We start from the raw sequence: 56100 nt of genomic DNA, 5'->3' as shown, positions 1-56100 counted from the left end.
CACCGCCACCCTGGTCGGCACCACCGGCTGCTTCAAGCGCGGTGCCAAGGGCGACTACGCACTGGCGCCGGAAGTGCGTCCGCTGGAAATCCCGCCGGATCTGAACGCCCCGGGCAACCCGGCCGCCCAGGTCCCGGTGCTGGCCTCGCAGGCCGCCACGTCGGCCCCGGCCCAGGCGCCGGCGGCCAACAATGCCGGTTTCACGGTCCCGGGCAGCAAGGAAGAGGTGTTCGCCAAGGTGGGTACCGCGCTGGAGTCGGTTGAAGGCGTGAAGATCGCCAGCAAGGCGCAGCTGCTGGGCTCGTTCGACGTCAACTATGAAGGCAGCGATTTCCTGGTCCGCGTGGTCGCCGTCGAAGCCGGCGCCTACATCTCGGCGGTCGACCCGCGCGGCCTCCCGGCCACCGGCCCGGCCCCGACCAAGCTGCTGGGCGAGCTGAAGGGCAAGCTGGCGCAATGATGCTGACGTGGGTCCGGCCGCCGGCCGGGCCTGTGGGCCCGGGTGGGCCGGTAAACGTTCGGGGCAATCCGTAACGGTTCCCGACCCATGGTTGATTGATCCGGATTTGCGGGCGTTACGTAACGGTTCGTAGCCCCGGCCGTTGGCCGGACACCGCGCGCAGCGCGGCCCAAGGGTCCGGAGCCTGACATGCTGTCGGTCGCGACTGTACGTCCGGGTGTGCAACCAAAACGAAACCGTGCATCAGGCGTCATGAACGCCTGACGGGCGGTTTCGGAACCTTTAAACGCCGGGATGTTGGCCGCAAGCGATAACCCATCGGCTCCGGACGCTTGGGCCGCGCTGCGCGCGGTGTCCGGCCAACGGCCGGGGCTACGAATTGTTATGGGCCCATTGGGATCCGGATCAATCAACCATGGGCCCCGAGCCGTTACAGGCCCGGTGGGTTCCAGATCAATCAACCATGGGCCCCGAGCCGTTACAGGCCCGGTGGGTTCCAGATGGCCACTGATCCAAACAAAAAAGGCGCCAAGGGCGCCTTTTTTCGTTTCACCGCTCCAGATACTGGAGCTTGTCCGGCTTGCCGTCCCACTCCCCGGCATCAGCGGGCGGGTCCTTGCGCACGGTCAGCACCGGCCAGGCCTTGGCCAGCTCGGCGTTGAGTGCCACGAACGTTTCCTGCCCGGCGGGCACGTCGTCTTCGGGGAAGATCGCGTTGACCGGGCATTCGGGCTCGCACAGGGTGCAGTCGATGCACTCATCCGGGTCGATCACCAGGAAGTTGGGGCCTTCGTGGAAGCAGTCCACGGGGCACACTTCCACGCAATCGGTGTGTTTGCACTTGATGCAGTTTTCGGTGACGACAAAGGGCATGGCTGGATCTGGATCCGACAGTAAGCCTGACAATTCTAGAACAGTTGGGCCTTTGTCGCAGTGCACGATGCGCCGGAGCCGGTCGGTGGGGTTAGATGCTGCTGCCCACCGGTGGACAGCCAGGGGCTCCAGGACGCAGGCAGACCCACCCCGGCAGCCCTTTGTACGCGGGCGTGGACGTGTGAGAACCTGCTGAACGAGTACCCGCTGCGCTGATCCATCGCCGTCCCACTCCTGCCAGGACCCTTCATGTCCACCACATTTGCAGCCAATGCCGCACGCGGCGAGAACACTTCCTTCATCGTGCTGATCAGCTGTGTCGCCACCATTGGCGGCTTCCTGTTCGGGTTTGACAGTGGCGTCATCAACGGCACCGTCGACGGCCTCAAGCAGACCTTCCAGTCCAGCGAGGCCGGGATCGGCTTCGAGGTAGCCTCGATGCTGCTGGGCTGCGCGATCGGTGCGTTCTTTGCCGGCCGGCTCGGCGACCGCCTGGGCCGGCGCGGGGTGCTGATCATCGCCGCGGTGATGTTCCTGCTCTCGGCATTGGGCGCCGGGTCGGCGCACAGCTCGCTGGCGTTCGTGATCGCGCGGGTGGTCGGCGGCTTCGCGGTCGGCGCGGCCAGCGTGATGTCGCCGGCCTACATCGCCGAAGTGGCCTCGGCCCGCTATCGCGGGCGCTTGGCGACCGTGCAGCAGATCGCCATCATCGGCGGGCTGTTCTGCGCGTTCCTCAGCAATTTCCTGCTGGCCCGCGCCGCCGGCGCCTCCACCGAGGTGCTGTGGCTGGGCCAGGTCGCCTGGCGCTGGATGTTCTGGATGCAGGCCATTCCCTCGGCCGTGTTCCTGGTGCTGTTGCTGGTGATCCCGGAAAGCCCGCGCTACCTGGTGGTGAAGGGCCGCCGCGCTGACGCGCTGGCGGTGATGACCCGGTTGTACGGCGCAGCCGAGGCCCAGGCCAAGATCGCCGAGATCGAGGGCTCGCTGGCCCAGGATCAGCACCGCCCGCGGCTGTCGGACCTGGTCGACAAGGGCACCGGCAAGCTGCGCACCATCGTCTGGGTCGGCATCGGCCTGGCGGTGTTCCAGCAGCTGGTCGGCATCAATGTGGTGTTCTATTACGGCGCGGTGCTGTGGCAGGCAGTCGGTTTCTCCGAAAACGACGCGCTGCTGATCAACGTGCTGTCCGGCGCGCTCAGCATCGGCGCCTGCCTGCTGACCGTGGTGCTGATCGACCGGATCGGGCGCAAGCCGCTGCTGTGGGTCGGCTCGGTGGGCATGTCGGTGGCGCTGGCGCTGATGGTGGTGGCTTTCGCCAGCGGCACCCTGGCCGATGGCCGGCTGCAGCTGTCCGACGGCATGGGCCGGCTGGCGCTGGTGGCGGCCAACGTCTATGTGGTGTTCTTCAACATGTCCTGGGGCCCGGTCATGTGGGTGATGCTGGGCGAGATGTTCCCCAACCAGATCCGCGGTTCGGGCCTGGCAGTGGCCGGCGCGGCCCAGTGGACCTCGAACTTCGCCATCACCGTGACCTTCCCGATCCTGCTGGCTGGCATCGGCCTGGCGGGCGCCTACGGCATCTACACCGTGGCGGCGGTGGCCTCGATCTTCTTCGTACTGCGTTATGTGCGCGAGACCAAGGGCAAGGAGCTGGAACAGATGGAGGGGTAGTTCCCGCCGGCGCTACCGCCCAACAAAAAACCCCGCGGAGGCGGGGTTTTTGATGGTTCCGCACCGCGACTGGTGCTCCCTAGGGGACTCGAACCCCTGTTTTAGCCTTGAGAGGGCCACGTCCTAACCTCTAGACGAAGGGAGCATGCTTTGTCGCGAACTGCGCAGCGCGCTAGTATATGGACCTCGATGCCATTGGGCAATCCCGAAACTTCAACCGGAAGCGCCAACATCAATTCCTCCGCTACATCACCGTTCAGTCTGCGCGTGATCCCCCGCGACCAGCACAACATCTCCCGCAAGGACATCAGCCCCAACGCCCTGCGCGTCCTGTACCGGCTGCGCGACTCGGGCTTTGGCGCCTACCTGGTGGGTGGCGCCGTGCGCGACCTGCTGGTCGGCGGCAACCCCAAGGATTTCGACGTGGCCACCGATGCCACGCCGGAGCAGGTCAAGTCGCTGTTCCGCAACTGCCGCCTGATCGGGCGCCGGTTCCGGCTGGCGCACGTGGTGTTTGGCCGCGAAATCATCGAAGTGGCCACTTTCCGCGCCAACATCGACGATGGCAGCGGCGACCGCGAGATGGAAAACGGCATGCTGGTGCGCGACAACGTGTACGGCAGCATCGAAGACGATGCCGTGCGCCGCGACTTCACCTGCAACGCGCTGTATTACGCCATCGAGGATTTCTCGGTGCGCGATTACACCGGCGGTTTCGAAGACGTGCAGGCGCGCCTGATGAAACTCATCGGCGATCCTGAAAAGCGCTACCAGGAAGACCCGGTGCGCATGCTGCGTGCGGTGCGCCTGGCGGCCAAGCTCGGCTTCCAGATCGATGATGCCAGCGCCGAACCGCTGCCGCGCCTGGCCGGCCTGCTTGGCGAAGCTGCACCGGCCCGGCTGTTCGAGGAAGTGCTCAAGCTGTTCCTGTCCGGACACGGCGTGGCCAGCTTCGAAGGGCTGGAGCGTTACGGCCTGCTCGACGTGCTGTTCCCCGAAAGTGCCGCCGCGCTGCGCAGCAACCGCAGTGGCGCGCTGCGCCGCATGGTCATCGAAGGACTGCACAACACCGACCAGCGCGTGGCCAACGACGAGCCGGTGTCGCCATCGTTCCTGTTCGCGCTGCTGCTGTGGCCGGCCTTCTGCCGCGCGTTGGCGACCCTGCAGAAGCAGGGCGTGCAGCTGGAAGAAGCCCAGCGCCGTGCCGCCGACCGGGTGACCCTGCACCAGCTGACCACCATCGCGCTGCCGCGCCGGTTCTCGCTGCCGATGCAGGAAATCTGGCTGTTGCAGGGGCGTTTCAGCTCGCGCCAGCGCAAGCGCGTGATCCGCACGTTGACCCACCCGCGCTTCCGCGCGGCGTTCGATTTCCTGGCCCTGCGCCAGGTCGCCTCCAGCGAGCACCAGGCCGACGTCGAGTTCTGGCGCGAAGCCCAGCTGCAGTCCGGCCCCGAGCTGGATTCCACGCTGGACGCTGCCCAGGCCGAAGGCGAGCTGGATGAGAACGGGGCACCGCGCAAGCGCCGCCGCCGTCGTCGTCGTCCCGGTGGCGCCGCAGGCGAGTAAGCCGTGACCCTGGCCTGTATTGGACTGGGTGCCAACCTCGGCGACGCCGCGCAGACCCTGCGCGCGGCGTTCGAGGCGATGGCGGCGCTGCCGCTGACCACGCTGCGGGCGCGCTCGCAGCTGTACAGCACGCCGGCCTGGGGTAATGAAGACCAGCCGGCGTTCGTCAATGCCGCCGCGTTGCTGGAGACCGGACTGGAACCGAGCGCGTTGCTGGAGGCGCTGCTGGGCATCGAGCGCCACTTCGGCCGGGTCCGCGATGCCGCCGTGCACTGGGGCCCGCGCACGCTCGATCTGGACCTGCTGCTGTATGGCGATGCGGTGATCGACCTGCCGCAGTTGAAGGTTCCGCACCCCTACCTGCACGAGCGCGCGTTCGCGTTGCTGCCGCTGGCGGAGATTGCCCCGGAGGCGATGATTCCGGGGCGGGGCCGCGTGCGGGATGCTGCGATGCGTATCGAGGCCTGCGGGATCGCGCCAATAGGAGGATAATGCGGGGCTTATCGCCACCGGTTATCAGCTCATGAGTACCCACGCAGACAGCAAGCCCTGGACCGTCCCCGCACTGGCCGAGGCCAAGCGCAACGGCCAGAAGCTGGTCATGCTGACCGCCTACGACGCCGGCTTCGCGCGTGCGTTCGATGCCAATGGCGTCGACCTGATCCTGATTGGCGATTCGCTGGGCATGGTGGTGCAGGGGCACGATTCGACCCTGCCGGTGACCACCGACGACATGGTGTACCACACCGCCTGCGTGGCCCGGGTGCTGACCCGCGCGCTGTTGATCGCCGACCTGCCGTTCGGCGCGGACGCCACGCCCGAACGTGCCTTCGAGGCCTCGCTGCGCCTGCTCCAGGCCGGTGCGGAGATGGTCAAGATCGAAGGCGCCGGCTTCAAGCTGGACATCATCCGTTACCTGGTGGAGCGCGAAATACCGGTCTGCTCGCACCTGGGCCTGACCCCGCAGTCGGTACTCCGCCTGGGCGGTTACCGCGTGCAGGGCAGGGGCGATGCTGCCCGCCAACTGGTCGAGGACGCCAAGGCCGTGGTCGAGGCCGGTGCCAGCATGATGGTGCTGGAATGCCTGCCGTCGCCGGTGGCCGCAGAGGTCACCGCCGCCGTGTCGGTGCCCACCATCGGCATCGGCGCCGGTCCGCAGTGCGATGGCCAGGTATTGGTGCTGCACGATTTCCTCGGCCTGGACAGTGGCCACCGCCGTCCCAAGTTCGTCAAGGATTTCCTTGCCGAAGGCGGGTCGGTTGCCGGCGCCGTCCGTGCCTATGCCGACGCCGTGCGCGACGGCTCCTTCCCCGACGCAGAACACGCCTACGCCTCATGATCGACACCGTCACCGAACTGTCCCGCCTGCGCGCCGTCGTCAACGGCTGGAAGCGCGAGGGCCTGCGCGTCGCGCTGGTCCCCACCATGGGCAACCTGCACGCGGGCCACTACTCACTGGTCACCCTGGCCCGGCAGTACGCCGACCGCGTGGTCTCCAGCGTATTCGTCAATCCGACCCAGTTCGGCCCGAACGAAGACTTCACCCGTTACCCGCGCACGCCGGAGGCCGACACCACGGGGCTGGAGCAGGCCGGCTGCGACGTGCTGTGGCTGCCCACGGTCGAGTCGATGTACCCGTTCGGGGTGGAACTGGCGGCCAGCGTGAACGTGCCGGGCATTTCCAGCCTGCTTGAGGGCGCCCACCGCCCGGGCCATTTCGATGGGGTCTGCACGGTGGTGTCGCGGCTGTTCAACCAGGTCCAGCCGGACGTGGCTGCATTCGGCAAGAAGGATTACCAGCAGCTGGCGGTGATCCGCCAGATGGTGGAAGACCTGGCCTTCCCGATCCAGATCGTGGGCGGCGACATCGTCCGTGAAACCGACGGCCTGGCGATGAGCTCGCGCAACCAGTACCTCAACGCCGAACAGCGTCCGGTCTCGACCACCATCCACCAGGTGTTGCTGGGCATGCGCGAAGGCTTCATCGCCGGCAAAGCGCGCAGCCTGATCGAAGCTGAAGCCGCCGCCGCCCTGCAGGCTGCCGGCTTCCAGGTCGACTACGCCGTGGTGCGCAAGCCGGATCTATCCGAGCCGGCCGACAGCGAAGACAGCAACCGCGTCGCCCTGATCGCCGCCCGCATCGGCACCACCCGCCTGATCGACAACCTCGAGTTCTGACCCGCCTGCATGGGGTAGAGCCGGGCTCTGCCCGGCTGCGCTTGATTGCACGCGTCCGCTTTGCGCCGGGCTCTGCCCGGCTTCATGCATCTTGGCGAACAGCGCTTCGGCTGCGCGTGTCACTGGTTTGGGCCGGCGGGTGTGGGTTCACGGCGTCCCCCACGTACCCACCCCGACCCGCCTGAGCCAGGAATCGCATCAACCACAGGCTGTTCGCCCAGATGCATGAAGCAGCCGGGCAGAGCCCGGCTCTACGGGGTGTGTGCAATCAGACGAGCCCGGTCGTAGGCAATCGCAGACGGGTGAAGCCCGGCGACCCCCGTCACCTGCCTGAACCGCCGGCAGCGGGCCACGCCCAGCCCCTGCCGTGGGAGCGGCGGGTGCTAGAATTTCGGTTTCCTTTACGTTGTCCCGTGCCATGCACCTCACCCTGCTCAAGACCAAGATCCACCGCGCCACCGTGACCCATTCGGAGCTGAACTACGAAGGGTCCATCGCCATCGATGACAACCTGCTGCTGGCCACTGGCATCCGCGAGTTCGAACAGGTGCACATCTGGGACGTCACCAACGGTGCGCGCTTCTCGACCTATGCCATCCGCGCCGAAGCGGGCAGTGGCGTGGTCTCGCTCAACGGCGGCGCGGCGCGCCACGTGCAGGTCGGCGACATCATCATCATTGCCGCCTTCGCCAGCATGAGCGAAGAAGAAGCTGACAGCTTCCGGCCGAAGTTGGTATATGTGGACGGCAACAACCAGATCTCCCACACCAACGACAGCATCCCGACCCAGGCCGCATGACACAGACCACCGGATTCGACCCGCTTCACTCCCATGCCCAGCGCCTGCGTGGCGCGAGCATCCCCGCACTGATCGCCGCCGAACCCGGTCGCGCACAATCGCTGGGGCTGCGGGTCGGTCCGTTGTATGCCAACTTCGCGCGGCAGAAGTACGACCGCGCGGCGCTGGATGCGCTGCTGCAGCTGGCCGCCGGGCGCGATGTCGCCGGCGGCTTCCAGCGCCTGTTCCGCGGCGAAACGGTCAACGTCACCGAAGGCCGCGCTGCCCTGCACACCGCCCTGCGTGGCGATGTCAGTGGCGCGCCGGTGGCGGGTGAGGCCTACGCCACCGCCGCGCAGGTACGCGCGCAGATGGGCGAATTGATCGCCGCGCTGGAAAAGACCAACGTCACCGACATCGTCAGCGTCGGCATCGGCGGTTCGGACCTCGGTCCGCGCCTGGTCGCCGATGCGCTGCGCCCGGTCACCGGCGCGCGCTTCCGCGTGCATTTCGTCTCCAACGTGGACGGCGCGGCCATGCAGCGCACGCTGGCCACGCTGGATCCGGCCACCACCGCCGGCATCCTGATTTCCAAGACCTTCGGCACCCAGGAAACCCTGCTCAACGGGCAGATCCTGCATGACTGGCTGGGCGGCAGCGAGCGCCTGTATGCGGTCAGCGCCAACCCCGAGCGCGCCGCCAAGGCCTTCTCGATCGCCGCCGGCCGCGTGCTGCCGATGTGGGACTGGGTGGGTGGGCGCTATTCGCTGTGGTCGGCGGTCGGTTTCCCGATCGCGCTGGCGATCGGTTTCGAACGTTTCGAACAATTGCTGGCCGGTGCGGCCGAGATGGACGCACACGCGCTCAACGCACCGCTGGCGCAGAACCTGCCGGTGCTGCACGCGCTGACCGACATCTGGAACCGCAACCTGCTCGGCCATGCCACGCATGCGGTGATGACCTACGACCAGCGCCTGGCGCTGCTGCCGGCCTACCTGCAGCAGCTGGTGATGGAAAGCCTGGGCAAGCGCGTGCAGCTCGACGGCAGCCCGGTTGGCAGCGACACCGTATCGGTGTGGTGGGGCGGGGCGGGCACCGACGTGCAGCACAGCTTCTTCCAGGCGCTGCACCAGGGCACCAGCGTGATTCCGGCCGATTTCATCGGCTGCGTGCACAACGATGACCCGTATGAGATCAACCACCAGGCGCTGATGGCCAACCTGCTGGCGCAGACCGAAGCGCTGGCCAACGGCCAGGGCAGCGACGATCCGCACCGTGAGTATCCGGGCGGCCGCCCGAGCACGCTGATCCTGCTGGATGCGCTGACCCCGCAGTCGCTGGGTGCGCTGATCGCGATGTACGAACACGCGGTGTACGTACAGTCGCTGATCTGGAACATCAACGCCTTCGACCAGTTCGGCGTGGAGCTGGGCAAGCAGCTGGCAAGCCAGCTGTTGCCGGCGCTGCAGGGTGAAGCACATGGCATCACCGATCCGGTGACGTTGGAGCTGCTGGAAAAACTGCGCGGTTGATCACCCTGGTAGCGCCGGCCGTTGGCCGGCCCTGGTAATCCGTGGTCCGGCCAACGGCCGGGGCTACCGCCCGTCGCGCGAGGGATCACGCTCCGGGCTGGGCCGTTTCGCCAATTTTCTTTGCAACGAACGCCGGTGCATGCCGAGCAACCGTGCCGCCGCCGACACGTTGCCGCCGGTCTCGTGCATGGCCTGCTGGATGTGTTCCCACTGCAGCCGGCTGATCGGGGTCATCGCATCCGGTGGCTCCATCTCGCCATCGTCGGCCGGGCCGTCGTCTTCCTCGCCCAGCGCGCGCAGGATCATCGGCACGGTGGCCGGCTTGGGCAGGTAATCATCGGCGCCCAGCTTGATCGCCTCCACGGCGGTGGCAATGCTGGCGTAACCGGTCACCAGCAGGATGCGCATGTCCTCGCGCAGCGCCCGCAATGGCTGGATCAGTGCCAGCCCCGATTCCGTACCCAGTTTCAGGTCGATCAGCGCGTAGGCCGGCGGCTGCTGCCGGGCCAGCACCAGCGCCGAGGCGATGTCACTGGCGGTCACCGTTTCCAGGCCCTTGCGGGCCAGGCTGCGCTGCAGCGTGCGCAGGTACAGTTCGTCGTCGTCGACCAGCAGGCCGTGGCTGGATGCGGGGAGGGTGGGGGTGTTCATGGCGAAATCTCCGGTGCAGCCAGGGGCAGGCGGAAGCCGACGCGGGTGCCGGCGCCCTGGGCCGGGCGCATCCACAACTCGCCGTCCAGGCGCTCGATGGTGGCATGGGACAGGGCCAGGCCCACGCCCATGCCCTGGGTCTTGCCGCTGTTGAACAGGGTGCCGGGCAGCACGGCGTCGCGCGCATCGAACCCGCGCCCGTAATCGCGCACTTCGCCGATCAGATCATGGCCTTCGATGCGCAGGGTCAGGTCCACCTGCGGCCGCTCGGCCTGTTCGCCGGCGTCGGCGGCATTGTTGAGCAGCACCATCAGCAGGTGGCCGATGCCCGGATCCAGCGGCAATTGCAGTGGGGCATCGTCGTTGCGCTTGAGGGTGATTGTGGGACGCACCAGCTGCCACTGCTCCAGCACCTGCGGCAGCGTCACCGGTTCGTTGCCTCGCGCCTGGCCGGCAGCCGGGCGGGCCAGCGCCAGCACCCGTTCACGGCACTGCACGAGCAGCTCGCGCAGCGTGTCGACGTCGTCGCGTACTTCGGGGGTGTCGATCTGGTCGGCGATGTCGTCGGCCAGCAGGGTCATGGTCGCCAGCGGGGTGTTGAGTTCATGCGCCACCGAGGCAGCATGGGTAGCCAGTGCCACGATGCCCTCGTTGCGCGCGAAGCGCTCGCGCAGCAGCGCCAGTTCGTGTTCGCGCCGGCGCAGTGCCATCGCCAACCGCGTGGCGAAGGCCAGCACCACCGCCGCCGACAGCAGGAAGTTGGCCACCACGCCCCACTGGTGCAGGTCCATGGCGGTGAAGTAACCGTGCGGCAGCGGCTTGCCGAAGATGCCGCTGACCGCATAACCGATCAGGCAGGCCGCGGCCACCGCCAGCGTCCAGCGCACCGGCAGCGCCAGTGCGGCCAGTGCGATCAGGATCAGGAACAGCGAGCCGAACGGGTTGCCGACCCCGCCGCTCCAGCCGACCATCCAGGTCAGCACCGCTACGTCCACCAGGATGTGGCAGAACGCGGTCAGCGGCGCGGTATCGGCATCCAGCACCCGCAACTGCGCGTACAGGTTGAACAGGATCAACACCAGCACCCCGGACCACAGCGGCAGCTGCGGCAGTTCCAGGCCCAGCACCCAGCTGGCCACCAGGATGGTCGCGGCCTGGCCGGCCACGGCCAGCCAGCGCAGGCTGCACAGGGTGCGGAGGAAGGGGGCGTCGGTACCGGTCATCGGCTGCCATCGTATGCGCTTGTGCGGCGGGTTGCCTGCGACAATCGGCCGCATCGGGCATCCCGGCGCGCGCTTGGCGCGCTAAAATGAGCAGATGCACGACGCCGTCAGCCAACCGACCCAACCGTCCGACACCACCGTGTGGGCCCGCCGCCAGACCCAGGCCGTCCGCATCGGCGGCGTGGTTGTGGGTGGGGGCCAGCCCGTGGTGGTCCAGTCGATGACCAACACCGACACCGCCGACGTGGCCTCCAGCGTCAAGCAGGTGGCCGAGCTGTGGCGGGCCGGGTCGGAAATGGTGCGCCTGACCGTGAACAATCCCGAGTCGGCCGCCGCCATTCCGCGCATCGTGGAGAAGCTGCAGATGATGGGGATCGACGTCCCCCTGATCGGCGACTTCCACTACAACGGCCACCAGCTGCTGACCCAGGAACCGGCCTGCGCCGAAGCGCTGGCCAAGTACCGGATCAACCCGGGCAACGTCGGCTTCGGCAAGAAGAAGGACACCCAGTTCGCGCAGCTGATCGAGTTCGCGATCCGCTACGGCAAGCCGGTGCGCATCGGCGCCAACTGGGGCTCGCTGGACCAGTCGTTGGCCGCGCGCCTGATGGACGAGAACAGCCAGCGCGCCCAACCCTGGGATGCCGGCCGGGTGCTGCGCGAAGCGCTGATCCGCTCCGCGTTGGATTCGGCGCACACCGCCGTGGAACTGGGCCTGCCGCGCGACCGCATCGTGCTGTCGGCCAAGGTCAGTGGCGTGCAGGAACTGATCGCGGTGTACCGCGACCTGGCCCAGCGCTCGGACTTCGCCCTGCACCTGGGCCTGACCGAGGCCGGCATCGGCAGCAAGGGCATCGTCGCCTCCTCGGCGGCGCTGGCCGTGCTGCTGCAGGAAGGCATCGGCGACACCATCCGCATTTCGTTGACGCCCGAACCGGGCCAGTCGCGCACGCAGGAAGTGATCGTCGCCCAGGAACTGCTGCAGACCACCGGCCAGCGCGCCTTCACCCCGCTGGTCACCGCCTGCCCGGGCTGTGGCCGCACCACCTCCGAGTTCTTCCAGGAACTGGCCAAGGTCGTGCAGAACCACGTGCGCGGCAAAATGCCCGAATGGAAGGTGAGCCATCCCGGCGCGGAGAACATGACCCTGGCCGTGATGGGCTGCATCGTCAACGGGCCGGGCGAATCGCGCCACGCCAACATCGGCATCTCGCTGCCCGGCACCGGTGAAACCCCGGCCGCGCCGGTGTTTGTCGATGGCGAAAAGACGGTGACGCTGCGCGGCGACAACATCGCCCAGGAATTCGTGGCGCTGATCGACGAGTACGTCGAACGCAACTATGTCCGAAGCGTCGGATAAGCCCACGGTGCTGGCCGCACCCGAACCGGCCGCCGGCTTCCGCCACTGGATGGCCGTCAACGCCTGGCGTTTCGTGCTGCTGTTTGCCGGCGTGCTGTTGCCGCTGGCCGGCTTCGTCGCCCTGGCCGACGAAGTGCACGAACTGGAGGCGTTCTACTTCGACGCCCCGCTGTTGTGGAAAATGCATGACGTGGCCCGGCCCAGCCTGGACGCCGCGTTCGTGCTGATTTCCCGGATCGGCTACCAATGGGGCGTGATCCCGGTCGACATCCTGATCGTGGCCGTGCTGCTATTGCGCCGGCGCTGGCGCGAAGCCAGCTTCGCCGCCCTCAGCTTCGCCGGCGCGGCCCTGCTCAACATCGGCAGCAAGCAGTTCTTCCAGCGCGACCGGCCGACCCTGTGGGAATCCATTGCCCCGGAAAGCACCTACAGCTTCCCCAGCGGCCACGCCATGGGCTCGATGACCCTCGCCGCCGTACTGGTGCTGCTGGCCTGGAATACACGCTGGCGTTGGCCGGCCGTCGTGTTCGGCGTACTGTTCGCCGGGTCGGTCAGCCTCTCGCGGGTTTACCTGGGCGTGCATTACCCCTCCGACATCCTGGCCGGATGGTGTGCCGCACTGGTTTGGGTGGTAGGGTGCTTCCTGGTGATGTTCCGCCGCCGCCGCCCGTGGCGACGTACCGACCAACGGTCGGTACCTGCCGGTCGCGGGGAGCGGGCCGAATGCGGCAGGGGTTTCCGCGGACCGTGACAGGTCCAATAAACCGATATGGCCTGGGGTGAAAGGCATAGGGCAGGGGTCGCCCGGCACGGATGTGACGCGGGCATCAGAACGCGCTGATGGGGAACAGACTTCCTTGTTATCGCCGCACCCCGTCGCTAGGCTGGCCCCGGTTTGCAGCGTTTGGACGAAGGTGGGTGGGATGACGATTCGAGTGTATCTGGTGGACGACCACGCGCTGGTGCGAACCGGCATGAAGATGATCCTGTCCAATGAGACGGACATCGAGGTGGTGGGTGAAGCCGAATCCGGGGAAGACGCGCTGCCTGCGATTCGCCAGCTGCGCCCGGATGTGGTGCTGTGCGACCTGCACCTGCCCGGTGTGAGTGGAATGGAAGTCACCGAACGCGTCGTCCGCGGCGACCACGGCACCCGCGTGGTGATCGTCTCCGTGCTCGAAGACGGCCCGATGCCCAAGCGCCTACTCGAAGCCGGCGCCTCCGGCTACATCGGCAAGGCCTGCGACGCCCAGGAACTGCTGCGCGCCGTGCGCGATGCCGCGCTCGGCCGGCGTTACCTGGGCAGCAGCATCGCCCAGAACCTGGCCCTGTCCAACGTTGAGGGCAGCCAGTCGCCGTTCGACAGCCTGTCCCCGCGCGAACTGGAAGTGGCGTTGTTGTTGACCCAGGGCCTGCGCCAGGAAGACATCGCCAAGCGGTTGAGCCTGAGCGCCAAGACCGTCAATACCCACAAGGCGCGGTTGTTCGAGAAGATGGGTATCCATGACAACATCGCGCTGGCGCGCATGGCCAGCCAATACGGATTGGTGGATCCGGCAAGGCCGATGTAACCCAGGTCGCAATCATAGAAAAATGCCCGGAAACCCGGGCATTTTTTTCGACACCGCATCCGTAGAGCCACGCCCTTGAACTGACCCCCAGATGCTGGACAGGTGGGGCTAGGGCACGGAAGCTTGGGTCCGGTACTGAACCGGACTCATGCCATTCAGGCCCAGCTTGATGCGTGTGTGATTGTAGTACCGGATATAGCCATCTAGTCCGCGCTTCAGCTCGTCCACGCTGGCGAAGCTTTTGAGGCGAAAGCATTCCTCCTTCAGCGTGCCGAAAAAGCTCTCCATCGCAGCGTTATCGAAGCAGTTGCCCTTGCGGGACATGCTTTGCGAGATGTTCCGGTCTGCCAGCAGACGCTGATAGGTAGGGTGTTGGTATTGCCAGCCCTGATCGGAGTGCAGCAGGGGTGCTTCCCCAGGTTCCAGCTTTCGGAAGGCTTTTCCCAGCATGTTCTTGATCATTTCCAGCTTGGGACTTGTGCTGATCTGATAGGCCACAATTTCCGCATTGAATAGATCCATGATCGGCGATAGATAGAGCCTTTTGCCGCCTACGTTGAATTCAGTGACGTCAGTGACCCATTTCTGGTTGGGCTGCGATGCTTGGAAGTTGCGATCCAGATGGTTAGGCGCGACCGTGCCCACCGATCCGCGATAGGACCGATATTTCTTTACGCGCACGATGGATTTCAGGCCCATCAGCCTCATCAAGCGCTGCACTACCTTGCGGTTTATCTGTTTGCCTGTTGTCCGGAGCGCCTCAGCAATACGCCGATATCCATACCGACCTTCATGGCGGTGATAGATGGTTTTTATCTCGCGCTTGAGCTTCGCATTCCCATCAGGGCGCTCGGCGACTTGCACCTGGTAGTAGAACGTACTGCGCGAAAGAGTTGCCGCCTTGAGCAGAAGCGACAGCTGATGCTCATGCCTCAATCCTTGGACGGCTTGCGCTGTTGTGCGCGCTCGGTCGCCTGCTCTTCCCGGATCAAGGCATCGTATTTTTTTAGGAACGCGTTCTCCGCGCGCAGGTACTCCAGCTCCTTGAGCAATTCCTTTGGGGTCATGTCTTCAGGTCGCTTGGGAACGGCAGGCTTCTTTTTCATTCGGGGTTGATCTCGAACAGGGGCCAAGGCGCTCATACCCCCCAAATCATACTGAGCTCGCCACCTCTTGATCGCAGTTGCACTGCCTATCCCGAACTTGACCATCGCCTGCCTGACCGACAGGCCATCCCGTTCCATCCGCTTGAGAACAGAAACCTTGAATTTGGGGGAGTAGCGTCGTCCTCGAAGCCCCACGAAGCTTTCTTGGCCGTGCTGGCGATAGGTCTCAATCCAGCGATGGACCATGGTTCGGTCCAGGCCATATCGGCCAGCAAGTGCACTTGCCGGGAGGGTGCTTGCGGCGCCCTCCCGGGCGACCTTGAGCTTGAAACGTCTGTCGTATCGGATCATGAACAAATCCCAGAGGCTGGATGGGTGTCCAACTTCTGGGGGTCAGTTCACCTGCGTGGCTGCGCAATCCCTGCAACCTCAGCGCGACCGAACCCGCGCGACAATCTTCGCCGCCTGCGCCGCGCTCTCGCGCACCTTGTCCCATTCGCCGTTTTCGATCCAGTTGCCCGGCACCATCCACGAACCGCCGATGCAGACCACGTTCTTCTGCTCCAGGTACTCGGCCGCCGTCGTTTCCGTGATGCCGCCGGTCGGGCACAGCTTCAGGTCCGGAATCGGACCGGCCAGGCCCTTGATCATCGCCAGCCCACCGACCGCCGAGGCCGGGAACAGCTTGCACACCCGGAACCCCCGCGCATACAGCGCCAGCAGTTCCGTCGGCGACGCCGCACCCGGCACCACCGGCAACGGCGCCGCTGCCAGCGCATCGGCCATGAACACCGGCGTACCCGGCGTCACCAGGAAATCCGCGCCTGCATCGATGGCCTGCTGCATCTGCTCAACCGTCAGCACCGTGCCCGCACCCACCACCACATCGGGCAGCTCGCGCTTCAGCATCGCCAACGCCTCCATCGCCACCGGCGTGCGCAGGGTCAGCTCGATGGCCGGAAGCCCGCCTTCCAGCAGGGCGGCGCTGACTGCGCGTGCCTGGTCAAGCGTGTGCACGGTAACCACCGGCAGGATGCCCGCCGCAAGCAGCAGGGTTTCAGCGCGTTTCTGGTGTTCGGCAATGCTCATGAAGATTTCTTCCTGTTGATCGGGTCGATCAGATGTTGGTCAAAGACTCCAAGGGCCGGCCAACGGCCGGCGCTACCAAGTTCGCCGACGCCACAGAGGCGCCGCAACGTGTCTTCAGGCGGTTGGCGGATCGCGTAATGAGCGTGAATCCGCCAAGGAGGCGCCGCAATGTGTCGTGAGGCAGCGGCGGGGGTCCCCGTAGGGACTGTCGAAAACATGGATGTTTTCGACAAGCCTCCATGGACGGATTCACGGCGTGTCCCGGAGGGGACCCCCGCCGTTGCCTCACCCAAGTGAAGTCCACCGCTGCTTTTCGCAGTAATCCGTCAGGCGTCCTTTGACTCATGCGGCGCAAGCGCAGCGGCAGCATCGTGCCCCAACTCATACTCCGCGTCGTAATTCCAGGTATCGCCATCCGCCGCCGCCGGACCGCACGAGATCGAGATCGCGCCCTGGTCGGCCGGACCGACCAGGCGGCGGTTCATCGCGAACAGGTTGCGGCCCAGATCGTGCGCTGCCGGTGCCGTGTTCGGCGCCTGTTCGCGCGCTGCCCATTCGGCTGCGTCCACCAGCACTTCCAGCGTGCCTGCCTCACCGTCCAGGCGGATGATGTCGCCCTCGCGCACCCGCCCCAGCGGACCGCCGCGCGATGCTTCCGGCGTCATGTGGATCGCCGCCGGGAACTTGCCCGACGCGCCCGACAGACGCCCGTCCGTCACCAGCGCCACCCGCCGGCCCTGGTTCTGCAGCAGCCCCAGCAACGGCGCCAGCGAATGCAGTTCCGGCATCCCGTTCGCCCGCGGCCCCTGGTAACGCACCACCGCCACGAAATCCTGCGGCAGCAGGCCCGCCGCGTGCAGCTTGTTCAGCACCTGCGGCGCATCCACCACCACCGCCGGCGCCTCGATCGTCCGGTACTGCGGCTTCACCGCCGACAGCTTGATCAGCGAACGGCCCAGGTTGCCGCGCAGCAGCCGCAGCCCACCCTGTGCCTCGAACGGCTCGGCCACCCCGCGCACCACCTCGCGGTCCGCGCTCTCGGCAATGCCCTCGATCCAGGTCAGTGCACCCTCGCGCAGTGCCGGGTCCTGCGTGTACTGGCGCATGCCGCCCTCGGCCACCGTCACCAGGTCCGCGTGCATCAGCCCCGCGTCCATCAGCTCGCGGAACACGAACGCCGTACCGCCGGCCGCCGCGAAACGGTTCACGTCCGCCTCGCCGTTCGGGTACACCCGCGCCAGCAGCGGCACCAGCTGCGACAGCTGGTCCATGTCGTCCCAGGTCAGCACGATACCCGCCGCCCGCGCCACCGCGATCCAGTGGATCGTATGGTTGGTCGAACCGCCCGTTGCCATCAGCGTGACCACCGCATTGACGATCGCGCGCTCATCGATCAACCGGCCCAGTGGCCGGAAATCATCGCCCAACGCGCTGATCTCCAGCGCACGCACCGCCGCATGGCGGGTCAGCGCATCGCGCAGCGGCGTATCCGGGTTGACGAACGACGCGCCCGGCAGCTGCACGCCCATCGCCTCCAGCAGCGTCTGGTTGGAGTTGGCCGTGCCGTAGAACGTGCACGTGCCCACCCCGTGGTACGACGCCGCTTCGGCTTCCAGCAGCTCCTCGCGCGTCGCCTGGCCGGCCGCATAACGCTCGCGCACCTCGGCCTTCTGCTTGTTCGGAATGCCCGGCGTCATCGGCCCGGCCGGCAGGAAGATCGCCGGCAGGTGGCCGAACGCCAGCGCACCGATCAGCAGGCCCGGCACGATCTTGTCGCACACGCCCAGGTAGACCGTGCTGTCGAACATGTCATGGCTCAGCCCGATCGCCGTGGACTGCGCGATCACATCGCGCGAGAACAGCGACAGCTCCATGCCGCCACGGCCCTGCGTGACCCCGTCGCACATCGCCGGCACACCGCCGGCGACCTGCGCCGTCGCGCCAAGCGCACGCGCCGTCTCGCGCAGGATCGCCGGGTAGTGCTCGAACGGCTGGTGTGCCGACAGCATGTCGTTGTAGGCGGTGATGATGCCCAGGTTCGGCGTGACCCCGCCGCGCAGGCGGCTCTTGTCGGTCGGGCCACAGGCCGCGAAACCGTGGGCCAGGTTGCCGCAGCTCAGGCGCGAACGGAACGGACCGTCGCGCAGCGCGGCGTCGATGCCGGCCAGGTACGCCGCGCGCGAGGCGACGCTGCGCTGGACGATGCGCTCGGTGATGGCATGAAGTTTGGGATGCAGGCTCATTGGCTACCGGCTATGAGAAGGCGAACGGAACGACAGGCACAGGCAATCAGTCGCACCAGTGGATGCGCAGCTTGGGGCCATCGATATCGATCGCGTTGAGGATGGGGTACAGCTGCGCGTTGTTGCTTTCCAGTGCCTGCTTGAGCACTTCCAGCTTCTGCTTTCCACGCAGCAGCAGCAACCGCTGGCGACAGCGGCGCAGACCATGCGGTGTCAGCGTGATGCGCAGCGGCCACTGGTTCGAGCCCGGGCAGCCGGTGGCATCCAGCGCCGCATAGGGCAGGGTGCTCTCCAGCGCACGCGCCAGATCGCGCGAACCCGGGAACAGCGAGGCCGTGTGGCCATCGTTGCCCATGCCCAGTACCGCCACGCTCGGCGCCTGGCTGTACTGGGCCTGCAGGTTGGCGTCATGCACGCATTCGGGCAGCGGCTTGCCGACCCGCACCAGCGGATCGAAATGCGCGCCCTCGGCGCGGTTGAGCAGGCTCTGGCGAACCAGCCAGGCATTGCTGTCCCGGTCCTGTGGCGACAGCCAGCGTTCGTCGACCAGGCTTACTTCGACCCGGTCCCACTGCACGTCCAGTTCGGCCAACGCCTGATACACCGGTGCCGGCGTGGTGCCGCCGGACAGCAGCATGCGTGCGCGGCCTTCGCTGGCGATGTCGTGGTTGAGGATCTGCGCCATTTCGTCGGCGATCGTTTCGATCCACGCATCGGCATCGGTGTGCCGGATCAGGATGAAGCGGTTGGAGTCGTCCAGCGCATTCATGCGTTGCCTCCTGGCAGGTCGCGTTCGAGGTCGGCAGCGTAGGCGGCCGCGCCCAGCAGGCCGGCGTGCGGGTGCATCACCGCCAGCGACGGGACCCGCGCCATGATCGAGGAGAACCGGCCCTTGTGCTCGAAGCGCTGCCGGAACCCGGAATGCTGCAGCGAATCGAGCATCTTCGGCACCAGCCCACCGGTCAGGAACACGCCATCCCACGCGCCCTGGATCAGCACCAGGTCGCCGGCAATGGCGCCGAACACCGCACAGAACAGGTCCACGGTGCGCATTGCCTGCGGATCGCCGTGCAGGGCGCGTGCGGTGATGTCGACCGGCTGCAGCTGGCCCGGATCGACATCGGCCATCTCGCACACCGCGCGATGGATGTTGACCAGTCCCGGACCGCAGATCAGGCGCTCATTGGAAACCCGGCCGAACTGCTCGGACAGAATCTCCAGGATGCGGATTTCTTCCGGCGTACCGGGTGGGAAGCTGACGTGGCCGCCCTCGGTTTCCAGCGGATAACAACGGCCATGGCGCAGGATCAGCCCGCCCACGCCCAGCCCGGTGCCCGGGCCGATCACCGCGTAGTTGCGCGGCTGGCCGGGTTGGCCAGGAACCCACGCCGCGCCGCCGACCTGGACGACGTCCTGCGGTTGCAGCAGCGAGATCGCCATCGCCTGTGCGGCGAAGTCGTTGATCAGGTGCAGATCGTCGAAACCGAGCATGTGCGCGGTGCGCGTGCGCGAGATCACCCACGGGTGATTGGTGATGCGCGCCTCGTCACCATCGACGCGGCCGGCCACGGCGAACACGCCGCGGCGCGCTTCGGCACCAATCTGCTCCAGGTAATGCCGTGCGGCATCGCCCAGCGAGGGGAAATCGGCCACCACGAACTCGCGGATGCTGTCCTTGAGCAGCGGCGCGGCCAGGCAGGTGTCGGCCAGCGCGAAGCGGGCATTGGTGCCCCCGATGTCGGCTACCAGCGCCGGTTGGGTCGACACCGTCATGCGCGATCCTTGCGGTTGGCCTCGGCATCGACGTCTGCGGGCAGGAAGGCGAACGCCTGTTCCGGGCCCCATTCGCCAGCCGGGTAGGGCTGCAGCGGCAACTGCGCTTCCTTCCAGGCATCACTGACGCTGTCGATCCAGGCCCAGGCGGCGCGCACTTCATCGTCGCGCACGAACAGGGCGTGGTTGCCGTTGAACGCGTCCAGGAACAGGCGTTCGTAGGCAATGCGACGGTGCAGGCCGGTCGGCACGGAAAGTTCCAGTTCCAGCGGGTGCAGTTCCAGCGCGCCCCATTCGGGGCCGGCCAGGCTGCTCATCAGGCCCAGCTCGATGTTTTCCTGCGGCTGCAGCTGGAAGGTAATGCGGTTGGGCGTGGCATTGCCGCGGTCGGGGCGCTCGAACAGCCAGTGCGTGACCGGCTTGAGCGTGACCACCACGCGGGAGGTGCGCTCGGCCAGGCGCTTGCCGGTGACCAGGTGGAACGGCACGCCGGACCAGCGCCAGTTGTCGATATGCGCGGTGACACCGGCGAAGGTTTCCACTTCGCTGCCTTCCGGCGGCTGGTAGGCCTGGGCCGGCTGGCCGTTGATGGTGCCGGCGGTGTAGCGGCCGCGCACGCTGTCGCGCCCGGCGTGCCTGGCATCGAGCGGACGCAGCGCACGCAGCACCTTGACCTTCTCGTCGCGGATGCGGTCGGCTTCCAGCGACGCCGGCGGTTCCATCGCCACCAGGCACAGCAGCTGCAGGATGTGGCTCTGGACCATGTCGCGCAGCGCGCCCGAACGCGCGTAGTACGCATCGCGGCCATCCACGCCTTCGCTCTCGGCGACCAGGATGTGCACCGATTCGATGTAGTTGCGGTTCCACACCGCTTCCAGCAGCGTGTTGCCGAAGCGCAGCGCGATCAGGTTCTGCACCGCCGCCTTGCCCAGGTAGTGGTCCAGGCGGAACACGCGGTCTTCGTCGATCCACTGGCCGATGGTGGTCAGGATCTGTTCGGCGCTGGCGCTGTCGCTGCCGATCGGTTTTTCCAGCATCAGGCGCGCCGGTGCGGCCAGCGCACCCCCCAGGGCCAGGCCCTCGCAGGTGGAGATGTACAGGCCCGGCGGAATGGCCAGGTAGCTCACGCACCTGCGGTGGACCAGGTCGCTGACCGAGTCGGCCACCGACTGCGGATCGCGCAGGTCCACCGAGCGGTAATCGATGCGATCCAGCAGCGACTGGATGTCGTCCAGGCTGGCTGCCGGCATCGCCTGCTGCAGCCGCGGGCGCAGGATCTGGCGGAACGCGTCGGTGTCATGCGGAGACAACGCCAGTGCGCGGACCTTGAAGTCTTCCGGCAGCAGGCCGTCGCCCAGCAGGCGCAGCAACGAAGGGAACAGATAGCGCTGGGCGAGGTCGCCGGTGGCGCCAAACAGGAAGAGGGTATCGTGCATCGCTCGAGTTTCAGATCCGGGTGACATCGTTGTCAATCGCTTCTCGTCTATGTTCTCGGGGGTCCAGCTGGCCGCGGTGTCCGGTTGCTGCAGTCGCAACATGAACAGGCGCGGGCCCGCCCATCATGGGGCATGTCACGGGCTTATCGGGAGAATGTGCTTCCCTGACAGCGACGCGGTCATGACCGACCATTTGGATACTGCCATGTGAAAACGTTTACATGGCAGAATGCGCAGACTGTATTCGATTGCAGTGGTCGCCGTCATGCGGCACCACGCCATCGACCTGCCATCGGGAGGGCCGAAGGCAGTTCCGCATCAACAGCCCGGCAGCGGGCGGACTGGAATGGGTGATATGGCAAAAGTGCAGTTGCAGGGCGTGCGCAAGGTCTACGACAACGGCCAGGTGGCCGTCCAGGGGGCGACCTTCGAAGTGGCCGATGGGGAATTGATGGTCCTGGTAGGGCCGTCGGGGTGCGGCAAGTCGACCCTGCTGCGCATGGTGGCCGGCCTTGAGGAAATCAGTGATGGCACGCTGAGCATCGGCGACCGGATGGTCAACGATGTGGCGCCCAAGGACCGCGACATCGCCATGGTGTTCCAGAGCTATGCGCTGTACCCGCACATGACCGTGGCCGAGAACCTGGCGTTCGGCCTGAAGCTGCGAGGCCACGACAAGGCAACCATTGCCAAGCGGGTCAACGAGGCGGCGCAGACGCTGGGCCTGACTGAAATGCTCGACAAGCTGCCCAAGGCGATGTCCGGCGGCCAGCGCCAGCGCGTGGCGCTGGGCCGTGCGCTGGTGCGCGAACCTGCGGTGTTCCTGCTCGATGAGCCGTTGTCCAACCTCGATGCCAAGCTGCGCCACAGCGTGCGCACCGAAATCGCCCAGCTGCACCGCAAGCTGGGCACGACGATGATCTACGTGACCCATGACCAGGTCGAAGCGATGACCCTGGGCCAGCGCATCGTGGTGCTCAAGGACGGGGTGATCCAGCAGATCGACACGCCGATGGCGCTGTACGACCGCCCGGCCAACCTGTTCGTGGCAGGCTTCCTCGGCAGCCCGGCGATGAACGTGCTGCGCGGTACGCTGCAGCGCGGCGATGGCGGGGTGGTGGTGCAGGAAGCGGCGCTGCGCGCGCCGCTGGGCGAGGCGACGATCGATCCGGCCTGGATCGGGCGGACGCTGGCGGTCGGGGTTCGGCCGGAGCATCTGCAGCCGGCGGCGCCGGGCGATGCGACCGCGTTCGAGGCCACCGTCGAGGGCATCGAACCGGTCGGCAACGAGATCTTCGTCAACATGACCCATGGCGACCAGGCGCTGGTGATGCGCGTGGCGCCGCAGGCATTGCCGGCGGTGGGTGGCACGATCCGCGTGGCGATCCAGCCGCAGGGGCTGCATTTCTTTGATGCCGAATCCGGTGAGCGGTTGAACCACGACGTTTGATGCATCGTGGTGGCCGGCATCGCGCAGCCACGCAGGGCGGTTCGCGGGCTTCGTTCGGCATGGCGTTGACACGCATGGCGTGTCACTACGACCCTGGGTCGGGCGGTTTGGGGGCGAACGAACAATTTTGGTTGGGGCGTAGAGCCACGCCCTGCGTGGCTGCGCAAGGCATCAGCGGGCGAGGTCGTCCAGCAACGGTACGGCATGCGCCGGGGCGCCGTTGACGCTCAACGGGTCGGCCGCCATCTCCAGCGGCAACACCGCCAAGGCCAGGTCGCCGGCGACGCTGGCGACGGTACCGATATCGGCGCCGTTCTGCTGCACCTTGGCGCCGCTCTCGACGCCGTCGGCCACGCGCAGCAGTTGCAGCACGCGCTTGGCCTTGCCCAGGAAATGGGTGCGCGCCACGATTTCCTGGCCGGGATAACAGCCCTTCTTCACGCTGTAACCGTTCAACCGGTCCAGCCCGAGCTGCTGCGGGGTCCACTGTTCGCGCTGGTCGGCCGCCAGGCGCGGCACGCCATAGCGCAGGTCCGACTGGCGCCAGGCCAGTTCAAACGCGGAATCCGTCGCGGCCATGTCCGCAGGCACGGGTGCGATCTTCAGAGTGCGCGGCAACGCATCGCTGCCCACGTCCAGCTCCAATGCATCGCCTTCCTGCGCAATGGCAGCCCCGGAAGCCGCTTCCGGCGCGGTGAAGCTGCCGGCCACGGCCAGGTCGGTGCGCACCTCAAGCGTGACCTTGCGGCGGAACACGAACCGCTGTAACTGCGACGCAATCGCATCGGCGTCGCCGTCGGCCAGCACCAGCAGTACGTGCTCCTGATCCAGCCGCAACAGCTGAAACACAGCAAGGGTGCGGCCCTTGGCGCTCAGCCAGGTACTCCACTGCCAGTGCCGCAGGGGCAGGGCAGTGACATCGCTGGCGAACTGGGCATGCGCGAACGCCGCCGCTTCCACGCCACGCAGACTGAGCAGCGCGTGACCGGAAAGGCGCGGAAAACCACTGAAATCGAGGGGCAGGTTGTCAGGCACGTGAACGGGGTCTAAAATTTGTGCGTTGCGAGACCACCCATGATAGGCCAAACAACCCCCACTCCAGATTCCGAACCTGAAGCCCCGCTGGTACCGGAGGAGCAGCCGCTCGCCGATACGCCGGTGGTGCCTGTGGAAATCGGTGGCCGCGGCGGACTAGATCCGGTGCGGTATGGAGATTGGGAGAAAAACGGACGCTGCATCGATTTCTGATCAGCATTGAGCCAACGCGGCATTGTGCCGCCCAGCCGAGACAACGAGCCCAGCGAATGGCCGCCAGAGAACGTCCCCTTTCCCCGCACCTTCAGGTGTATCGCTGGCAGATTCAGATGGCCACCTCGATCCTGCATCGAGCGACCGGCATCTTTCTGTCTGTTGGAGCCCTGATCATCGCCGGCGGCCTGCTGGCCCTGATGATGGGTCCTGAATCCTGGAATTGCTTCACCGGCCACGCCGGCAGCTGGTATGGAAAGCTCTTCCTGTTCGCATGGACCTGGTCGTTTGCCTACCACTTCTGCAACGGCATCCGCCACATCGTGCAGGACTTCGCCATCGGCTTCAGCATTCCCGCCTTCGTGCGCAGCAGCTGGCTGTCGGTCATCGCCAGCCTGGTGATCACCGCGCTGGTCTGGGCCTATGTGTTCCTGGGAGCCGCCGCATGAACAAGTTCCGTACCCCGTTGAAGAACGTGCGTGGCCTCGGCGCGGCCAAGACCGGCACCGAGCACTTCGTGCTGCAGCGCCTGACCGCCACCGCCCTGATCCCGCTGACGCTCTGGTTCCTGGTGTTCGTGCTGAGCCTGATCAACGCCGATTACGTGACCGCCGCCGACGCGGTGTCCAAGCCGTGGAACGCGGTGCTGCTGGTCGGCTTCCTGGTCGCCATGTTCTGGCACGCCCAGATCGGTCTGCAGGTCGTGCTGGAAGACTACATCCATAATTCGTTGCTGGCCCTGGCGCTGCAGACCACGGTGAAGTTCATTGCCGTGCTGGGCGCGATCGTCAGTGTTTTTGCGGTCGCCCGCATTGCGCTCGGCGTTGCCTGAGTCCAGGCACCAAAACAGGAATCCAGAGTAGATGTCCGCTTACAAGATTACGGAACACAAGTACGACATGGTCGTGGTGGGCGCCGGCGGTGCCGGCCTGCGTGCCACGTTCGGTCTTGCCGCCAAGGGCTTGCAGACCGTCTGCCTGACCAAGGTTTTCCCGACCCGTTCGCACACCGTGGCCGCGCAGGGCGGTATTTCCGCCGCGCTGGGCAACATGGGCGAGGACGACTGGCGTTACCACTTCTACGACACCATCAAGGGCTCGGACTGGCTGGGCGACCAGGACGCCATCGAGTACATGTGCCGTGAGGCCATTCCGGCCATCATCGAGCTGGAGCACTACGGCGTGCCGTTCAGCCGTACCGAAGAGGGCAAGATCTACCAGCGCCCGTTCGGTGGCATGACCACCAAGTACGGCGAAGGCCCGGCGGCGCAGCGCACCTGTGCGGCGGCCGACCGTACCGGCCACGCCATGCTGCACACGCTGTACCAGCAGTCGCTGGCCCATAACGCGCGCTTCATGATCGAGTACTTCGCGCTCGACCTGATCTTCGACGAGGAAGGCGTCTGCCGCGGCGTGCTCGCGTTGGACATGGCCGATGGCTCGCTGCACCTGTTCCGCGCCCAGGGCGTGGTGCTGGCCACCGGCGGCTATGGTCGCGCCTACTTCAGCGCCACCTCGGCGCACACCTGCACCGGCGACGGTGGCGGCCTGGCCATGCGTGCCGGCATCGCCATGCAGGACATGGAGTTCGTGCAGTTCCACCCGACCGGCATCTACGGTGCGGGCTGCCTGATCACCGAGGGTGTCCGCGGTGAAGGCGGGATCCTGCGCAACAGCAATGGCGAGCGCTTCATGGAGCGCTATGCACCGCATTACAAGGACCTGGCCTCGCGCGACGTGGTGGCCCGTTCGATGACCATCGAGATCCGCGAAGGCCGCGGCGTCGGCGAGCACAAGGACCACATCCTGCTCGACCTGACCCACCTTGGCCCGGGCGTGATCGACGAGAAGCTGCCGGGCATCGCCGAAAGCGCCCGCATCTTCGCCGGCGTCGACGTGCATACCCAGCCGATTCCGGTCATCCCGACCGTGCACTACAACATGGGCGGCATCCCGACCAACTTCCACGGTGAAGTGGTGCGCAAGGATGGCGACAACCCCGACGCCGTGGTGCCGGGCCTGTACGCCATCGGTGAAGCGGCCTGTGTGTCGGTGCACGGCGCCAACCGCCTGGGCTCCAACTCGCTGCTGGACCTGGTGGTGTTCGGCCGTGCGGTGGCCAACCGCTGCGCCGAGACCATCAAGCCGGGCGCCGCGCACAAGCCGCTGGCCGCCGACGCCTGCGACAAGGCGCTGGGCCTGCTGGACAAGCTGCGTTACGCCAACGGCGACACCCCGACCTCGGTCATCCGCGATCGCATGCAGCGCACCATGCAGGCCGACGCGGCAGTGTTCCGTACCAGCGAAACGCTGAAGGACGGCTGCGCGAAGATGGCGCAGGTGTTCGATTCGTTCCAGGACGTGAAGGTCACCGACCGTTCGCTGGTCTGGAACTCGGACCTGATCGAAACCTACGAGCTGAACAACCTGCTGCTCAACGCGGTGGCGACGATCAACTCGGCCGAACAGCGCAAGGAAAGCCGCGGTGCGCACGCACACGAGGACTTCCCGGATCGCGACGACGTCAACTGGCACAAGCACACGCTGGTCAATGTCGATGACAACGGCAAGTGCAGCTTCGACTACCGCCCGGTGCACATGTACACGTTGACCGACGAGGTTGCCGTGGTGCCGCCGAAGCCGCGCGTGTACTGATCGCGACCCCCACCATGCAATCCGCGCCCTGAGGGCGCGGGCCGCCTGAGCCAACGAGAGCAGCCATGGCCGAGTTTTCCCTGCCAAAGAATTCCAAGATCACCAAGGGCAAGCACTTCCCCGCCGCCGCCGGCGCGAAGAACCTGCGAACCTTCAAGGTCTACCGCTGGAGTCCCGACGACGACAGCAACCCGCGTACCGATACCTATGAGATCGATCTGGACGCCTGCGGCCCGATGGTCCTGGACGCGCTGATCAAGATCAAGAACGAGATCGACCCGTCGCTGACCTTCCGTCGTTCGTGCCGCGAGGGTATCTGCGGTTCGTGCGCGATGAACATCGACGGCACCAACACGCTGGCCTGCACCCGCGCCATTGCCGACTGCGGCAAGGCCGAAGTGCCGATCTACCCGCTGCCGCACATGAGCGTGATCAAGGACCTGGTACCGGACCTGACCCACTTCTATGCACAGTACGCCTCGATCAAGCCGTGGATCCGCACCCAGACCCCGCCGCCGCCGGACCGTGAGCGCCTGCAGTCGCCGGAAGACCGCAAGAAGCTCGATGGTCTGTACGAGTGCATCCTGTGCGCGTGCTGCTCGACCAGCTGCCCGAGCTACTGGTGGAATGGCGAGCGTTACCTGGGCCCGGCGATCCTGCTGCAGGCCTACCGCTGGATCGTCGACTCGCGTGACGAAGACACCGGTGCGCGCCTGGACGACCTGGAAGACCCGTTCAAGCTGTACCGTTGCCACACCATCATGAACTGCGCCCGCACCTGCCCGAAGGGCCTGAACCCGGCATTGGCGATCGCCGAGATCAAGAAGCTGATGATGGCGCGCCGCGCCTGATCGTAGAGCCACGCCCTGCGTGGCTGCCAAGGCATGACGGCGAAGCCGCGCCCCCTTGACATAGGGGGCGCCTTTGTTTTCAGCGCGTCGCCACGCGCCCGTGTACTGCCGCGCACTCGGATGACGTGCTCTAGTCTGGAATCACCGAAATGGACGAAGCAACCCTCCTCAAGAAACTCCGCTGGCGCTGCCGCCGCGGCATGCGCGAACTGGACCAGCTGTTCGAGCGTTACCTCGACCGCCAATGGGCCACTGCACCCACCCACGAACGCGACGTTTTCCTGCGCCTGCTCGACTGCGAAGACGATAAATTGTGGCGCTGGTTCATGGGTTACGAGGTATGCCCGGATGCCGAGCTCACCGTCCTCATCGCCCGGATCCGCGCCCTGCCGGCTTGAGTGGCGCCCCTCGCGCTGGCAGGCCGCCGCGCACCTGCTGTTCGCCCTGCTGATGCCGTGGGCAGCCATCGCCAGCGCACTGCCCGCCGCCGCGCAGTGGCCGCTGGGTCTGCTGACCGGGGCAGGGGTCGCGTGGCAGGGCTGGCGTTATGTCCGCCGCGCACCGCAGGCGGTCCTGATCCCCCACGGTGACGCGCCCGCCCAGGTCGATGGCCAGCCCGTGGACGCCCTCGCACTGCATGACCGCGGCCCGCTCCTGCAGCTGAGCTGGCGCCAGCGCGGCCGCCGCCAGGCCTGCCTGTTCTGGCCCGACACCCTGCCGCCGCAACGCCGACGTGAACTGCGACTGGCGATCCGGGCCCGTCCCATTCCGCGTTCACCTCCGTGATGGCACCATAGGGTGAATTGTCCGGCGTACCTGCATGTTCAAACCCATACCAGTAGCCATCGGCCTGCGTTACCTGCGGGCCAAACGCCGCAACGGCTTCATCTCCTTCATCTCCATGGCCTCGATCCTGGGCATTGCGCTGGGCGTGACCGTACTGATCACGACACTGGCCGTGATGAGCGGTTTCCAGAAGGAGATCCGCGACCGCCTGCTGCAGATGACCGCCCATACCACCATCACCGCCGACGGCGCGCCGATGTCGGATTGGCAGCATGCGGTGGACGTGGCCCGCAAGGATCCGCGCGTGGCCGGCGCCGCCCCCTACATCGAGATCCAGGCCATGCTCAGTGGCCCGCGCGTGCAGGGTGCGATCGTGCAGGGCATCGACCCCGCGCTGGAGCCGGCGGTGTCGGTGATCAACACCAAGCTCAAGAAGGGCAGCTTCGACAGCCTCACCGAAGGCAGCTACAACCTGCTGGTCGGCCAGGAACTGGCGATCTGGCTGGGCGTGGACGTCGGCGACACCGTGCTGGTGACGCTTGCCGAAGTGCAGGGCACCCCGGTCGGCGCCATGCCACGGCTGAAGCGCTTCACCGTGAGCGGCATCTTCGAGGCCGGCTACAACGAAATCGACCGCGGCGTGGCCTACGCCAACATGGCCGACCTGGAGCGCGTGCTGCGCATGGACGGGGTCACCGGCGTGCGCCTGAAGCTGCATGACATGGACAAGGCGCTGGAGGTGGGCATCGACCTTGCCCGCGGCCTCAGCGGCGGCTACCGGGTCAGCGACTGGACCCAGCAGAACGCCAACCTGTACCACTCGCTGCGCATGGAAAAAGTGGTGATGGGCATCCTGCTCTCGCTGATCATCGCCATGGGCGCGTTCAACCTGGTGTCTTCGCAGGTGATGCTGGTCACCGACAAGCAGGCCGACATCGCCATCCTGCGCACCCTGGGCCTGACCCCGGGCGGAGTGATGCAGGTGTTCATGGTGCAGGGCTCGCTGATCGGCATTTTCGGCACCGTGCTCGGCGTGGTTGGCGGCATCACCCTGACCTTGAACCTGGAGCGCATCCTTGGCGCGATCGAGACGCTGTTCAACGTCAAGCTGATGCCCGAAGACGTGTACTACATCACCGGCCTGCCGACCGACATGCAGACCCCGGACATCGTCATCATCACCGTCATCGCGCTGGTCATGAGTTTCCTGGCCACCCTGTACCCCGCGTGGCGCGCTGCCCGCACCCAGCCGGCGGAGGCCCTGCGCTATGAATGAGCCGATCAACCGCGGCGACGAAGTGATCCGCGCGCAGGGACTGGCCAAGACCTACGCCGAAGGCCGCATGCAGACCCCGGTGTTCAACGGCCTGGACCTGAGCGTGACCGCTGGCGAGACGGTGGCCATCATCGGTGCTTCCGGCGCCGGCAAAAGCACCTTGCTGCACCTGCTGGGCGGGCTGGATACGCCGACCGCCGGCGAGGTGTTCGTGGCCGGCAACCAGATGTCCTCCCTGTCCGATGGCCAGCGCGGCCGACTGCGCAACCGTGCGCTGGGCTTCGTGTACCAGTTCCACCACCTGTTGCCCGAATTCACCGCGCTGGAAAACGTGATGATGCCGGTGCTGCTCGGCGGTGAGGAGGTCGTCGACGCCAGGGCCCGCGCACAGGCGCTGCTGGAATCGGTTGGCCTGGGCCACCGCCTGGAGCACAAGCCGGGCGAGCTGTCCGGTGGCGAGCGCCAGCGTGCCGCCGTGGCCCGCGCGCTGGTCAACCGCCCGGCCTGCGTGCTGGGTGACGAACCGACCGGCAACCTGGACGACAAGACCGCCGCGACCGTGTTCGAGCTGATGCTGGAGCTCAACCGCGCCCACCACACCAGCCTGGTGCTGGTGACCCACGACCGCAGCCTGGCGCGCAAGCTGGACCGCGTACTGGAACTGCGCGAAGGCCGGCTGCACGCTCTGGCGCACGCCGAGGTCTGAGCTGGCAGCTGAACAGCCGCCAGCCCGTCCCTGCGGGCCGGCGACAGCGGGTGCATGATCGCCTTGTCCATCACCGCGGAGGTGCCATGAAGACGCTTATCGCCATCGTTGCAATGGGCTTGATGTTGGCCGGCTGCGCCACCGGCCGCCTGACCAGCGCCGAACGCCTGGAGCTGTACCGCGCTCATGCGGGCCCGCCGCAGCCCTCGATGAGGTACTTCGGCTCGCTCAATGGTTGGACCGAACTGGGCGACAGCGCGCTGGCGGTGTGGACCCGCCCCAGCGAGGCCTACCTGATCGAACTTCGCGGCCCGTGCTACGGGCTCAGCTATGCCACCGCGATCGGGCTGACCAGCCAGACGGGCCAGGTGTCATCGCGCTTCGATCGGGTGCTGGTGCGTGACCCTAACAGCGGCCCGACCGTACCGTGTTTCATCGGCACGATCCGCAAGCTCGACGTCAAGGCGCTGCGCGCCTCGGAGCAGGAAATGCGCCAGGCGCAGGTGCAGGAGCGCGAAGCGGACCAGGCCCCGCCCCCGCCCGAAAACTAGGGGCGGCGGGCACGATGTTGTGCCGGACACCGCCATGCATCCGCGGGCCATCCGGCCTACGCCTCCGGCACGAACCCGGCCGGCTTCTCCGCCCCACCGCTGAACAGGTACTTGACCAGCTCTTCCTCCAGGAACGCACGATGCTTCGGGTCGCGCGGCGACAGCCGGTTCTCGTTGATCAGCATCGTCTGGTGGGCCAGCCACGCGGCCCAGGCGGTTTTGCCGATGCCGTTGAAAATGCGCTGACCGAGCTCGCCGGGATAGGGCACGAAATCCAGCCCTTCGGTGTCGCGTTGTTCGTACTGGCAGAAAACGGTGCGGGGCATGGGCTACTCGATGTTCTTCAAAGTCGTTGCAGCGCGTAGTTTACGGCGTGCGGCGGGGGCGGGCGGGACACCGCCATTTTCCAGCAGTTTGCGGATCGGCGCGGGCAGGCCCAATGTTGGCAGCTCCTGCATCGCGACCCAGCGCAGGCCACGCTCCTCGCCGCGCAGGCCATCGACCCGCCGCGACAGGACCTGCAGATGCAGCCGGTAATGGCTGAAGGTGTGCTGCAGCACCGGCAGCTCCTCGGCATCCTCCAGCGAGCCGAGCACATGCGCGTCGAACCAGTCCTGCAGCGCGGTGCCGCTGTCGGCCTGCGGCAGCGTCCACAGTTGCGCCCAGATGCCGGTGTCCGGCCGCTTCTGCAGCAGCACCCGGCCCTGGCCATCGCGCAGCAGCAGGGCCACCGCCTCGCGCTCGGGCAGGACCTTGCCTGGTTTCGGGGTAGGCAGCTGATCGCTGCGGCCTTCGCGGCGCGCCACGCAATCGCCCTGCAGCGGGCAGATCACGCAGGCCGGCCGGCTGCGGGTGCAGACCGTGGCGCCCAGGTCCATCTGTGCCTGCGTGTAATCGGCCAGGCGGCCGGCAGGGACATGCTCTACGTGCAGCTGCGCCAGCGCCCACAGCACTTTCTCCACCGCCGGCAGACCGGGGAATCCATCGATGCCGTGATAGCGGGTGAGCACGCGCTTGACGTTGCCATCGAGGATCGCAAAGCGGTCGTTCCAGGCCTGGCTGAGGATCGCGCCGGCGGTGCTGCGGCCGATCCCCGGCAGTGCATGCAGTGCATCGACATCGCGCGGCAGGTCGCCACCATGCTGTTCCACGCAGCGCTGTGCGGCGGCATGCAGGTTGCGTGCACGGGCGTAGTAGCCCAGGCCCGCCCATTGCGCCATCACCGCGTCGTTGCTGGCGGCAGCGAGGTCGGGCAGGGTGGGGAACACGGTCAGGAACTTCAGGAAGTACGGAATGACCGTGGCGACCTGGGTCTGCTGCAGCATGATCTCCGACAGCCACACCCGGTACGGCGTGCGCGGATGCTGCCAGGGCAGGTCATGCCGGCCATGGCCGTCGAACCATGGCAACAGCCGACCGACGAAGGCATCGTCGTTGGCGGGCGACATCAGCCGCCCAGCGCTTCCGGCAGCAGCGCATCCACAAACGCCTCCGGGTCGAATACGCGCAGGTCTTCCGGGCGCTCGCCGATGCCGGCGAAACGGATCGGAATGCCGAATTCGCGCGCCAGCGCGAACACCACGCCGCCCTTGGCGGTGCCATCCAGCTTGGTCACCACCAGGCCGGTCACGTTGACCGCGGCATGGAACTGGCGAAGCTGCGAGAGCGCGTTCTGGCCGGTGGTGCCATCGATGACCATCAGCACCTCATGCGGCGCGCTTTCATCGATCTTGCCCAGCACGCGGCGGATCTTGCCCAGCTCGTTCATCAGCCCGCCCTGGGTATGCAGGCGGCCGGCGGTATCGGCGATCAGCACCTCGGTGCCGCGTGCCTTGCCGGCCTGCAGCGCATCGAAGGCCACCGACGCGGCATCGGCGTTCTGGCCCTGCGCGACCACGGCTACGCCATTGCGCTCGCCCCAGGCCTGCAGCTGCGCCACGGCAGCGGCGCGGAAGGTATCGCCGGCGGCCAGCATCAGGCTGTGGCCGTCATCCTTGAAACGCTTGGCCAGTTTGCCGATGGTGGTGGTCTTGCCGACGCCGTTGACGCCGACGGTGAGGATCACGAAAGGTTTGGCGCTGCGGTCGATCACCAGCGGCCGGGAGACCGGCTGCAGGATGGCGATCAGGTCGGCGCGAAGGGCCTTGAGCAGCGCATTGGCATCGACGAATTCGCGCGCCTTCATGCGCTTGCGCAGGCCTTCCACCAGCGCGGTGGTGGCGCCCACGCCGACGTCGGCGGTGATCAGCGCGGTTTCCAGCTCATCCAGCAGGTCGTCGTCGAGCTTGGGGTTGCGCGAGAACAGACCGCCGAAACTGCGCGCGATGACGCTGTTGCGCAGACGGTCACGCCAGCCGGTCTTGCCGGGCGCGGCGGGGGCCGCTTCATCGAAGGCGGTCGGGGCGGCCAGCGGCTGCACCGCTTCCTGCACGATATCGGTGGCGACCACGACCGGGGCGGGCGGATAGAGCGGGGTGGGTGCCGCCTGCACGGCTTCGATGCGGGGTGCATCGACCTGGGCCGCTGGCGTGCTCACGGGAGCGGCCGCGTCGACGCCGGGCGTCGTCACCGGTGCTGCCATGGGGGTGGGCTCGGCGGCGGGCGCGGCGGGCGCTGCAGCCGGTACGACCGGCTCGGCCTCAGTGGCGGCGGACGGGAACGCGGCGGCCAGCTCTTCAGCCGAGTAGTGCTGGGTCTTGGGCGCGTCCTGCGGAGCGTCCTGGGGCTTTTTGCGACGGAAGAAGCTGAGCATTGGATTCGGCGCTGAAATCAGGGGGCTATGTTATCACCCGGGCCTGTGCGGCCCGCGTGCATTGGCGGGTCGGGTCGCGCGATCCAACACCGCCTGGGCCGGCCAACGGCCGGCGCTACCGGAGCCGTGGTCGGTTGATCCCGATCCCAATGGGCCCGTAACGGTTCGTAGCGCCGGCCGTTGGCCGGCCCAAGCGGTGCTGAAGACCAGGCTGCGTTTACGCCGACAACTCCAGCAACAGCTTGTTGAGCCGGCGCACGTATGCGGCCGGGTCCTTCAGCGTGTCGCCAGCCGCCAGTGCCGCCTGGTCGAACAGCACGCGGCTGAGATCGCCGAAACGGCTGGCATCGGCTTCCTGGTCCAGCTTGCCGATCAGCGGGTGGGCCGGGTTGAACTCGAACACCGGCTTGCTGTCGGGCACCTTCTGCCCGCTCGCTTCCAGGATCTGGCGCATCTGCAGGCCCAGGTCCTGTTCGCCGATGGCCAGGATGGCCGGCGAATCGGTCAGGCGGTGCGACACGCGCACATCGGCCACGTCCTCGCCCAGCGCGCCCTTGATCCGCTCGACCAGGCCCTGCTTGTCCTTGGCGGCCGCTTCCTGCGCCTGCTTGTCTTCGGCCGTTTCCAGCGCGCCCAGGTCGAGGTCGCCACGCGCCACATCCACGAACGACTTGCCGTCGAACCCGGTCAGGTAGCCCATCAGCCACTCGTCGATGCGGTCGGTGAGCAGCAGCACTTCGATGCCCTTCTTGCGGAACACTTCCAGGTGCGGGCTGTCCTTGACCTGGGTGTGGCTGTCGCCGGTCAGGAAGTAGATCTTGTCCTGGCCTTCGATCATGCGGCCGATGTAATCGGCCAGCGAAACGCTCTGCTCGCCGCTGGCGTCATGGGTGGAGGCGAAGCGCAGCAGGCCGGCGATCTTCTCGCGGTTGTTGAAGTCTTCGGCGGGACCTTCCTTCAGCACCTGGCCGAACTGCTTCCAGAACCCGGCGTACACCTCCGGTTTGTCGGCAGCCAGCTTCTCCAGCATGTCAAGCGAGCGCTTGGTCAGCGCCGACTTCATCGAATCGATGACCGGGCCGGACTGCAGGATTTCGCGCGAGACATTCAGCGACAGGTCGTTGGAATCGATCACGCCCTTGATGAAGCGCAGGTACAGCGGCAGGAACTGCTCGGCCTGGTCCATCACGAACACGCGCTGCACGTACAGCTTCAGGCCCTTGGGCGCGTCGCGGTGGTACAGATCGAACGGCGCGTGGCCGGGCACATACAGCAGCGAGGTGTACTCGAGCTTGCCTTCGACCTTGTTGTGGCTCCACGCCAGCGGGTCCTGGTGGTCGTGCGCGGTGTGCTTGTAGAACTCCTGGTACTCGGCGTCGCTGATCTCGGTGCGCGGGCGGGTCCACAGCGCGCTGGCGCGGTTGACGGTTTCCCACTCGACCTCGGCCGGCGCGTCTTCGCCGTGGTGTTCCTTGACCATCTGGATCGGCAGGCCGATGTGGTCCGAATACTTCTTGATGATGCCGCGCAGGCGCCAGGCATCGGCGAAGTCCTGCTGGTCGTCCTTGAGGTGCAGCACGATGCGGGTGCCGCGCTCGGGCTTGTCGATGGTCTCCACGTCGAACTCGCCTTCGCCACGCGAGGACCAGTGCACGCCTTCGCTGGCCGGCAGGCCGGCGCGGCGCGAGTACACGTCGACCTGGTCAGCCACGATGAACGCGCTGTAGAAGCCGACGCCGAACTGGCCGATCAGCTGCGAGTCCTTCTTCTGGTCGCCGGACAGCTGGCGCAGGAAGTCGCCGGTGCCGGACTTGGCGATGGTGCCCAGGTGGGCGATGGCCTCGTCGCGGCTCATGCCGATGCCGTTGTCGTCGATGGTCAGGGTGTGCGCCTGCGGGTCGACGCTGACCTGGATGCGCAGTTCACCGCTGCCCGGTAGAGCCGGGCTCTGCCCGGCTGCCTCCAGCAGGCCCGGCTGGGTCAGCGCCTCAAAGCGCAGCTTGTCCGAAGCATCGGCGGCGTTGGAGATGAGCTCGCGAAGGAAGATTTCCTTGTTGGAATACAGCGAGTGGATCATCAGCTGCAGCAGTTGCTTGACTTCGGTCTGGAAGCCCAGGGTTTCTTTGTGGGTCTGCTCGGTCATGGGGCGATGCTCCTTGAGGTCGATGGCGCGCGGTGCGCGGCGGCTGGCTCAAGGGGTAGGGGCGGAGGAGGGCCAAATCAAGGGGCAAATACCCAATCTTCAGTAACATTGCGGTTCGGTGCTATGGGGCCCTGTAACTGCCAAGCGATGTCCGCCGTTCTTAGGAGCGTCTGCTCCCGCGGTTCTGTTGCCCTCTTTTCTCAGAACGGAGGGGTCGCCCCAGCTGTTTTAAGTGGTAGATTGCAGGCTGGCCGAACTGCGACATCGCGTGCTGGACGGGGGTCTTGTTTTCATAGCGTCGGCTCAGCGTCAGCGTTCTTAATTTTGGTCGCTCTACATAAAGAGGAATGGCAATGCATCTCGGTCGGTTTCATGCGGTCGTCTATGATCTTAAGAATCATTTTGAAGATGCTGATCTGACTGGTGCGTTGGATGAGGCGGTCTCTAGTATGACCAGCTATGCCAGCTCTCGTGATGAGTCCGATCTTCAGCGATTTAAGGTGGCTATCCAGCGTGCGGAAAAGAGCTCTTCGATTATCGATAAAGATCTTTTGCAGCCATTCTCACAGCAGGTTATTCGAGAGCTTAATCTAGAGCACCTTGTCAATCCTGCCTTTTCTGCAGCTCTTTCGGAGGTGGTCAGGTCGGCAAACTTTGACCCGCATGGGCTGGCGTCTGATTTAAAGAAATTTTCAGAAGTGCTGGTACGTAAGCTGGAGTTGATCGAGCAGTTGGAGCGATCAATGGACAAGCTTGGGGTGGAGTTTGAGCGCGTGTCCGAAGGCGAGTCCGAGCTTGGATTCTTGATTCCTAGGTTGGTCGTAGGAACGAAGCTCGGCGAGCTTAGTAAGGAGTTCGATAGCATCAATAAGCTCGCCAAGGCAATCGCCGAGCTGAGTGGAGATTCGGATGAATACGAGCCCGATGTAAGGACAATTGCTTCATCTTGGTGGCAAGTATTTCTCAACTTGACGCCTGAGCAGATTGGGATCTGGGTGCTTGCTATTGAGCGGATAATTAACCTATTCAAGACAAATCTCGAAATCAAGAATCTCTCGAATCAACTTCAAGAGAAGAAGCTTCCGGACAAGATTACAAAGCTCATAGAAGATGAGGTTGAGAAAAGGGTAAAGACTGAAATTGGAAAGATCGCTTCGGACGTAAGAAAGAAGCATGGGAAGAATATTGATGCTGCGCGCGGCAACGAACTGGAGACTCAGCTGAGGCAGGGTTTGTCGCATTTGGCTAAGCGCCTAAATCAGGGTATGCAGGTTGAAATCAATATTTCTGTCCCAAAGGAGCCTGACGCTCCAGCTCAGAAGGCTGATGGAGAAATAGATCAGGCAATTGTTAAGGAAATCGAGGCGAAGAAGGCGGAAATTGCTAAGCTTACGGAGCTCCGTGATCGTGCTCGCGCTATTTCTGTCGAGACCGAGCACGTGGGCGAGGACGCCCCGCTTCTGATCGAATCAGAAGATGCTCCGCCAGACACCTGACGGCGCGGCTGGGCTTGTTTGGGAGCTTGATTAGATGAATGTTGGAGAGGCTCTACATGAGACCTAGCGAAACTCATACGGGCTCGGTAGGCCAGGTCCGAATCATTGGCGGAAAATGGCGCAATACCAGGCTGCCGGTGCCGCTGGCGCCCGGCCTGCGGCCCAGCAGCGACCGGGTCCGGGAGACGCTGTTCAACTGGCTGATGCCGCGCCTGGGCGGGGCCCGGGTGCTGGACCTGTTCGCCGGCAGCGGCGCGCTTGGCTTTGAGGCGGTGTCGCGCGGCGCGGCGCAGGCCACGCTGGTCGAGCGCGATGCCGCGCTGGCCTGCCAACTGCGCGAATCGGTGGCCAAGCTGGGCGCCCAGGACCAGATCGAGGTGGTCCAGGCCGATGCGCTGCACTGGCTGGCCCAGCGCCCGGCGGGGCTGGCCGACATCGCCTTCATCGACCCGCCGTTCGCCGATGGCCTGTGGGAGGCGGTGCTGGCCGGGCTGAACCCGCACCTGGCGGCCAATGCCTGGCTGTACCTGGAGTCGCCGGCCGGACAGGCCCTGCGCCTGCCGCCGGGCTGGCTGCTGCACCGGGAGGGCGGCACCCGCGAGGTCCGCTTTGCCCTGTACAGGCGCGCCGCTGCTACACTTTCACCAGATCAGCACGCGTAGCTCCCGCATGACCGTAGCCAACCGCCGCATTGCCGTATACCCGGGCACCTTCGATCCGATCACCAACGGTCACATCGACCTGGTGAACCGGGCCGCGCCGTTGTTCGAGAAACTGGTGGTCGGCGTGGCGCAGAGCCCGTCCAAGGGGCCTTCGCTGCCATTGGAACTGCGGGTGTCGCTGGCGCGCGATGCGCTGGCCCACCACCGCAACGTGGAAGTGCGTGGTTTCGACACCCTGCTGGCGCATTTCGTGCGTTCGGAGCAGGGCGGGGTGCTGCTGCGCGGGCTGCGCGCGGTCTCCGATTTTGAATACGAATTCCAGATGGCGAGCATGAACCGCCACCTGATTCCGGAGGTCGAGACGCTGTTCCTGACCCCGGCCGAGCAGCACAGCTTCATTTCGTCCTCGCTGGTCCGCGAAATCGCCCGCCTTGGTGGTGACGTGTCCGGCTTCGTGCCGGCCTCGGTACTCGAGGCGCTGCGCAAGGTCCGCGAAGCGAAGCCGGGCCCGACGTAAAACCCCAAGACCCACACATACCAAGCATCACCAAGAGGGAGACTCCATGAACAACACCATGCGTGCCATGTTGATCGCGTCGTTCGCGCTGGCCTTCACTGCCTGCAAGAAGGAAGAAGCGGCACCGGTCGCCGATGCCCAGCAGGCGCTCGTCGCCCCGGCCAAGGACGACGATGCGGGCTGGAAGAAGTACCTGCAGGCCGTGGCCGTGCAGAACATGGGCAACATCACCAACAGCCCGTTCCTGTACTACCTCTCGCCGGAATCGGATCCGGAGTTCCAGGCCAAGTACGAGCGCCAGGTTGAAAGCGCCACCGCCGCCGTCGCCCGTGGCGTGCAGCCGGGCAACATGCTGGCCTTCGGCTCGTCCGCCTCGGGCAAGATGGCCGACATGATCCAGGCCGTGTTCAAGGACGTGTCCGCCGACTCGATGAAGGGTGTGCGCGTGGTGTTCATCGGCCAGGCGGCCGACAACGCCCGTGTCCAGTCGATCGTCCAGCCGACCGGCGCCGAGTACATCTTCGTCGAAGCCAAGTAAGCCGTGCCATGGCGGCCGCGCCTTTGCGCGCGGCCCGGGCGGCGTCCGCTGCGGACGCTGCCGTTGACCGGCCCGCGCAGTTGCGCAGGCCGGTTTTCCTCTGCCGGCACTGGCGTGGAGTAACGCCATGTCGCTGAAAATCAATGAGCTCTGCGTCAACTGTGACGTCTGCGAGCCCGCCTGTCCCAACCAGGCCATCTCGATGGGTGAAACCATCTACGTGATCGACCCTGCACGCTGCACCGAATGCGTGGGGCATTTCGACGAACCGCAGTGCGTGGTCGTCTGCCCGGTGGAATGCATCGATCCCGATCCGGACATCCCCGAAACCCAGGAAGCGCTGCTGGCCAAGCTGCATGGGCTCCAGCGCGATCATCCCGAACTCTATGCGGAGTCTGCGCCCGAATGAAAACCCCCTCCCGTCGCTGGTTGCTGCTGGTCCTGTTGTGGACGCCGGCGCTGTGGGCTGCCGAGCCCCCCCAGGCCGCACTGGCCACCCACCCTGAGGGCGCGGCCATCGCCAGCGGGCACCACCTGGCCACCGAAGCAGGCATGGAGATCCTGGCCAAGGGCGGCAACGCGTTCGACGCGGCCGTGGCGGTGTCGTCCACGCTGGCGGTGGTCGAACCGATCAGTTCCGGGCTGGGCGGCGGCGGATTTTTCCTGCTGCACGATGCGAAGACCGGCAAGGACGTGATGCTGGACGCGCGCGAGACCGCGCCGGCCGCCGCCACGCCCGAGGCCTTCCTGGACAAGAAGGGTGAACTGGACCGCGACCGCTCGATCAACGGCCCGTGGTCGGCCGGCATCCCCGGCCTGCCGGCGGCGCTGGTGGAACTGTCGGCCAGGCACGGCAAGCTGCCGCTGCAGGTGTCGCTGGCGCCGGCGATCCGCATCGCACGCGAGGGTTTTCCGGTGTACGCGCGCATGGCCAAGGGCTACGCCTCGCGCCGTGAAGTGATGGAGCGTTACCCCGGAACGCGCGAGGTCTACCTGCGCAACGGCAGGCCGATCGCCGAAGGCGATGTGTTCAAGCAGCCGGAACTGGCGCAGACGCTGGAGCGGCTGGCGGGAGGTGGGTTTGACGGCTTCTACAAGGGCCAGACCGGCAAGCTGCTGCTGGCCGGGGTGAAGCAGGCTGGTGGCAGGTGGACGGCCGAAGAACTGGCCGGCTACCGGGTCAAGCAGCGCGATCCGATCGTGTTCAACTACCGCGACTGGAAGATCACCACGGCCTCGCCGCCATCGTCGGGCGGCATCGCGCTGGCGTCGATGCTGCAGATCCTGGAAGGCTGGGACCTGAAGGCGATGGACCCGGCCCACCGCACCCACCTGGTGGTGGAATCGATGCGCCGCGCATTCCGTGACCGCACCTTCTTCCTGGGCGATCCGGACTTCGTGCAGATTCCGCAGAAGGTGCTGACCAGCCGCGACTACGCCCAGGGCCTGCGCGCCACGATCCACCCGGAGAAGGCCACCCCGAGCGATCTGCTCTCGGGCAACCCGACGCCGCTGGAAGACGACGAGACCACGCACTTTTCGATCATCGACCAGCAGGGCAACCGCGTGGGTGCCACCCAGACCGTGAACCTGCTGTACGGCTCGGGCCTGATTCCGTCCGGCACCGGCGTGCTGCTCAACAACGAGATGGACGATTTCGCGCTCAAGCCGGGCACGCCCAACGCCTTCGGCGTGATGGGCTATGCGGCCAACGCGCCGAAGCCGGGCAAGCGCATGCTCAGCTCGATGACCCCCACCTTCATGGAATCGGCCGACAAGGTCGTGGTGCTGGGTACCCCGGGTGGCAGCCGCATCATCACCATGGTCCTGCTGGGTGTGCTGGGCTATGACGATGGCCTTGACGCACAACAGGTCGCCGCGTTGCCGCGCTTCCACCACCAGTGGCTGCCGGACGTGATCGAGGCCGAAACCGGCGCGTTCGATGCGGCCACCATCAAGCAGTTGCAGGCGATGGGCCACAAGATCGACCTGCCCGGCGACAGCGCCGAAGGCGGCCGCGGTTCCAGCCACGTATGGGGCAACCTGCAGACCGTGGAATGGAACCGCCGCAGCAACCAGCTCAGCGTCGGCAGCGATCCGCGCAACCCGGTAGGCAGCGGCGCGATTTCGAAGGCGAAATAAGCCGAAGCCGAGACCGAGACCGAGACCAGAAGCCAAAGCCAAAAGCCAAAGCTCGGGGCTGCAGCATGGCGCGCTGAGGGCCGGCGGGTGCAGGGGTACGGGGGGCGCCGTAAACCCTTCCATGGGGGCTCTTACGAAACATCCATGTTTCGTAAAGCCCCCGTACCCCTGCACCCGCCGACCCTCCCACAGAGGGCTGGTGGCCATGGCAAACGCAGTAGAGCCGGGCTCTGCCCGGCTGCTTTTCCCGCCGCACACGACCACGTATGGGGGCGGCCGCCCCTGCACGTAATACTGAGACGCTGCATTTGCTTTGGCTTCGGCTTTGGCTCCGGCCACAAATCCACATAGCGATTTATTAACGCCAGCCGCCGGATAATTTACCGATGAAACTATGGTCCATCCGCGGTAACTCACAGAAGCTCGATGGCGGCGCGATGTTCGGCAATGCGCCGCGTGCGGTCTGGGAAAAATGGGCGGCACCGGACGATCTCAACCGGATCGAACTGGCGTGCCGCGCACTGTTGGCCAGCCCGCTGGCCGGCAAGACCGTGCTGTTCGAAACCGGTATCGGCGCGTTCTTCGAACCGAAGCTGCGCGATCGTTACGGCGTGCAGGAGCTGCGGCATGTGCTGATCGAGTCGCTGCGCGAAGCCGGCTTCGAGCACGAGGACATCGACGTGGTGGTGCTCAGCCACCTGCATTTCGACCATGCCGGTGGCCTGCTGGCGCCGTGGAGCGAAGGCCGCGCGCCGGAACTGCTGTTCCCCAACGCGACCTTCCTGGTCGGTGCAGAACACTGGGAACGCGCGCTGCATCCGCACCCGCGCGACCGCGCCAGCTTCATTCCCGAACTGCCCGGCCTGCTGCGCGACAGCGGCCGGCTGGAAATCGTACAGGGCCCGTACTCGCGCACGCTCGGCGGGAGCGTGCGTTTCAGCTTCAGCGATGGGCATACCCCGGGCCTGATGCTGGCCGAGATCGTCGGCCCCGAACAGGTCGAGGGCCAGGCGCGCGGTGGCGTGGTGTTCTGTGCTGACCTCATCCCCGGCCGCAGCTGGGTGCACGTGCCGATCACCATGGGTTACGACCGCAACGCAGAACTGCTGATCGACGAGAAGCGCAGCTTCCTCGAAGACAAACTGGCGCGCAACGTGCACCTGTTCTTTACCCACGATCCCGAGTGCGCGCTGGCCCAGGTCACCCGCGACGAGAAGGGGCGATTCGGCACCGCCCATGAGCTGGGCGAGTTGAAAGCAAGGGCGTTGGCGTAGAGCCACGCCCTGCGTGGCTGCGCACCACCACCGCCCGATCAGCCCGCTACACGCGTCCCGAAAATCCGGTCACCGGCATCACCCAGGCCCGGCAGGATGTAGCCCTTCTCATTGAGCCGCTCATCGATCGCGGCAGTGAAGATCTCCACATCCGGATGCGCAGCCTGCACCGCAGCGATGCCTTCCGGTGCGGCCACCAGGAAAATACCCTTGATCCGCCGTGCCCCGGCGCGCTTGAGCATGTCGATGGTCGCAATCAGGGTGCCGCCGGTGGCCAGCATCGGGTCCAGGATCAGCGCGTCGCGCTCTTCCAGGCGGCCGGTCAGGCGTTCGAAGTAGGGCACCGGCTGCAGGGTTTCCTCGTCGCGCTGCAGGCCGACCACGCTGACCCGCGCTGCCGGAATCAGCGACAACACGCCACTGAGCATGCCCAGCCCCGCGCGCAGGATCGGCACTACGGTGATCTTTGCACCGGCAATGCGCTGCACGGTCACCGGGCCGGCCCAGCCCGGGAGGGTATGCGCTTCGGTATCCAGGTCGGCGGTGGCCTCGTAGGCCAGCAGGCCGCCCAGCTCGTTGGCCAGCTCGCGGAAGTCCTTGGTGCTCAGGGACGCGTCGCGCATCAGGCCGATCTTGTGCTGCACCAGCGGGTGGCGGACTTCGACGATTTTCATGGGAATGCCAACAAAACGGGGAGGCCGCCATTCTGCCGCACCGGCGCTGTACCGGGCCAGAGGCGGATGCTGGCCGTCGTTGCCGCTACCGGTGTCACGACCCTGAAATTTTCCGGACATATCGTGCTGACCCAATCTTTACACCGTTGGGGATGCCGTGCAGAACAAATCGCCGTTGGGGCTGGCCATCAGCCTGTCGTTGCTGGTCCTGTCCACCGCGCCTGCCGTGGCCGCCGCGAGCGGGGAGCTCGCCGGCGCTGCGGCGGCCACCGAGCTGGACCGGGTGGAAGTGCGCCCGCAGCTGGAATCGCAGACCCGTGCGGTCGACCTCAAGCGCAGCAGCGATGCGATCCAGGACGCGGTATCGTCCGATGCCATGGGCGTCTACCCGGACAAGAACGTGGCCGAATCGCTGCAGCGCCTGCCCGGCGTCAGCGTCACCCGTGACCAGGGCGAGGGCCGCTTCGTGGTGGTGCGCGGCCTGGACGCCAACCTCAACAGCGTCAGCATCGACGGCATTGCCGTGGGTACGCCGGAAGATTCCAGCCGCGCCGCACCGCTGGACGTGATTCCCTCCGACTCGACCGAACGCCTGCGCGTGGTCAAGTCGCCCACCCCGGACATGCCCGGCGATGCCATTGGTGGTGCAATCCTGGTCGAGTCCGCATCGGCCTTCGACCGCGACGGGCGCAGCCTGCGCGGCAAGATCGAAGCCAGCCACCAGGACCTGTCCGGCCACACCAGCCCCAAGGCCGCGTTCAACTACAGCGAAGTGTTCGCCGATACCTTCGGCGTGGCGCTGGGCGTGAACTACCAGAACCGCAAGTTCGAGTCCGACAACAGCGAAGTTGAGTACGGCGAGTTCGACGGCGGCGGCGAAGACGAACTGTTCGCCAACAGCGTGCAGCACCGCAAGTACGAGATCGAGCGCAAGCGCATCGGCGCCAACCTCAATTTCGACTGGCGCCCGAACGAAGACAGCCAGTACTACCTGCGCACGTTGTACAGCCAGTTTGACGATGCCGAAACCCGCCAGCGCACCATCTTCAACTTCGGTGATGGCGAGGTCACCGCGCTGGGCAACAACCAGTTCCGCGTCGACGACCTGCCGGCCGATGCGATCCAGAAGCGCATGCGCTACCGCACCAAGAAGGAAAACACCTTCGCCGCCAGCCTGGGCGGCGAGAACCGCCTGACCAACGCGGTGCTCGATTACAAGGTCGGTTACACCCGCACCGAAGAGCGCGTCAACGACGAGATGGAAGCGCGCTTCGAGTACAACGGCGACGACCTGGCCGCCACGGTGGACCAGAACAGCGGCATCCCGCGCTACACCCTCAGCGATGCCAGCTGGATGGACAACGGCAACTACGATTTCGACCGTTTCGTGCTCTCGCCCAAGCGTGTGGACGACAAGGAACACAGCGCCCAGGTCAACATCCGCTTCGACGGCGACAACAGCAGCTACAAGTTCGGCCTGCTCGGCCGCTGGCGCGACCGCGACGTGGATACCGACGAGCGCGAACTGCGCGTCGGCCCGGACGTGGCGTTGTCCGACTGGACCACGACCACGCCCGATCACCGTGGCGGCAGCCTGGGGCAGGGCATGAGCTCGGACGCGATGCGTCGCTACTGGGCCCAGTCCGGCAGCCAGTACAGCGCCCGTCCCCAGGATGTCGGCGCCAATGCAATGACCTCGCTGGAAGAGGACTACACCGCCAGCGAAGACATCTTTGCCAGCTACGCCATGGGCACCTGGGACGTGGGCAACCTGCGCATCATCGGCGGCGTGCGCGTGGAGAACACCCAGTTCCAGGCCACCGGCAACCAGGTGGACGTGGCCGCCGACGGCCGCAGCTACACCGTCACCCCGCTTACCGCCGACCGCAGCTACACCAACGTGCTGCCCGGCCTGCACCTGCGCTATGACGCCGGCAGTGACTGGGTGCTGCGCGCGGCGGCCAACAAGACCGTCTCGCGCCCGTCGTTCGGCGATATCGCCCCACGCATCGGCTACAACCGTGGCGACGAGGAAGTGCGGCTGGGCAACCCGGAGCTGGATCCGTACGAGTCGAAGAATGTCGATCTGTCGTTCGAGCGCTACATCGGCAGCACCGGCATCCTCTCGCTGGGCCTGTTCCACAAGTCCATCGACGGCTATATCGTCAGCACCGTCAGCGACAGCGACCCCGAATACCCGGGCTTTGAAGTCACCCGCGTGATCAACGGCGACAAGGCCAAGGTCTACGGCGCCGAGTTCAACTGGCAGCAGCAGCTGAGCTTCCTGCCGGCTGGCTGGGACGGCCTGCTGGTCGGTGCCAGCGGCACCTGGCTGGAGACCGATTTCGATCCGGGCCTGGATGGCCGCGCCGATGAGGACTTCACCCTGCCGCGTGCATCCAAACACGTGTACAGCGCACACCTGGGGTACGAAAAGGCCGGCTTCAGCACCCGCCTCGCCGCCGTGTACCGCAGCGAATACCTGGACACGCTGGGCGACAGCCGCGCCTTCGATATCTTCGTGGCGCCCAACACCCAGCTCGACTTCAGCCTGGACTACAAGATCACCGCCAACGTGAGCGTGTATCTGGAAGCGCAGAACCTGCTCGACAAGCCACTGGAGCTGTACCAGGGCGTGCGTTCGCGCACGTTGCAGAATGAAGAGTACGGCCGCACCTACGCGCTGGGCCTGAAGGTGGCCCTGTGACGCGCGTACGCCCCATGCTCGGCCTGCTGACCCTGGCAGTGCTGGCCGGCTGCAAGCCGGCGGCCACCCCGGCCCCTGCGGCGCCTGTCGTTGACGCGGCCGCAGCCACTCCCGGCCGCAGCGTGGCCACCGTGGCCGAGGCCTTCCTCACCCCGATGACCCCGGCCGGCAACATCGATTCGCCGGCCAGCTGGGTCACCCCGGACGGGCAGGTGTGGCTGATCGCCACCGCCAAGGCCACCGACAAGCTGGTGGTGTACGACGGCCAGACCGGTGCGCACCTGCGTGATGTCGGCAGCACCGGTACCGCGCCGGGCCAGTTCGACCGGCCCAACGGTATCGCCGTGGTCGACGACCTGGTGTTGATCGTGGAGCGCGACAACCACCGCGTGCAGGTGCTGCAGCTGCCGTCGTTCACCCCGCTGGGCAGCTTCGCCGCCGATGACCTGCGCAAGCCCTACGGGCTGTGGGTCAACAAGCAGGCCAACGGCTACGACGTGTACGTGACCGACTCCTACGACGCCGGCGAAGACGCCCAGGGCAACGATGTGCTGCCGCCGCTGGCCGAACTGGACAAGCGCGTGCGCCGCTATGCGCTGCAGGTGCAGGACGGCAGGGTGCAGGCCACCCTGGCGGCCAGCATCGGCGACACCAGCGAAGCGGGCGCGCTGCGCGTGGTCGAATCGATCTGGGGCGACCCCGTCAACGACCGCCTGCTGATCGCCGAAGAAGACGAAACCTACGCCAGTGAAATCAAGGTGTATTCGCTGGAAGGCAAGTTCAGTGGCACCACCTTCGGCCGCGATGCGTTCAAGGCCCAGGCCGAAGGCGTGATGCTGCGCACCTGCGGCAAGGACGGCTGGTGGATCACCACCGAACAGGGCAAGCAGCGCAGCGTGTTCCATCTGTTCGACCGCCACACTTTCAAGCACGTCGGCGCGTTCCAGGGCAACACGGTGGCCAATACCGATGGCATCTGGCTGAGCACGGCCGCGTCGCCTCGCTTCCCGCACGGCGCGCTGTATGCCGTGCATGACGACCAGGGTGTGGTCGCCTTCGACTGGGCCAGCGTGGCCAAACAGCTGTCGCTGCCGCTGGAGTGCGCACCGTGAGCGGTATCCATGTGTGCGCCCGTGTATTTGCCGCAATGCTGCTGCTGGGCAGCGCCGCCGGCTGGGCAAAGCCTGACGGCAAGGCCGAACCCAACACCCAGGTGCCGGCCGGCGACCGTCAGTACGCGGCGACCGGCTTCCCGGACCGCATCGTGGCTTCGCCGGCGCAGGACGCGTCGCGCGGCTTCGCCGTGGCGTGGCGCACCGATACCAGCGTAAGCACGCCGTTGCTGGAATGGGTGGTTGCCGGCGACTCGCCCGATGTCGGCACGCCTGCGCGGGTCACTGCCGTAACCACGACGCTGGACACCGAGCTTGGCCCTTCCCACCATCATCGTGCCGATGTCGCTGGACTGGCGCCGGACACGCTGTACCTGTGGCGGGTGCAGGGCAGCGGCACCTGGAGCGCGTGGAACCAGCTGCGTACCGCCGGGCGTGCCGACCAGCCGTTGACCCTGCTGTACTTCGGCGACACCCAGAACAAGAACGTCAGCCACGTCTCGCGCGTGCTGCGTGCCGGCATCAAGGCGGCGCCGGAAGCGCGGTTGACCCTGTTTGCCGGTGATCTTGTCAGTGGCGGTGACGGTGTGGACGACAGCGAGTGGGGCGAGTGGTTCGCCGCCGCTGGCTGGCTGCCGCAGGAAACCGCCGTTGCGCCGGCAATCGGCAACCACGAGTACTTCGAAGAGTTCGAAGACACCCCGCAGGAACGCCGCGTGCTGGGCCGGCACTGGCCGGTGACGTTTGCATTGCCGCGCAATGGCGTGGATGCCGCAGCGACCAGCACCTACTGGTTCGACTACCAGGGCGTTCGCATCGCCGTGTTGGACGGCACCTCGGCGCTGGACCTGGGCACGGCCCAGGCGCAGGCGGCGTGGCTGGACAAGGTGCTGGCCGCCAACCCGCACCCGTGGAGCATCGTGCTGCTGCACCAGCCGTTCTATTCGCCGCGCGAGGGCCGCGAGAACGCCGAGCTGCGCGATGTGCTGCTGCCGGTGGTGCGCCGACACAACGTGGACCTGGTGCTGCAGGGCCACGACCACACCTACGGGCGCCGTGGCGAAGGCCAGGCGGCCACCCCGCAGTACGTGGTGACCGTGGCCGGTCCCAAGCAGTACCGGCTGTCCGACGAAGCGCGCGCGACGATGGCGCCGGTGGGTGAGGACACCCAGCTGTACCAGGTACTTACGATCGATCCACGTCATCTGCGGTACGAAGCACGCACCGTCACCGGACGGCTGTACGACGGCTTCGAGCTCAGCCGCAGCGCAGACGGCCACAAGCAGAAGGCCGAACTGACCGAAGGCCGCATCGCCCCCCGCGACTGCACGCGCGCGCAGACCCTGAAGGGCCGCGCCGACCGTTGCTGGGAATGATCCGGACCGACCTGCAATGTGATGCCGGGCTTTTCCCGGCGGTAGAGCCGGGCTCTGCCCGGCTGGAGACGCCATGAACGCCAATCGCACCCTCCCGCTTGCCGCCTTCACCACTGCACTTCTTCTCCTGACCAGCGCCAGCCTCGCCAGCAACGCCGTGCTGCATCCGTTCCTGGCCGCGCAGCCCAAGGAAGCACCCGAGGAAGCCAACCTGGCGGTGGAAATCCCCGCCGGCAGCTTCACCAAGTACGAGATCAAGGAGGACGGGCTGGTCCACGTCGACCGCTTCCAGTCGATGCCGGTCGCGTACCCGGCCAACTACGGCTCGATGCCGCGCACATTGGCCGGCGACAACGACCCGCTCGACGCACTGGTGCTCACCCGCGAACCGCTGCACCCCGGCGTGATCGTGCGCTTCCGTCCGATCGGTTACCTCAAGATGGTCGACAAGGGCGAGCACGACGAAAAGGTGATCGGCGTGCCCACCGACAGGATCGATCCGACCTACGCCAACATCCGCGATCTGCAGGACCTGCCATTGATCGAGCGCCAGCGTATCGAGGCCTTCTTCCGCGTCTACAAGGACCTGCCTGAAGGCCGCAACCCGGTGCAGCTCAACGGCTGGGGCGACGCCGCCGAAGCGAAGGCGCTGATCCGCGCCTCCATGCAGCGCTTCGACGCGCAGCAACGACGCGCCAAGGGCGACTGAACGCACCTGGAGTACCGGCTGATGCGCGGTGCCGGCATGGACTGGCGGCAGATCCTGGCCAGCCTCACCACCGCCCCCGCGCAGCGCTTCGGCCAGGCCGCGCAGCGCGGCCGGCTGGCCGAGGGGTATGCGGCCGACCTGGTCATGCTGGGCAGCGACCCACGGCAGTCAACCGACGCCTTCGCCGACGTGCAGCTGACCCTGCGCGACGGCACCCTCATCCACCAACGCTGACCACCCGCGCGTCGGCGTCCGCGTGTAGCGCCACGCCCTGCGTGGCTGCCGCGGGCAACGACACGCGGTCGCCACACCGCCACCGGCTATCATGGGACCCATTTCCAAGTGCAGGCGTGCTCCGTGTCGGTAGCGTTGGTCTGGTTTCGCCGCGATCTGCGCCTGCAGGACAACCCCGCCCTGCAGGCGGCATTGGAAGCAGGGCATTGCCCCGTGCCGGTGTACCTGCATGCGCCGCACGAGGAAGGCGAGTGGGCCCCGGGCGCGGCGTCCAATGCCTGGCTTCACCGTTCGCTGGCTGCACTGGATGCGGACCTGCGCGCGCGCGGCTCCTCGCTCGTACTGCGCAGCGGCCACAGCAAGGATGCGTTGCAGGCGCTGATCAGCGAGACCGGCGCGGTGGCGGTGTACTGGAACCGCAGGTACGAACCGGCGACGCAACCGCGCGACGCGGCGATCAAGCGCGACCTGCGCGAGCAGGGCATCGACGCGACCAGTTGCAACGGCAGCCTGATGTTCGAACCCTGGGATATCGCCACCCTGCAGGGCGGTCCGTACAAGGTGTTCACTCCGTTCTGGCGCAACGCGTTGACCCGGATGAAGCTGCCGGCGGCGTGGACGGCACCGTCCGGGTTGCCGGCGCATGCCGTGGCGGGCGTTTCGCTGGCGTCGCTGCAACTGGCGCCGGCGCTGGGCTGGGATGCACGGTTCTGGGAGCACTGGCAACCCGGTGAAGCCGGTGCGCAGGACGCATTGACGGTGTTCATCGACGGTGCCTTGAACGGCTACCGCCAGCAGCGCGACCTGCCAGACCGGGTGGGGAGCTCATGGTTGTCGCCGCACCTGCATTTCGGCGAAATCTCGCCCTGGCAGATCGTGCGGCAGCTGGAAGGCGAGCGCCGCGCCGCTCGCGATGCGGATATCGACGGCTACGTCCGCGAGCTGGGCTGGAGAGAGTTTTCGTATCACCTGCTGCACCACTTCCCGCAGACACCCGGACACAACCTCAATCCGCGCTTTGATCGCTTTGCCTGGGCCGCACCGACGCCGGCCCGGTTGCAGGCCTGGCAGCAGGGCCGTACCGGCGTGCCGATCGTCGATGCGGGCCTGCGCGAACTGTGGGCCACCGGCTACATGCACAACCGCGTGCGTATGATCGTGGCCAGCTTCCTGTGCAAGCATCTGCGCCAGCACTGGCTGCACGGCGCGCGCTGGTTCTGGGACACGCTGGTGGATGCCGACCTGGCCAACAACACCATGGGCTGGCAATGGGTAGCCGGAACCGGGGCAGATGCGGCGCCGTATTTCCGCATCTTCAATCCGGTCACCCAATCGGAACGATTCGATCCGCAGGCCCGTTACATCACCCGTTGGGTACCGGAACTGGCCGCGCTGCCCCTGAAGGCGCGGTTCGCGCCGTGGCAGTCGCCGGCGCTGCTGGCCGAGCTGGCGCCGGGGTATCCGGCGGTGCCGCTGGTGGATCTGGCCGCCGGGCGCGAGGCGGCGCTGGCCGCGTACCGCCGCACCGGGTGATCCCCGCAACCTGAACGAAATGCCGAATTCGTGCGTGTTCATCATGCCGACATCGCGTTTGCGTGTTTATCCTTCTGGCCGTCCGCACGCCGCCAGACCGGCAACCAAGGAGAACTCCATGATTCGATCCGCACCCCGCAACGTGGCCCTGGCCCTGATGACCGCTGCAGCCCTTTCGGCCTGCGCCACCGGCGGTTCGTACGTGCAGAGCGACCCGTACGGCAACCCGACCCAGCAGCAGAGCAAGACCGGCCGCAACGCGCTGATCGGTACCGCCATCGGTGTCGCCGCCGGCTTGTTGACCGGTGACAGCGCCACCGAGCGCCGCCAGCACGCGATGGTCGGCGCGGGTATCGGTGCGCTGGCCGGCGCCGGTGTCGGCGCCTATCAGAACAAGCAGGAGCGCCAGCTGCGCGAGCGCACCGCCAACACCGGTATCGACGTGCAGCGCGATGGCGACAACATCATTCTGAGCTTGCCTGATGGCGTCACCTTCGACTTCGGCAAGTCCGCGTTGAAGCCGCAGTTCTATGGCGCATTGAACGGCGTGGCGGGTACGCTCAACGAATACAACCAGACGATGATCGAAGTGGTCGGCCACACCGACAGCATCGGCAGCGATGCGGTCAACAACAAGCTGTCGCTGGAGCGCGCCAACTCGGTGGCTGACTACCTGGCCGGGCAGGGCGTGCAGCGCGTGCGCATGGAGACCCTCGGCGCAGGCAAGGCGTACCCCATCGCTGACAACAGCACCGACGCCGGCCGTGCAAAGAACCGCCGCGTGGAAATCCGCGTGATTCCGTTGCAACAATAAAACGCGCTGGCGCGTTTTAGCCAAAATGCCGCCCAACGGGCGGCATTTTCGGTAGCGCCGACTGTTAGTCGGCTGCCTTCCCGGCAAAGAGCAGCCGACTAACAGTCGGCGCTACCTCGCGTTACGCGGTAACCGTCTCCAGAATCCGCTTGCCGGTCTCTTCCAGCTCCGTCTCCGCATCCTTCTGCTGCTGCTTGGCAAACTTCGCGTTCGGACACTGGGCGAGCATGTAGTTCGCGTCGAAGTTGAGCTTTTCCACCAGGAAATCCACGAACGCGCGCACCTTCGGCGAGACCAACCGGCCACCGGCGAACACGGCGTTGAAGTCCACTTCCGGCCCGGTCCAGCCAGCCAGCACGCGCCGCACCATGCCCGATTCGATGAATGGTTTGGCCATCACATCGCCGGTAAGCAGCAGCCCCTCGCCGCAGACCAGCGCGCCGTTCAGCGCCGACGGGTCATTGGCCACCAGCAGCGGATTGACCGGGAAATCGCGCAGGTCGCCGCCGTTCTCGCCCAGCTGCCAGAAGAACCGGTTGTTGTTGAGGTTGCGCGCCTTGCGCATCGCCAGGATGCGGTGGAACTGCAGCTCGTCGGGGTGCAGCGGCTCGCCGTAGCGTTCGATGTAGGCCGGGCTGGCGAACACCTGCGTGCGCAGGCTGCCCAGCTTGCGCGCCACCAGGTTGGAATCGGGCAAGGCGCCCACGCGCAGCGCCAGGTCCGCTTCGCCAGCGATCAGGTCGAGTTTTTCGTTGCCCAGGTGCATGTCCAGCTGGATCTCCGGGTACTGGGCATGGAACTGCCCCAGCAGCGGTGCGATCCAGGTGATGCCGATCGAATAGGGCACGGTGAAGCGCAGCCAGCCGCGCGGGCCGGACTGCAGCTGGTTGACTGCGCCTTCGGCTTCTTCCAGCTCGCGCGCGATGCGCTGGCAATGCTCGTGGTAGACCGAGCCGGCCTCGGTCAGGCCCAGCCGGCGGGTGGTCCGGTGCAGCAGGCGTGCGCCCAGGCGCGTTTCCAGTTCCTGCACTTTGCGGCTGACGGTGGTCTTGGGCAGGCCGAGCGCGTTGGCAGCGGCGATGAAACTGCCTTGCTCGACCACCTTGACGAAGATCAGCGTGTCGTTGAGATCGTGGGCCATGACGGAGTCCATATCGGGGGATGGGTAGGGTGCCCGAAAGATTGTGCCGGGTACGGGACGATTATTCCCCTTAATTCGGACTAATCAAGGGGGAGTTTGAGGACTAATCTGGCGCCATTCCCGAATTGGAGGACGCCAACCATGTGGTTGCAGAACATTCTTGGCCGCGTCATCGGCGGCCGCACGCCCTCGCTGGACCTGGCCCTGACCGTGGAGAAGCGCCCCTCGGCGTTCTCCGGCAAGGCTTTCCGCGAGTTTACCCCACCCGCCAACCTGCAGCGTGGCGGCAGCCTGCGCCTGGGTGCCCGCAATGGCGGCCGACTGGGTCGAATTGGGATTATCCCGGCGACGGGAGTTAAAGTCCCATGAGCGGGACGCTGGCCCCCGAAGTGCTGGTGCTGGGCGGCACCGGCAGCGTCGGGCAGGGCATCGTGGCTGCGCTGCTGGAGGCCGGCAGCCCGGTTCTGGTGGTCGGCCGCGACCCGGGCCGGCTGGCGGCGCTGCACGAGCAGTTTGCCGACGAGCCGGGGCTGGAAACGCTGTTGGGCTCGCTTGCCGACGACGGCTCGGCGCTCGCGCTGGCCGGACGCATTGCCGGGCGGCCGCGTTCGTTGGCCGCGGTGATCGATGCGATGGGCGGCCCCTACCACCGCGGCCGGGTCACCGACCGCAGCGGCGATGCCCTGTTGCAGGCGCTGCAGGCTGACACGATGCCGCACGTGCACGCCGGTCGGCGCCTGCTGCCGCTGCTGCGCAGCGACGGCCACCCGCGCCGTTACGTGCTGGTTGGCAGCCCGGCCGGCTTCAAGCCGTGGGCTGGCCATGGCGAAACCTCCATTACCAGCGCCGCCACCCGCATGTACGCGCAGGTGCTGCACCAGGAAGCACAGGCACTGGGCGTGCGCGCGCAGATGCTGGAAGTGTGCAACCCGGTGTGCACCCCCACCAACGCCGCCAACGCGTGCATCGAATGGCCGAGCGCACTGCTGGTCGGCCGGCGCGTGGTTTCCCTGCTCGACAACTGCGTCGACAACCGCGCCATCGTGCGCTGCGACACCCGCGATGCGGAGCTTCCGCGTGGCCTGCTGCAACTGGACCGACCTCCATCCTGGCGCGACATCGCAGGTGTCGCTTGACCTTTACCCAGGTTCAGGTCCCAGGCTACCGCCCCCAGCAGTACAGCGCGATTTTGTTTTTCTTTGACCACCCCTACGTACGGATGCATTCCATGACTTCCTCCAATTCCACTCCGCATCGTTTCTCCCGACGGCTGGCCATGGCTGGCGTGTCGATCCTGGCGGCAGCCGTGCTGGCTGCCTGCAGTGGCAGCCAGGCCGAAACCGCCGGCCCGCCGCCGCCGCAGGTCAGCGCCGCGCCGGTGCTGGTCAAGCCGGTCAGCCAGTGGGACGACTTCAGCGGTCGCATCGAAGCGGTGCAGAGCGTCGAGCTGCGCCCGCGCGTGTCCGGCTACATCGACAAGGTCAACTACATCGAAGGCGATGAAGTGAAGAAGGGCGACGTGCTCTTCACCATCGACGCGCGCAGCTACCGTGCCGAACTGGACCGCGCCACCGCCGAACTGGCCCGTGCCCGCACCCAGGCCTCGCTGAGCCGCAGCGAAGCCGAACGTGCGCGCCGCCTGTCCGACCAGCAGGCCATCTCCACCGAAACCTGGGAACAGCGCCGCTCCACCGCCGAACAGGCGCAGGCGGCGGTGCTTGGCGCACAGGCCGCAGTCGACGCGGCCCGCCTGAACATGGAGTTCACCCAGGTGCGCGCGCCGATCGATGGCCGTGCCGGCCGCGCGATGGTCACCGCCGGCAACCTGGTCACCGCCGGCGACAGCGCCAGCGTGCTGACCACGCTGGTGTCGCTGGACACGGTGTTCGTGTACTTCGATGCCGATGAAGGCACCTTCCTGCGTTATGCGCAGATGGCGCGCAAGGGTGAACGCCCGAGCGAGCGCGACAGCGAGCTGCCGGTGAAGGTCGGCCTGTCCGGTGAGGAGGGCTTCCCGCACGCCGGCAAGGTCGACTTCCTGGACAACCAGGTCACCCGCAGCACCGGCACCATCCGCGTGCGGGCGCTGCTGGACAACGCCGACCGCGCCTTCACCCCGGGCCTGTTCGCCCGCGTGCAGCTGCTTGGCAGTGGCCAGTTCCAGGCCATGCTGATCGACGACAAGGCCGTGCTCACCGACCAGGACCGCAAGTACGTGTACGTGGTCGACAAGGAAGGCAAGGCGCAGCGCCGCGACATCCAGCTGGGCCGTACCGCCGAAGGCCTGCGCATCGTGCAGCAGGGGCTGGCGGCCGGCGACCGGGTGATCATCGATGGCGTGCAGAAGGTGTTCATGCCGGGGATGCCGGTGCAGGCCAAGGCGGTTGCGATGCAGCCGACGGCGGCTGCTGCGCCGGTACGCGCCACCGCGTTGAATTGATGTAGCCGGGCAGAGCCCGGCTCTACCCGCCCCGTGGGGCACCGTTTCCGCTGTCGGTCTCGACAGCGGCAGGGGTGCTGCACGCCGGCGTTGCTGAAAACACCAGGAATCCACCCATGGACTTTTCCCGTTTCTTCATCGACAGGCCGATTTTCGCGGCGGTATTGTCGATCGTGATCTTCGCCGCCGGCCTGATCTCCATACCCATGCTGCCGATTGGCGAGTACCCCGAAGTGGTGCCGCCATCGGTGGTGGTGCGCACCGTGTACCCGGGCGCGAACCCGAAGGTGATCGCCGAAACCGTGGCCACCCCGCTGGAAGAGGCGATCAACGGCGTTGAGGGCATGATGTACCTCAAGTCGGTGGCCGGCTCGGATGGCGTGCTGCAGATGACCGTCACCTTCCGCCCGGGCACCGACCCGGACGATGCGGCGGTGAAGGTGCAGAACCGCGTCGCCCAGGCGCAGGCGCGCCTGCCTGAGGACGTGCGGCGGCAGGGTGTGACCACCCAGAAGCAGTCGCCGACCTTCCTGATGGTGGTGCACCTGACCTCGCCCAAGGGCAAGTACGACACGCTGTACCTGCGCAACTACGCCCGCCTGCACGTCAAGGACGCGCTCGCCCGCATCCAGGGCGTGGGCGATGCGCAGATCTTCGGCGGTGGCGACTACGCCATGCGTGCCTGGCTGGACCCGGACAAGGTGGCCGCGCGCGGCCTGACCGCCAGCGACGTGGTGCGCGCCATGCGCGAGCAGAACGTGCAGGTCTCGGCCGGCCAGCTCGGCGCCGAACCCATGCCCAACA

General features: G+C 66.4%; 56 protein-coding genes and 1 tRNA gene (2 of these 57 running past the window's edge). 40 read left to right on the top strand and 17 right to left on the bottom strand.

The features are described 5' to 3' along the window. A protein-coding gene (locus tag WIX41_RS02005) for a hypothetical protein (protein WP_339445514.1) crosses the window boundary here: on the top strand, window positions 1-460 show its 3' portion. It extends 50 nt beyond the left edge of the window; only the last 460 of its 510 coding nucleotides appear in the window; its start codon lies off the left edge, out of view; the stop codon is at window positions 458-460. A 549-nt stretch (window positions 461-1009) separates the two neighbouring features. On the opposite strand, the gene fdxA is transcribed toward WIX41_RS02005, so the two are convergent. Next, a complete protein-coding gene (fdxA, locus tag WIX41_RS02000; RefSeq protein ID WP_339445513.1) occupies window positions 1010-1333 on the bottom strand; it encodes a ferredoxin FdxA in 324 nt (107 codons plus the stop codon). A 249-nt stretch (window positions 1334-1582) separates the two neighbouring features. On the opposite strand from fdxA, the gene WIX41_RS01995 reads away from it, so the two are divergent. Beyond that, window positions 1583-3004 carry a sugar porter family MFS transporter gene (locus WIX41_RS01995; protein ID WP_339445512.1) on the top strand — a complete coding sequence of 474 codons (1422 nt, stop codon included), beginning with the start codon at window positions 1583-1585 and terminating at the stop codon, window positions 3002-3004. A 70-nt stretch (window positions 3005-3074) separates the two neighbouring features. On the opposite strand, the gene WIX41_RS01990 is transcribed toward WIX41_RS01995, so the two are convergent. After that, window positions 3075-3149 (bottom strand) — tRNA-Glu (locus WIX41_RS01990). A gap of 50 nt (window positions 3150-3199) precedes the next feature. Here WIX41_RS01990 and pcnB point away from each other — a divergent pair. The 6 genes from pcnB (at window position 3200) to pgi (ending at window position 9058) form a co-directional block, all read left to right on the top strand. Then, the gene (gene pcnB / locus WIX41_RS01985) at window positions 3200-4570 is read left to right on the top strand and encodes a polynucleotide adenylyltransferase PcnB (RefSeq protein WP_409187432.1); all 1371 of its coding nucleotides are present in this window, start codon (window positions 3200-3202) and stop codon (window positions 4568-4570) included. Between the two features lie 3 nt (window positions 4571-4573). After that, on the top strand, window positions 4574-5062 hold the full coding sequence (gene folK / locus WIX41_RS01980) for a 2-amino-4-hydroxy-6-hydroxymethyldihydropteridine diphosphokinase (protein ID WP_339445510.1): 489 nt from the start codon (window positions 4574-4576) through the stop codon (window positions 5060-5062). Between the two features lie 31 nt (window positions 5063-5093). After that, complete coding sequence (gene panB / locus WIX41_RS01975) at window positions 5094-5909, top strand: 3-methyl-2-oxobutanoate hydroxymethyltransferase (RefSeq protein ID WP_339445509.1); 816 nt, start codon at window positions 5094-5096, stop codon at window positions 5907-5909. Then, window positions 5906-6748, top strand: a complete 843-nt coding sequence (gene panC, locus WIX41_RS01970; protein ID WP_339445508.1) for a pantoate--beta-alanine ligase — start codon at window positions 5906-5908, stop codon at window positions 6746-6748. Before panB ends, panC begins: the two co-directional genes overlap by 4 nt. A gap of 418 nt (window positions 6749-7166) precedes the next feature. After that, window positions 7167-7547, top strand: coding sequence for an aspartate 1-decarboxylase (gene panD / locus WIX41_RS01965; RefSeq protein WP_339445507.1), 381 nt, complete (start codon window positions 7167-7169; stop codon window positions 7545-7547). Then, on the top strand, window positions 7544-9058 hold the full coding sequence (gene pgi / locus WIX41_RS01960; RefSeq protein ID WP_339445506.1) for a glucose-6-phosphate isomerase: 1515 nt from the start codon (window positions 7544-7546) through the stop codon (window positions 9056-9058). The genes panD and pgi overlap by 4 nt, the downstream gene beginning before the upstream one ends. A 63-nt stretch (window positions 9059-9121) precedes the next feature. On the opposite strand, the gene WIX41_RS01955 is transcribed toward pgi, so the two are convergent. Beyond that, entirely contained in the window at window positions 9122-9709 is a 588-nt protein-coding gene (locus tag WIX41_RS01955) for a response regulator transcription factor (RefSeq protein ID WP_339445505.1), read from the bottom strand. Next, window positions 9706-10932 (bottom strand): ATP-binding protein, encoded by a 1227-nt coding sequence (locus WIX41_RS01950; protein WP_339445504.1) that lies wholly within the window; start codon window positions 10930-10932, stop codon window positions 9706-9708. Before WIX41_RS01950 ends, WIX41_RS01955 begins: the two co-directional genes overlap by 4 nt. 94 nt (window positions 10933-11026) lie before the next feature. Here WIX41_RS01950 and ispG point away from each other — a divergent pair, with 94 nt between their 5' ends. The 3 genes from ispG (at window position 11027) to WIX41_RS01935 (ending at window position 13863) form a co-directional block, all read left to right on the top strand. Next, on the top strand, window positions 11027-12292 hold the full coding sequence (ispG, locus tag WIX41_RS01945) for a flavodoxin-dependent (E)-4-hydroxy-3-methylbut-2-enyl-diphosphate synthase (protein ID WP_339445503.1): 1266 nt from the start codon (window positions 11027-11029) through the stop codon (window positions 12290-12292). Then, a complete protein-coding gene (locus WIX41_RS01940) occupies window positions 12273-13043 on the top strand; it encodes a phosphatase PAP2 family protein (protein WP_339445502.1) in 771 nt (256 codons plus the stop codon). Before ispG ends, WIX41_RS01940 begins: the two co-directional genes overlap by 20 nt. Before the next feature lie 172 nt (window positions 13044-13215). Further along, window positions 13216-13863 (top strand): response regulator, encoded by a 648-nt coding sequence (locus WIX41_RS01935; RefSeq protein ID WP_282248100.1) that lies wholly within the window; start codon window positions 13216-13218, stop codon window positions 13861-13863. Between the two features lie 108 nt (window positions 13864-13971). Here the strand turns inward: WIX41_RS01935 and WIX41_RS01930 are convergent. From WIX41_RS01930 to zwf, 6 genes are all read right to left on the bottom strand, one after another. Then, a protein-coding gene (locus WIX41_RS01930) for an IS3 family transposase (RefSeq protein ID WP_409187300.1) occupies window positions 13972-15320 on the bottom strand; the annotation gives its coding sequence in 2 pieces (ribosomal slippage) (window positions 13972-14864 and window positions 14864-15320; 1350 coding nt in all). A 78-nt stretch (window positions 15321-15398) separates the two neighbouring features. Continuing rightward, window positions 15399-16058, bottom strand: coding sequence for a bifunctional 4-hydroxy-2-oxoglutarate aldolase/2-dehydro-3-deoxy-phosphogluconate aldolase (gene eda, locus WIX41_RS01925; protein WP_339445500.1), 660 nt, complete (start codon window positions 16056-16058; stop codon window positions 15399-15401). Between the two features lie 326 nt (window positions 16059-16384). Further along, complete coding sequence (gene edd / locus WIX41_RS01920; protein WP_339445499.1) at window positions 16385-18301, bottom strand: phosphogluconate dehydratase; 1917 nt, start codon at window positions 18299-18301, stop codon at window positions 16385-16387. Between the two features lie 46 nt (window positions 18302-18347). Beyond that, window positions 18348-19070, bottom strand: a complete 723-nt coding sequence (gene pgl / locus WIX41_RS01915; protein ID WP_339445498.1) for a 6-phosphogluconolactonase — start codon at window positions 19068-19070, stop codon at window positions 18348-18350. Beyond that, window positions 19067-20074, bottom strand: a complete 1008-nt coding sequence (gene glk / locus WIX41_RS01910; protein WP_339445497.1) for a glucokinase — start codon at window positions 20072-20074, stop codon at window positions 19067-19069. Before glk ends, pgl begins: the two co-directional genes overlap by 4 nt. Next, a complete protein-coding gene (gene zwf / locus WIX41_RS01905) occupies window positions 20071-21510 on the bottom strand; it encodes a glucose-6-phosphate dehydrogenase (RefSeq protein ID WP_339445496.1) in 1440 nt (479 codons plus the stop codon). Before zwf ends, glk begins: the two co-directional genes overlap by 4 nt. A 355-nt stretch (window positions 21511-21865) precedes the next feature. Between zwf and WIX41_RS01900 the strand changes: the two genes are divergently transcribed. Then, complete coding sequence (locus WIX41_RS01900; protein WP_339445495.1) at window positions 21866-22960, top strand: ABC transporter ATP-binding protein; 1095 nt, start codon at window positions 21866-21868, stop codon at window positions 22958-22960. A 171-nt stretch (window positions 22961-23131) separates the two neighbouring features. On the opposite strand, the gene WIX41_RS01895 is transcribed toward WIX41_RS01900, so the two are convergent. After that, window positions 23132-23995 (bottom strand): YgfZ/GcvT domain-containing protein, encoded by an 864-nt coding sequence (locus tag WIX41_RS01895; protein ID WP_339445494.1) that lies wholly within the window; start codon window positions 23993-23995, stop codon window positions 23132-23134. Between the two features lie 39 nt (window positions 23996-24034). On the opposite strand from WIX41_RS01895, the gene WIX41_RS01890 reads away from it, so the two are divergent. The 10 genes from WIX41_RS01890 (at window position 24035) to WIX41_RS01845 (ending at window position 31032) form a co-directional block, all read left to right on the top strand. Beyond that, entirely contained in the window at window positions 24035-24208 is a 174-nt protein-coding gene (locus WIX41_RS01890; protein ID WP_214901414.1) for a DUF1674 domain-containing protein, read from the top strand. A gap of 56 nt (window positions 24209-24264) precedes the next feature. Further along, window positions 24265-24657, top strand: coding sequence for a succinate dehydrogenase, cytochrome b556 subunit (sdhC, locus tag WIX41_RS01885; RefSeq protein WP_339445493.1), 393 nt, complete (start codon window positions 24265-24267; stop codon window positions 24655-24657). Continuing rightward, window positions 24654-25040, top strand: coding sequence for a succinate dehydrogenase, hydrophobic membrane anchor protein (gene sdhD, locus WIX41_RS01880; RefSeq protein ID WP_339445492.1), 387 nt, complete (start codon window positions 24654-24656; stop codon window positions 25038-25040). The genes sdhC and sdhD overlap by 4 nt, the downstream gene beginning before the upstream one ends. Before the next feature lie 31 nt (window positions 25041-25071). Then, window positions 25072-26862 carry a succinate dehydrogenase flavoprotein subunit gene (sdhA, locus tag WIX41_RS01875; protein WP_339445491.1) on the top strand — a complete coding sequence of 597 codons (1791 nt, stop codon included), beginning with the start codon at window positions 25072-25074 and terminating at the stop codon, window positions 26860-26862. Window positions 26863-26927: 65 nt separating this feature from the next. Continuing rightward, window positions 26928-27713: a succinate dehydrogenase iron-sulfur subunit gene (locus WIX41_RS01870; RefSeq protein WP_339445490.1), complete on the top strand. Its 786-nt coding sequence runs from the start codon at window positions 26928-26930 to the stop codon at window positions 27711-27713. Between the two features lie 149 nt (window positions 27714-27862). After that, the gene (locus WIX41_RS01865) at window positions 27863-28111 is read left to right on the top strand and encodes a succinate dehydrogenase assembly factor 2 (RefSeq protein ID WP_339445489.1); all 249 of its coding nucleotides are present in this window, start codon (window positions 27863-27865) and stop codon (window positions 28109-28111) included. Further along, window positions 28062-28499 (top strand): hypothetical protein, encoded by a 438-nt coding sequence (locus tag WIX41_RS01860; protein WP_339445488.1) that lies wholly within the window; start codon window positions 28062-28064, stop codon window positions 28497-28499. Before WIX41_RS01865 ends, WIX41_RS01860 begins: the two co-directional genes overlap by 50 nt. A gap of 34 nt (window positions 28500-28533) precedes the next feature. Further along, window positions 28534-29775, top strand: coding sequence for a lipoprotein-releasing ABC transporter permease subunit (locus WIX41_RS01855; protein WP_339445487.1), 1242 nt, complete (start codon window positions 28534-28536; stop codon window positions 29773-29775). Further along, window positions 29768-30481: a lipoprotein-releasing ABC transporter ATP-binding protein LolD gene (gene lolD / locus WIX41_RS01850; RefSeq protein ID WP_339445486.1), complete on the top strand. Its 714-nt coding sequence runs from the start codon at window positions 29768-29770 to the stop codon at window positions 30479-30481. Before WIX41_RS01855 ends, lolD begins: the two co-directional genes overlap by 8 nt. A gap of 86 nt (window positions 30482-30567) precedes the next feature. Continuing rightward, on the top strand, window positions 30568-31032 hold the full coding sequence (locus tag WIX41_RS01845) for a DUF6491 family protein (protein WP_339445485.1): 465 nt from the start codon (window positions 30568-30570) through the stop codon (window positions 31030-31032). 56 nt (window positions 31033-31088) lie between these two features. On the opposite strand, the gene WIX41_RS01840 is transcribed toward WIX41_RS01845, so the two are convergent. From WIX41_RS01840 to htpG, 4 genes are all read right to left on the bottom strand, one after another. Beyond that, window positions 31089-31358, bottom strand: coding sequence for an oxidative damage protection protein (locus WIX41_RS01840; protein WP_339445484.1), 270 nt, complete (start codon window positions 31356-31358; stop codon window positions 31089-31091). A gap of 3 nt (window positions 31359-31361) precedes the next feature. Next, complete coding sequence (mutY, locus tag WIX41_RS01835; protein ID WP_339445483.1) at window positions 31362-32480, bottom strand: A/G-specific adenine glycosylase; 1119 nt, start codon at window positions 32478-32480, stop codon at window positions 31362-31364. Next, window positions 32480-33784: a signal recognition particle-docking protein FtsY gene (gene ftsY, locus WIX41_RS01830; RefSeq protein ID WP_339445482.1), complete on the bottom strand. Its 1305-nt coding sequence runs from the start codon at window positions 33782-33784 to the stop codon at window positions 32480-32482. Before ftsY ends, mutY begins: the two co-directional genes overlap by 1 nt. Window positions 33785-34001: 217 nt before the next feature. Beyond that, a complete protein-coding gene (gene htpG, locus WIX41_RS01825; RefSeq protein WP_339445481.1) occupies window positions 34002-35927 on the bottom strand; it encodes a molecular chaperone HtpG in 1926 nt (641 codons plus the stop codon). Window positions 35928-36274: 347 nt separating this feature from the next. Between htpG and WIX41_RS01820 the strand changes: the two genes are divergently transcribed. The 7 genes from WIX41_RS01820 (at window position 36275) to WIX41_RS01790 (ending at window position 42556) form a co-directional block, all read left to right on the top strand. Further along, entirely contained in the window at window positions 36275-37423 is a 1149-nt protein-coding gene (locus tag WIX41_RS01820; protein ID WP_339445480.1) for a hypothetical protein, read from the top strand. A gap of 56 nt (window positions 37424-37479) precedes the next feature. Further along, window positions 37480-38085, top strand: a complete 606-nt coding sequence (rsmD, locus tag WIX41_RS01815) for a 16S rRNA (guanine(966)-N(2))-methyltransferase RsmD (protein ID WP_409187299.1) — start codon at window positions 37480-37482, stop codon at window positions 38083-38085. A gap of 7 nt (window positions 38086-38092) precedes the next feature. Beyond that, window positions 38093-38602: a pantetheine-phosphate adenylyltransferase gene (gene coaD, locus WIX41_RS01810; RefSeq protein WP_339445478.1), complete on the top strand. Its 510-nt coding sequence runs from the start codon at window positions 38093-38095 to the stop codon at window positions 38600-38602. A 46-nt stretch (window positions 38603-38648) separates the two neighbouring features. Next, entirely contained in the window at window positions 38649-39140 is a 492-nt protein-coding gene (locus tag WIX41_RS01805; RefSeq protein ID WP_339445477.1) for a hypothetical protein, read from the top strand. A 127-nt stretch (window positions 39141-39267) separates the two neighbouring features. Next, window positions 39268-39549: a YfhL family 4Fe-4S dicluster ferredoxin gene (locus WIX41_RS01800; RefSeq protein WP_145477948.1), complete on the top strand. Its 282-nt coding sequence runs from the start codon at window positions 39268-39270 to the stop codon at window positions 39547-39549. Continuing rightward, window positions 39546-41282, top strand: a complete 1737-nt coding sequence (ggt, locus tag WIX41_RS01795) for a gamma-glutamyltransferase (protein ID WP_339445476.1) — start codon at window positions 39546-39548, stop codon at window positions 41280-41282. Before WIX41_RS01800 ends, ggt begins: the two co-directional genes overlap by 4 nt. 386 nt (window positions 41283-41668) lie before the next feature. Further along, window positions 41669-42556, top strand: coding sequence for an MBL fold metallo-hydrolase (locus WIX41_RS01790; protein ID WP_339445475.1), 888 nt, complete (start codon window positions 41669-41671; stop codon window positions 42554-42556). Between the two features lie 38 nt (window positions 42557-42594). On the opposite strand, the gene upp is transcribed toward WIX41_RS01790, so the two are convergent. After that, a complete protein-coding gene (gene upp, locus WIX41_RS01785) occupies window positions 42595-43230 on the bottom strand; it encodes a uracil phosphoribosyltransferase (RefSeq protein WP_339445474.1) in 636 nt (211 codons plus the stop codon). A 157-nt stretch (window positions 43231-43387) separates the two neighbouring features. Between upp and WIX41_RS01780 the strand changes: the two genes are divergently transcribed. The 7 genes from WIX41_RS01780 (at window position 43388) to WIX41_RS01750 (ending at window position 51715) form a co-directional block, all read left to right on the top strand. After that, on the top strand, window positions 43388-45937 hold the full coding sequence (locus tag WIX41_RS01780; protein ID WP_339445473.1) for a TonB-dependent receptor: 2550 nt from the start codon (window positions 43388-43390) through the stop codon (window positions 45935-45937). Between the two features lie 14 nt (window positions 45938-45951). Beyond that, window positions 45952-47049 (top strand): phytase, encoded by a 1098-nt coding sequence (locus WIX41_RS01775; RefSeq protein WP_409187431.1) that lies wholly within the window; start codon window positions 45952-45954, stop codon window positions 47047-47049. A 35-nt stretch (window positions 47050-47084) separates the two neighbouring features. After that, window positions 47085-48425, top strand: coding sequence for a metallophosphoesterase (locus tag WIX41_RS01770; protein ID WP_409187430.1), 1341 nt, complete (start codon window positions 47085-47087; stop codon window positions 48423-48425). A 73-nt stretch (window positions 48426-48498) separates the two neighbouring features. After that, the gene (locus WIX41_RS01765) at window positions 48499-49134 is read left to right on the top strand and encodes an inorganic diphosphatase (protein WP_339445470.1); all 636 of its coding nucleotides are present in this window, start codon (window positions 48499-48501) and stop codon (window positions 49132-49134) included. Between the two features lie 21 nt (window positions 49135-49155). After that, window positions 49156-49368, top strand: a complete 213-nt coding sequence (locus WIX41_RS01760; protein WP_339445469.1) for an amidohydrolase family protein — start codon at window positions 49156-49158, stop codon at window positions 49366-49368. Between the two features lie 123 nt (window positions 49369-49491). Further along, window positions 49492-50901, top strand: a complete 1410-nt coding sequence (locus WIX41_RS01755) for a cryptochrome/photolyase family protein (RefSeq protein ID WP_339445468.1) — start codon at window positions 49492-49494, stop codon at window positions 50899-50901. Between the two features lie 118 nt (window positions 50902-51019). Then, window positions 51020-51715, top strand: coding sequence for an OmpA family protein (locus WIX41_RS01750; RefSeq protein ID WP_339445467.1), 696 nt, complete (start codon window positions 51020-51022; stop codon window positions 51713-51715). A gap of 121 nt (window positions 51716-51836) precedes the next feature. Here WIX41_RS01750 and WIX41_RS01745 read toward each other — a convergent pair whose 3' ends face one another. Then, window positions 51837-52856 carry a LysR family transcriptional regulator gene (locus tag WIX41_RS01745; protein ID WP_339445466.1) on the bottom strand — a complete coding sequence of 340 codons (1020 nt, stop codon included), beginning with the start codon at window positions 52854-52856 and terminating at the stop codon, window positions 51837-51839. A 141-nt stretch (window positions 52857-52997) separates the two neighbouring features. On the opposite strand from WIX41_RS01745, the gene WIX41_RS01740 reads away from it, so the two are divergent. From WIX41_RS01740 to WIX41_RS01725, 4 genes are all read left to right on the top strand, one after another. Next, the gene (locus WIX41_RS01740) at window positions 52998-53225 is read left to right on the top strand and encodes a hypothetical protein (RefSeq protein ID WP_070206429.1); all 228 of its coding nucleotides are present in this window, start codon (window positions 52998-53000) and stop codon (window positions 53223-53225) included. Further along, a complete protein-coding gene (locus tag WIX41_RS01735) occupies window positions 53222-53992 on the top strand; it encodes an SDR family NAD(P)-dependent oxidoreductase (RefSeq protein ID WP_339445465.1) in 771 nt (256 codons plus the stop codon). Before WIX41_RS01740 ends, WIX41_RS01735 begins: the two co-directional genes overlap by 4 nt. A 140-nt stretch (window positions 53993-54132) precedes the next feature. After that, window positions 54133-55296, top strand: a complete 1164-nt coding sequence (locus WIX41_RS01730) for an efflux RND transporter periplasmic adaptor subunit (protein ID WP_409187429.1) — start codon at window positions 54133-54135, stop codon at window positions 55294-55296. 116 nt (window positions 55297-55412) lie between these two features. Continuing rightward, window positions 55413-56100 carry the 5' end (the start) of an efflux RND transporter permease subunit gene (locus tag WIX41_RS01725; RefSeq protein ID WP_339445463.1) on the top strand. 2483 nt of this gene lie beyond the right edge of the window, so the window shows 688 of its 3171 coding nt (coding positions 1-688); its start codon is at window positions 55413-55415; the stop codon falls past the right edge of the window.

This window comes from Stenotrophomonas sp. AB1(2024), from assembly GCF_037482345.1.
Lineage (GTDB): Bacteria > Pseudomonadota > Gammaproteobacteria > Xanthomonadales > Xanthomonadaceae > Stenotrophomonas.
The sequence above is the reverse complement of the archived record's forward strand: the minus strand, read 5'-3'. Positions and strand labels throughout refer to the sequence as shown.

Coding starts and splice junctions, on each gene's coding strand:
- fdxA (WP_339445513.1), bottom strand. CDS start 1,333: ATGCCCTTTGTCGTCACCGAAAACTGCATCAAGTGCAAACACACCGAT.
- WIX41_RS01995 (WP_339445512.1), top strand. CDS start 1,583: ATGTCCACCACATTTGCAGCCAATGCCGCACGCGGCGAGAACACTTCC.
- panB (WP_339445509.1), top strand. CDS start 5,094: ATGAGTACCCACGCAGACAGCAAGCCCTGGACCGTCCCCGCACTGGCC.
- panC (WP_339445508.1), top strand. CDS start 5,906: ATGATCGACACCGTCACCGAACTGTCCCGCCTGCGCGCCGTCGTCAAC.
- panD (WP_339445507.1), top strand. CDS start 7,167: ATGCACCTCACCCTGCTCAAGACCAAGATCCACCGCGCCACCGTGACC.
- pgi (WP_339445506.1), top strand. CDS start 7,544: ATGACACAGACCACCGGATTCGACCCGCTTCACTCCCATGCCCAGCGC.
- WIX41_RS01955 (WP_339445505.1), bottom strand. CDS start 9,709: ATGAACACCCCCACCCTCCCCGCATCCAGCCACGGCCTGCTGGTCGAC.
- WIX41_RS01950 (WP_339445504.1), bottom strand. CDS start 10,932: ATGACCGGTACCGACGCCCCCTTCCTCCGCACCCTGTGCAGCCTGCGC.
- ispG (WP_339445503.1), top strand. CDS start 11,027: ATGCACGACGCCGTCAGCCAACCGACCCAACCGTCCGACACCACCGTG.
- WIX41_RS01940 (WP_339445502.1), top strand. CDS start 12,273: ATGTCCGAAGCGTCGGATAAGCCCACGGTGCTGGCCGCACCCGAACCG.
- WIX41_RS01935 (WP_282248100.1), top strand. CDS start 13,216: ATGACGATTCGAGTGTATCTGGTGGACGACCACGCGCTGGTGCGAACC.
- eda (WP_339445500.1), bottom strand. CDS start 16,058: ATGAGCATTGCCGAACACCAGAAACGCGCTGAAACCCTGCTGCTTGCG.
- edd (WP_339445499.1), bottom strand. CDS start 18,301: ATGAGCCTGCATCCCAAACTTCATGCCATCACCGAGCGCATCGTCCAG.
- pgl (WP_339445498.1), bottom strand. CDS start 19,070: ATGAATGCGCTGGACGACTCCAACCGCTTCATCCTGATCCGGCACACC.
- glk (WP_339445497.1), bottom strand. CDS start 20,074: ATGACGGTGTCGACCCAACCGGCGCTGGTAGCCGACATCGGGGGCACC.
- zwf (WP_339445496.1), bottom strand. CDS start 21,510: ATGCACGATACCCTCTTCCTGTTTGGCGCCACCGGCGACCTCGCCCAG.
- WIX41_RS01900 (WP_339445495.1), top strand. CDS start 21,866: ATGGCAAAAGTGCAGTTGCAGGGCGTGCGCAAGGTCTACGACAACGGC.
- WIX41_RS01890 (WP_214901414.1), top strand. CDS start 24,035: ATGATAGGCCAAACAACCCCCACTCCAGATTCCGAACCTGAAGCCCCG.
- sdhC (WP_339445493.1), top strand. CDS start 24,265: ATGGCCGCCAGAGAACGTCCCCTTTCCCCGCACCTTCAGGTGTATCGC.
- sdhD (WP_339445492.1), top strand. CDS start 24,654: ATGAACAAGTTCCGTACCCCGTTGAAGAACGTGCGTGGCCTCGGCGCG.
- sdhA (WP_339445491.1), top strand. CDS start 25,072: ATGTCCGCTTACAAGATTACGGAACACAAGTACGACATGGTCGTGGTG.
- WIX41_RS01870 (WP_339445490.1), top strand. CDS start 26,928: ATGGCCGAGTTTTCCCTGCCAAAGAATTCCAAGATCACCAAGGGCAAG.
- WIX41_RS01865 (WP_339445489.1), top strand. CDS start 27,863: ATGGACGAAGCAACCCTCCTCAAGAAACTCCGCTGGCGCTGCCGCCGC.
- WIX41_RS01860 (WP_339445488.1), top strand. CDS start 28,062: ATGCCGAGCTCACCGTCCTCATCGCCCGGATCCGCGCCCTGCCGGCTT.
- WIX41_RS01855 (WP_339445487.1), top strand. CDS start 28,534: ATGTTCAAACCCATACCAGTAGCCATCGGCCTGCGTTACCTGCGGGCC.
- lolD (WP_339445486.1), top strand. CDS start 29,768: ATGAATGAGCCGATCAACCGCGGCGACGAAGTGATCCGCGCGCAGGGA.
- WIX41_RS01845 (WP_339445485.1), top strand. CDS start 30,568: ATGAAGACGCTTATCGCCATCGTTGCAATGGGCTTGATGTTGGCCGGC.
- WIX41_RS01840 (WP_339445484.1), bottom strand. CDS start 31,358: ATGCCCCGCACCGTTTTCTGCCAGTACGAACAACGCGACACCGAAGGG.
- mutY (WP_339445483.1), bottom strand. CDS start 32,480: ATGTCGCCCGCCAACGACGATGCCTTCGTCGGTCGGCTGTTGCCATGG.
- ftsY (WP_339445482.1), bottom strand. CDS start 33,784: ATGCTCAGCTTCTTCCGTCGCAAAAAGCCCCAGGACGCTCCGCAGGAC.
- htpG (WP_339445481.1), bottom strand. CDS start 35,927: ATGACCGAGCAGACCCACAAAGAAACCCTGGGCTTCCAGACCGAAGTC.
- WIX41_RS01820 (WP_339445480.1), top strand. CDS start 36,275: ATGGCAATGCATCTCGGTCGGTTTCATGCGGTCGTCTATGATCTTAAG.
- rsmD (WP_409187299.1), top strand. CDS start 37,480: ATGAGACCTAGCGAAACTCATACGGGCTCGGTAGGCCAGGTCCGAATC.
- coaD (WP_339445478.1), top strand. CDS start 38,093: ATGACCGTAGCCAACCGCCGCATTGCCGTATACCCGGGCACCTTCGAT.
- WIX41_RS01805 (WP_339445477.1), top strand. CDS start 38,649: ATGAACAACACCATGCGTGCCATGTTGATCGCGTCGTTCGCGCTGGCC.
- WIX41_RS01800 (WP_145477948.1), top strand. CDS start 39,268: ATGTCGCTGAAAATCAATGAGCTCTGCGTCAACTGTGACGTCTGCGAG.
- ggt (WP_339445476.1), top strand. CDS start 39,546: ATGAAAACCCCCTCCCGTCGCTGGTTGCTGCTGGTCCTGTTGTGGACG.
- WIX41_RS01790 (WP_339445475.1), top strand. CDS start 41,669: ATGAAACTATGGTCCATCCGCGGTAACTCACAGAAGCTCGATGGCGGC.
- upp (WP_339445474.1), bottom strand. CDS start 43,230: ATGAAAATCGTCGAAGTCCGCCACCCGCTGGTGCAGCACAAGATCGGC.
- WIX41_RS01775 (WP_409187431.1), top strand. CDS start 45,952: ATGCTCGGCCTGCTGACCCTGGCAGTGCTGGCCGGCTGCAAGCCGGCG.
- WIX41_RS01770 (WP_409187430.1), top strand. CDS start 47,085: ATGCTGCTGCTGGGCAGCGCCGCCGGCTGGGCAAAGCCTGACGGCAAG.
- WIX41_RS01765 (WP_339445470.1), top strand. CDS start 48,499: ATGAACGCCAATCGCACCCTCCCGCTTGCCGCCTTCACCACTGCACTT.
- WIX41_RS01760 (WP_339445469.1), top strand. CDS start 49,156: ATGCGCGGTGCCGGCATGGACTGGCGGCAGATCCTGGCCAGCCTCACC.
- WIX41_RS01750 (WP_339445467.1), top strand. CDS start 51,020: ATGATTCGATCCGCACCCCGCAACGTGGCCCTGGCCCTGATGACCGCT.
- WIX41_RS01745 (WP_339445466.1), bottom strand. CDS start 52,856: ATGGCCCACGATCTCAACGACACGCTGATCTTCGTCAAGGTGGTCGAG.
- WIX41_RS01740 (WP_070206429.1), top strand. CDS start 52,998: ATGTGGTTGCAGAACATTCTTGGCCGCGTCATCGGCGGCCGCACGCCC.
- WIX41_RS01735 (WP_339445465.1), top strand. CDS start 53,222: ATGAGCGGGACGCTGGCCCCCGAAGTGCTGGTGCTGGGCGGCACCGGC.
- WIX41_RS01730 (WP_409187429.1), top strand. CDS start 54,133: ATGGCTGGCGTGTCGATCCTGGCGGCAGCCGTGCTGGCTGCCTGCAGT.